Source organism: Shinella sp. HZN7 (assembly GCF_001652565.1).
Lineage (GTDB): Bacteria > Pseudomonadota > Alphaproteobacteria > Rhizobiales > Rhizobiaceae > Shinella > Shinella granuli.
The window spans coordinates 57,672-114,553 of record NZ_CP015745.1 but is presented as its reverse complement, the minus strand read 5'-3'; the positions used below and the strand labels follow the sequence as shown (position 1 = coordinate 114,553).

General features: G+C 61.2%; 46 protein-coding genes and 14 pseudogenes (2 of these 60 cut by a window edge). 27 read left to right on the top strand and 33 right to left on the bottom strand.

What is annotated here, in order from left to right; genetic code table 11:
• The 3 genes and pseudogenes from shn_RS33395 to shn_RS33385 all read left to right on the top strand — a co-directional run.
• On the top strand, positions 1–893 hold the 3' portion of the coding sequence (locus shn_RS33395) for an acyl-CoA dehydrogenase family protein (RefSeq protein WP_145926149.1). The gene continues 268 nt to the left of window position 1, outside the view; the window shows 893 of its 1,161 coding nt (coding positions 269–1,161); its start codon lies beyond the left edge, outside the window; it ends in the stop codon at positions 891–893.
• Between the two features lie 9 nt (positions 894–902).
• Positions 903–1,739 carry a MaoC family dehydratase N-terminal domain-containing protein gene (locus shn_RS33390; protein ID WP_064334731.1) on the top strand — a complete coding sequence of 279 codons (837 nt, stop codon included), beginning with the start codon at positions 903–905 and terminating at the stop codon, positions 1,737–1,739.
• Between the two features lie 379 nt (positions 1,740–2,118).
• Positions 2,119–2,283: pseudogene (locus shn_RS33385) on the top strand (phage integrase N-terminal SAM-like domain-containing protein); the annotation flags it as partial.
• 60 nt (positions 2,284–2,343) lie between these two features.
• On the opposite strand, the gene shn_RS33380 reads toward shn_RS33385, so the two are convergent.
• The gene (locus shn_RS33380; protein WP_064334729.1) at positions 2,344–2,913 is read right to left on the bottom strand and encodes a recombinase family protein; all 570 of its coding nucleotides are present in this window, start codon (positions 2,911–2,913) and stop codon (positions 2,344–2,346) included.
• A gap of 145 nt (positions 2,914–3,058) precedes the next feature.
• On the opposite strand from shn_RS33380, the pseudogene shn_RS33375 reads away from it, so the two are divergent.
• Positions 3,059–4,180: pseudogene (locus shn_RS33375) on the top strand (DUF4158 domain-containing protein); the annotation flags it as partial.
• A 21-nt stretch (positions 4,181–4,201) separates the two neighbouring features.
• On the opposite strand, the pseudogene shn_RS33370 reads toward shn_RS33375, so the two are convergent.
• Positions 4,202–5,513, bottom strand: a pseudogene (locus shn_RS33370) (IS256 family transposase).
• Positions 5,514–5,569: 56 nt separating this feature from the next.
• On the opposite strand from shn_RS33370, the pseudogene shn_RS33360 reads away from it, so the two are divergent.
• The 5 genes and pseudogenes from shn_RS33360 to shn_RS33340 all read left to right on the top strand — a co-directional run.
• A pseudogene (locus shn_RS33360) lies at positions 5,570–7,420 on the top strand (Tn3 family transposase); the annotation flags it as partial.
• Positions 7,421–7,584: 164 nt separating this feature from the next.
• Complete coding sequence (gene istA / locus shn_RS33355) at positions 7,585–9,039, top strand: IS21 family transposase (RefSeq protein WP_084438736.1); 1,455 nt, start codon at positions 7,585–7,587, stop codon at positions 9,037–9,039.
• Positions 9,036–9,794 (top strand): IS21-like element helper ATPase IstB, encoded by a 759-nt coding sequence (istB, locus tag shn_RS33350; protein WP_064334689.1) that lies wholly within the window; start codon positions 9,036–9,038, stop codon positions 9,792–9,794. Before istA (shn_RS33355) ends, istB (shn_RS33350) begins: the two co-directional genes overlap by 4 nt.
• 132 nt (positions 9,795–9,926) lie before the next feature.
• Positions 9,927–10,517: pseudogene (locus tag shn_RS33345) on the top strand (Tn3 family transposase); the annotation flags it as partial.
• A gap of 143 nt (positions 10,518–10,660) precedes the next feature.
• Entirely contained in the window at positions 10,661–11,440 is a 780-nt protein-coding gene (locus shn_RS33340) for an IclR family transcriptional regulator (RefSeq protein WP_064334724.1), read from the top strand.
• A 46-nt stretch (positions 11,441–11,486) separates the two neighbouring features.
• On the opposite strand, the gene shn_RS33335 is transcribed toward shn_RS33340, so the two are convergent.
• Positions 11,487–12,884, bottom strand: coding sequence for an FAD-binding oxidoreductase (locus tag shn_RS33335; protein ID WP_064334723.1), 1,398 nt, complete (start codon positions 12,882–12,884; stop codon positions 11,487–11,489).
• A 216-nt stretch (positions 12,885–13,100) separates the two neighbouring features.
• On the opposite strand from shn_RS33335, the gene shn_RS33330 reads away from it, so the two are divergent.
• From shn_RS33330 to dmpG, 5 genes and pseudogenes are all read left to right on the top strand, one after another.
• Positions 13,101–14,108 (top strand): TRAP transporter substrate-binding protein, encoded by a 1,008-nt coding sequence (locus shn_RS33330; RefSeq protein WP_064334722.1) that lies wholly within the window; start codon positions 13,101–13,103, stop codon positions 14,106–14,108.
• A gap of 117 nt (positions 14,109–14,225) precedes the next feature.
• A pseudogene (locus shn_RS37340) lies at positions 14,226–14,621 on the top strand (TRAP transporter small permease); the annotation flags it as partial.
• An 82-nt stretch (positions 14,622–14,703) separates the two neighbouring features.
• Positions 14,704–15,987, top strand: a complete 1,284-nt coding sequence (locus shn_RS33320) for a TRAP transporter large permease (protein ID WP_064334721.1) — start codon at positions 14,704–14,706, stop codon at positions 15,985–15,987.
• 16 nt (positions 15,988–16,003) lie between these two features.
• The gene (locus shn_RS33315) at positions 16,004–16,915 is read left to right on the top strand and encodes an acetaldehyde dehydrogenase (acetylating) (protein ID WP_064334720.1); all 912 of its coding nucleotides are present in this window, start codon (positions 16,004–16,006) and stop codon (positions 16,913–16,915) included.
• A gap of 11 nt (positions 16,916–16,926) precedes the next feature.
• Positions 16,927–17,952, top strand: a complete 1,026-nt coding sequence (gene dmpG / locus shn_RS33310; protein ID WP_064334719.1) for a 4-hydroxy-2-oxovalerate aldolase — start codon at positions 16,927–16,929, stop codon at positions 17,950–17,952.
• Positions 17,953–18,292: 340 nt separating this feature from the next.
• Here dmpG and shn_RS33305 read toward each other — a convergent pair.
• The 4 genes and pseudogenes from shn_RS33305 to shn_RS33295 all read right to left on the bottom strand — a co-directional run.
• Positions 18,293–19,090, bottom strand: a pseudogene (locus shn_RS33305) (DUF1403 family protein); the annotation flags it as partial.
• A 54-nt stretch (positions 19,091–19,144) separates the two neighbouring features.
• The gene (locus shn_RS33300; RefSeq protein ID WP_064334718.1) at positions 19,145–19,573 is read right to left on the bottom strand and encodes a hypothetical protein; all 429 of its coding nucleotides are present in this window, start codon (positions 19,571–19,573) and stop codon (positions 19,145–19,147) included.
• Positions 19,570–19,858, bottom strand: a pseudogene (locus shn_RS35575) (recombinase family protein); the annotation flags it as partial. The gene shn_RS33300 and the pseudogene shn_RS35575, both read right to left, overlap by 4 nt.
• A gap of 43 nt (positions 19,859–19,901) precedes the next feature.
• Positions 19,902–20,999 (bottom strand): IS1595 family transposase, encoded by a 1,098-nt coding sequence (locus shn_RS33295; protein ID WP_064334717.1) that lies wholly within the window; start codon positions 20,997–20,999, stop codon positions 19,902–19,904.
• 146 nt (positions 21,000–21,145) lie between these two features.
• Here shn_RS33295 and shn_RS33290 point away from each other — a divergent pair, with 146 nt between their 5' ends.
• Positions 21,146–21,793 carry a helix-turn-helix domain-containing protein gene (locus shn_RS33290; RefSeq protein ID WP_245337556.1) on the top strand — a complete coding sequence of 216 codons (648 nt, stop codon included), beginning with the start codon at positions 21,146–21,148 and terminating at the stop codon, positions 21,791–21,793.
• Here shn_RS33290 and shn_RS35570 read toward each other — a convergent pair.
• Positions 21,783–21,989 (bottom strand): annotated as a pseudogene (locus tag shn_RS35570) (transposase); the annotation flags it as partial. The gene shn_RS33290 and the pseudogene shn_RS35570 sit on opposite strands and share 11 nt — an antisense overlap.
• Before the next feature lie 465 nt (positions 21,990–22,454).
• On the opposite strand from shn_RS35570, the gene istA (shn_RS33285) reads away from it, so the two are divergent.
• Together istA (shn_RS33285) and istB (shn_RS33280) are read left to right on the top strand one after the other, a co-directional pair.
• The gene (gene istA, locus shn_RS33285) at positions 22,455–23,909 is read left to right on the top strand and encodes an IS21 family transposase (protein ID WP_084437716.1); all 1,455 of its coding nucleotides are present in this window, start codon (positions 22,455–22,457) and stop codon (positions 23,907–23,909) included.
• Complete coding sequence (gene istB / locus shn_RS33280; RefSeq protein WP_064328977.1) at positions 23,906–24,664, top strand: IS21-like element helper ATPase IstB; 759 nt, start codon at positions 23,906–23,908, stop codon at positions 24,662–24,664. Before istA (shn_RS33285) ends, istB (shn_RS33280) begins: the two co-directional genes overlap by 4 nt.
• 183 nt (positions 24,665–24,847) lie before the next feature.
• On the opposite strand, the pseudogene shn_RS35565 reads toward istB (shn_RS33280), so the two are convergent.
• From shn_RS35565 to shn_RS33220, 12 genes and pseudogenes are all read right to left on the bottom strand, one after another.
• Positions 24,848–25,528, bottom strand: a pseudogene (locus tag shn_RS35565) (conjugal transfer protein TrbI); the annotation flags it as partial.
• A gap of 66 nt (positions 25,529–25,594) precedes the next feature.
• On the bottom strand, positions 25,595–26,032 hold the full coding sequence (trbH, locus tag shn_RS33270; protein ID WP_064334714.1) for a conjugal transfer protein TrbH: 438 nt from the start codon (positions 26,030–26,032) through the stop codon (positions 25,595–25,597).
• A gap of 3 nt (positions 26,033–26,035) precedes the next feature.
• Positions 26,036–26,848, bottom strand: a complete 813-nt coding sequence (trbG, locus tag shn_RS33265; RefSeq protein WP_064334713.1) for a P-type conjugative transfer protein TrbG — start codon at positions 26,846–26,848, stop codon at positions 26,036–26,038.
• A gap of 17 nt (positions 26,849–26,865) precedes the next feature.
• Entirely contained in the window at positions 26,866–27,528 is a 663-nt protein-coding gene (locus shn_RS33260) for a conjugal transfer protein TrbF (RefSeq protein ID WP_064334712.1), read from the bottom strand.
• Positions 27,529–27,552: 24 nt separating this feature from the next.
• Positions 27,553–28,695, bottom strand: coding sequence for a P-type conjugative transfer protein TrbL (trbL, locus tag shn_RS33255; protein WP_371328645.1), 1,143 nt, complete (start codon positions 28,693–28,695; stop codon positions 27,553–27,555).
• A 40-nt stretch (positions 28,696–28,735) separates the two neighbouring features.
• Positions 28,736–28,912: an entry exclusion protein TrbK gene (gene trbK, locus shn_RS33250; RefSeq protein WP_064334710.1), complete on the bottom strand. Its 177-nt coding sequence runs from the start codon at positions 28,910–28,912 to the stop codon at positions 28,736–28,738.
• Positions 28,906–29,709 (bottom strand): P-type conjugative transfer protein TrbJ, encoded by an 804-nt coding sequence (gene trbJ / locus shn_RS33245; protein ID WP_064334709.1) that lies wholly within the window; start codon positions 29,707–29,709, stop codon positions 28,906–28,908. The genes trbK and trbJ overlap by 7 nt, the downstream gene beginning before the upstream one ends.
• The gene (locus shn_RS33240; RefSeq protein WP_064334708.1) at positions 29,681–32,137 is read right to left on the bottom strand and encodes a conjugal transfer protein TrbE; all 2,457 of its coding nucleotides are present in this window, start codon (positions 32,135–32,137) and stop codon (positions 29,681–29,683) included. The genes trbJ and shn_RS33240 overlap by 29 nt, the downstream gene beginning before the upstream one ends.
• Before the next feature lie 9 nt (positions 32,138–32,146).
• Positions 32,147–32,446 carry a conjugal transfer protein TrbD gene (locus shn_RS33235; protein ID WP_064334707.1) on the bottom strand — a complete coding sequence of 100 codons (300 nt, stop codon included), beginning with the start codon at positions 32,444–32,446 and terminating at the stop codon, positions 32,147–32,149.
• Positions 32,439–32,822, bottom strand: coding sequence for a TrbC/VirB2 family protein (locus shn_RS33230; RefSeq protein WP_064334706.1), 384 nt, complete (start codon positions 32,820–32,822; stop codon positions 32,439–32,441). The genes shn_RS33235 and shn_RS33230 overlap by 8 nt, the downstream gene beginning before the upstream one ends.
• Complete coding sequence (trbB, locus tag shn_RS33225) at positions 32,812–33,789, bottom strand: P-type conjugative transfer ATPase TrbB (protein ID WP_064334705.1); 978 nt, start codon at positions 33,787–33,789, stop codon at positions 32,812–32,814. The genes shn_RS33230 and trbB overlap by 11 nt, the downstream gene beginning before the upstream one ends.
• 12 nt (positions 33,790–33,801) lie before the next feature.
• A complete protein-coding gene (locus shn_RS33220; protein ID WP_064334704.1) occupies positions 33,802–34,425 on the bottom strand; it encodes an acyl-homoserine-lactone synthase in 624 nt (207 codons plus the stop codon).
• Between the two features lie 388 nt (positions 34,426–34,813).
• Here shn_RS33220 and repA point away from each other — a divergent pair, with 388 nt between their 5' ends.
• The 3 genes from repA (at position 34,814) to repC (ending at position 38,417) form a co-directional block, all read left to right on the top strand.
• Positions 34,814–36,028 (top strand): plasmid partitioning protein RepA, encoded by a 1,215-nt coding sequence (gene repA / locus shn_RS33215; protein WP_064334742.1) that lies wholly within the window; start codon positions 34,814–34,816, stop codon positions 36,026–36,028.
• Positions 36,025–37,047, top strand: coding sequence for a plasmid partitioning protein RepB (repB, locus tag shn_RS33210; protein ID WP_064334703.1), 1,023 nt, complete (start codon positions 36,025–36,027; stop codon positions 37,045–37,047). Before repA ends, repB begins: the two co-directional genes overlap by 4 nt.
• Positions 37,048–37,202: 155 nt before the next feature.
• Positions 37,203–38,417, top strand: coding sequence for a plasmid replication protein RepC (gene repC, locus shn_RS33205; RefSeq protein ID WP_064334702.1), 1,215 nt, complete (start codon positions 37,203–37,205; stop codon positions 38,415–38,417).
• Positions 38,418–39,092: 675 nt separating this feature from the next.
• Here the strand turns inward: repC and shn_RS33200 are convergent.
• The 4 genes from shn_RS33200 to shn_RS33190 are packed head-to-tail and all read right to left on the bottom strand — an operon-like array spanning position 39,093 to position 43,367.
• Positions 39,093–39,752, bottom strand: coding sequence for an HNH endonuclease (locus tag shn_RS33200; RefSeq protein WP_064334701.1), 660 nt, complete (start codon positions 39,750–39,752; stop codon positions 39,093–39,095).
• Positions 39,753–39,794: 42 nt separating this feature from the next.
• Positions 39,795–40,079: a hypothetical protein gene (locus shn_RS37335; protein ID WP_245337555.1), complete on the bottom strand. Its 285-nt coding sequence runs from the start codon at positions 40,077–40,079 to the stop codon at positions 39,795–39,797.
• 23 nt (positions 40,080–40,102) lie between these two features.
• On the bottom strand, positions 40,103–40,423 hold the full coding sequence (locus shn_RS37330; RefSeq protein WP_245337554.1) for an AAA family ATPase: 321 nt from the start codon (positions 40,421–40,423) through the stop codon (positions 40,103–40,105).
• Complete coding sequence (locus shn_RS33190) at positions 40,392–43,367, bottom strand: Tn3 family transposase (RefSeq protein ID WP_064334459.1); 2,976 nt, start codon at positions 43,365–43,367, stop codon at positions 40,392–40,394. The genes shn_RS37330 and shn_RS33190 overlap by 32 nt, the downstream gene beginning before the upstream one ends.
• 154 nt (positions 43,368–43,521) lie before the next feature.
• On the opposite strand from shn_RS33190, the gene shn_RS33185 reads away from it, so the two are divergent.
• On the top strand, positions 43,522–44,115 hold the full coding sequence (locus shn_RS33185) for a recombinase family protein (RefSeq protein ID WP_064334458.1): 594 nt from the start codon (positions 43,522–43,524) through the stop codon (positions 44,113–44,115).
• Here shn_RS33185 and shn_RS33180 read toward each other — a convergent pair.
• A complete protein-coding gene (locus shn_RS33180; protein WP_371328644.1) occupies positions 44,112–44,324 on the bottom strand; it encodes a universal stress protein in 213 nt (70 codons plus the stop codon). The two genes, shn_RS33185 and shn_RS33180, sit on opposite strands and share 4 nt — an antisense overlap.
• Before the next feature lie 97 nt (positions 44,325–44,421).
• On the opposite strand from shn_RS33180, the gene shn_RS33175 reads away from it, so the two are divergent.
• From shn_RS33175 to shn_RS33165, 3 genes are read left to right on the top strand one after another with little or no spacing between them, the layout of a single operon-like run.
• A complete protein-coding gene (locus tag shn_RS33175; RefSeq protein ID WP_064334700.1) occupies positions 44,422–44,877 on the top strand; it encodes a MarR family winged helix-turn-helix transcriptional regulator in 456 nt (151 codons plus the stop codon).
• Positions 44,870–46,030, top strand: a complete 1,161-nt coding sequence (locus tag shn_RS33170; protein ID WP_064334699.1) for an HlyD family secretion protein — start codon at positions 44,870–44,872, stop codon at positions 46,028–46,030. The genes shn_RS33175 and shn_RS33170 overlap by 8 nt, the downstream gene beginning before the upstream one ends.
• The gene (locus shn_RS33165) at positions 46,017–47,567 is read left to right on the top strand and encodes a DHA2 family efflux MFS transporter permease subunit (protein WP_064334698.1); all 1,551 of its coding nucleotides are present in this window, start codon (positions 46,017–46,019) and stop codon (positions 47,565–47,567) included. The genes shn_RS33170 and shn_RS33165 overlap by 14 nt, the downstream gene beginning before the upstream one ends.
• A gap of 17 nt (positions 47,568–47,584) precedes the next feature.
• Here shn_RS33165 and shn_RS37700 read toward each other — a convergent pair.
• Positions 47,585–47,720 (bottom strand): annotated as a pseudogene (locus shn_RS37700) (helix-turn-helix domain-containing protein); the annotation flags it as partial.
• A gap of 60 nt (positions 47,721–47,780) precedes the next feature.
• Between shn_RS37700 and shn_RS37695 the strand changes: the two are divergent.
• Positions 47,781–47,846 (top strand): annotated as a pseudogene (locus shn_RS37695) (transposase); the annotation flags it as partial.
• 27 nt (positions 47,847–47,873) lie between these two features.
• On the opposite strand, the gene shn_RS33160 reads toward shn_RS37695, so the two are convergent.
• From shn_RS33160 to shn_RS33145, 6 genes and pseudogenes are all read right to left on the bottom strand, one after another.
• Complete coding sequence (locus tag shn_RS33160; protein ID WP_064334697.1) at positions 47,874–49,940, bottom strand: recombinase family protein; 2,067 nt, start codon at positions 49,938–49,940, stop codon at positions 47,874–47,876.
• A complete protein-coding gene (locus tag shn_RS33155) occupies positions 49,933–50,112 on the bottom strand; it encodes a hypothetical protein (RefSeq protein WP_064334696.1) in 180 nt (59 codons plus the stop codon). The genes shn_RS33160 and shn_RS33155 overlap by 8 nt, the downstream gene beginning before the upstream one ends.
• Before the next feature lie 380 nt (positions 50,113–50,492).
• A complete protein-coding gene (locus shn_RS35560) occupies positions 50,493–51,032 on the bottom strand; it encodes a transposase (protein WP_145926147.1) in 540 nt (179 codons plus the stop codon).
• A 486-nt stretch (positions 51,033–51,518) separates the two neighbouring features.
• Positions 51,519–51,773: pseudogene (locus shn_RS35555) on the bottom strand (IS6 family transposase); the annotation flags it as partial.
• A 173-nt stretch (positions 51,774–51,946) separates the two neighbouring features.
• Positions 51,947–53,617: an AarF/ABC1/UbiB kinase family protein gene (locus shn_RS33150; protein ID WP_064334695.1), complete on the bottom strand. Its 1,671-nt coding sequence runs from the start codon at positions 53,615–53,617 to the stop codon at positions 51,947–51,949.
• 2 nt (positions 53,618–53,619) lie between these two features.
• On the bottom strand, positions 53,620–54,312 hold the full coding sequence (locus tag shn_RS33145) for a DUF6781 family protein (RefSeq protein ID WP_064334694.1): 693 nt from the start codon (positions 54,310–54,312) through the stop codon (positions 53,620–53,622).
• A gap of 358 nt (positions 54,313–54,670) precedes the next feature.
• Here shn_RS33145 and shn_RS33140 point away from each other — a divergent pair, with 358 nt between their 5' ends.
• Complete coding sequence (locus shn_RS33140; RefSeq protein ID WP_064334693.1) at positions 54,671–55,237, top strand: HlyD family efflux transporter periplasmic adaptor subunit; 567 nt, start codon at positions 54,671–54,673, stop codon at positions 55,235–55,237.
• Positions 55,234–56,394, top strand: coding sequence for an ATP-binding cassette domain-containing protein (locus shn_RS35550; protein WP_064334692.1), 1,161 nt, complete (start codon positions 55,234–55,236; stop codon positions 56,392–56,394). Before shn_RS33140 ends, shn_RS35550 begins: the two co-directional genes overlap by 4 nt.
• Before the next feature lie 100 nt (positions 56,395–56,494).
• Here the strand turns inward: shn_RS35550 and shn_RS36185 are convergent.
• Positions 56,495–56,882: pseudogene (locus shn_RS36185) on the bottom strand (IS66 family transposase zinc-finger binding domain-containing protein) (its annotated part continues 188 nt past the right edge of the window); the annotation flags it as partial.

The window sequence follows — 56,882 nt, the reverse complement described above, 5'->3', positions numbered from 1 at the left end:
ACAACATGAATACGCTGATCCGGCACGGCTCGGAAGAACAGCGACGAACATACCTGCCGCGGATCGCCAGCGGAGAGCTGCGCCTGCAGAGCATGGGTGTGACCGAGCCAACCACCGGCACCGACACGACGCAACTAAAGACCACCGCAACCCGCAAGGGTGACCGCTGGGTCATCAGGGGTCAGAAAACCTGGATCAGCCGGGTGCAGCATTCCGACCTGATGATCTTGCTCGCCCGCACGACGCCCCTCGACAAGGTGCGGAAGAAGTCCGAAGGCCTTTCGATCTTCCTCGTCGATGTGAAGGAGGCCATGAAGAAGGGGATGGAGGCGCGCCCCATCCTCAACATGGTCAATCATGAGACCAACGAGCTGTTCTTCGATGACCTGGAGATCCCCGTAGAGAACCTGATCGGCGAAGAAGGACAGGGGTTCAAATACATCCTTACCGGCCTCAATGCAGAACGCACGCTGATCGCAGCGGAATGCATCGGCGACGGCTACTGGTTCACCGACAAGATCATCGAATACACGTCGAGCCGCGTGGTTTTCGGTCGCCCTATTGGCCAGAACCAGGGTGTACAGTTCCCGATCGCCGAAGCCTATATCGAGATCGAGGCCGCCAACCTCATGCGCAACGAGGCCTGCCGCAAGTTCGATGCGGGCCTCCCCTGTGGGGCCGAGGCGAACATGGCGAAATACCTGGCCGCCAAGGCCAGCTGGGAGGCCGCAAACGCCTGCCTGCAATTCCACGGAGGATTCGGTTTCGCCTGCGAGTACGATGTGGAGCGCAAGTTCCGTGAGACACGTCTCTATCAGGTCGCGCCGATATCGACCAATCTGATCCTGTCCTATGTCGCCGAGCACATCCTCGGCATGCCGCGTTCTTTCTAGGAGACTTCCGTGGATCTGGATATCGAGCACCTGAAGACATGGATCGGTAAGACACGTGAAAGCCGGGATGTGATTTCGCCGCGCCTTGCCAACAGCCTTGCAGCCGTTCTGGACGAAGCGCCGGCTCTCGACGAAGGCGACCTGCCACCGGCCGGCATCCACTGGTGCCTCTCGCCGGATATAGCACCGATGTCGAGCTTGGGCCCTGACGGCCATCCCGCCCGGGGCGACTTCCTCCCGCCCGTCCCCCTGCCCCGGCGCATGTGGGCCGGCGGAGCGCTTGTGTTCTCAGGTGAGTTCCGTGTGGGAGACGAGGTGATACGCCGCTCCCGCATCGCCGATATAGCGCTGAAGACCGGGCGAAGCGGCACCTTGTGTTTCGTCACCGTCACCCACGACTATCTCGGCCCCCGCGGTCTTGTTCTCAACGAACGGCACGATATCGTCTATCGCCCACTCGAAACCGCCGCCGGCGGACCATCGGAAAAAACCCTGCTTCCAGTCCCGGAAAGGACAAGTTACGTAGAGGCCAGCCCGATTCTTCTAGCCCGCTACTCCGCTGCCACCTTCAACGGACATAGGATTCACTACGATCGTGACTACTGCCAGAAGGAAGAAGGTTACCCCGGCCTGCTTGTGCACGGCCCGCTGCAAGCAACCCTACTCCTGCGGCTCGCCTCACAGATGAACCAAGGCCGCCCGCTGGCCTCCTTCAAATTCCGCGGAGTCTTCCCTCTGTTCGACGGTGGTCGCTTTTCCATTAATGCGGCTAAAGCCGAAACAGGGTTCAATCTCTGGGTCCGTTCGCAGACCGGCAATGCTACGATGCAAGCGAAAGCACACTGATATTACTTTGAAAGCTTGAGTAAGCGCGGTCGGGTTTTGGGAGGCATCGGGGTTAATGTTTTCGGGCACTTCAGGGCTGTGATAGTGACGCGATGCACCACCTGCTGGATCGGTCAGGCGGTTAAGCGCGCTCGTCGCCTTCCGCAACACATGGAAATTCACGGCTCTTGAAAGGAAGCGAACCGATGGTCCGGGGTCCGAGGGCCCTCCGCTTTGTTGGGTTGAACGGAATGCTCCGCTAGAGCGTTTCACTATTTTTCTGAATCGTGTTGGATTGAACGAAGCCGCTGACGCGGCATTTGGGGCATCTGATTTGCATGGTGTGCCCCTGTTTTGAAGGATTGGGCTGTTTGGCCCAACCTTTGAACAGGAGAGTACCATGAGTGAGATGAGCCCGCTGCGGCGACGGATGATCGAGGACATGACGATCCGCAATCTGTCGCCGGCGACGCAACGATCGTATCTGCATGCGGTGACGAAGTTTTCGCGCTATTTCGGTCGGTCGCCGGACCGGTTGGGGCTGGAGGATGTGCGTGCCTTTCAGAGGGCATAGCGCTGATTTCCCGCTAAACAACGGCAAGGGTGAACGGAACGGAAACAGGGATCAGCTTTGCCGACTGACCCCGAGCCGTCGCAACTCGCGATAGACAGTTGAGCGGCCGAGACCGAGTTGTCTGGCAGCTTCGGAGGGTGACGTTTTTGCTTCGACCAGCTTGATGGCGGCCTCAACCTTTTTCATGTCGAGAGGCTGGCGGCCGGGTTTCTTTCCCTTCGCACGCGCAGCGGCGATACCATCCTTTGTTCGCTCGGAGATCAGCCGCCGTTCGAAATGCGCAATGGCACCGAACACATGGAAGATCAGCTCGCCGGCTGCCGAAGACGTGTCGATCTTCTCCTCGAGGCTGAGAAGGTCGATTTGTCGCTCCCGCAGCATCTTCACCGTTTCCAGCAACTCCGCGAGGGACCGACCAAGCCGATCGAGCCGCACGACGGCGAGCGTATCACCGGCGCGGGCGTAGGCGAGCAGTTCGGCCAAACCCAGTCGATCCATGCTTTTTCCAGATTGGATGTCAGAGAAGACCTTGATGGCACCAGCTTGTTCAAGCCGCATGGTTTGGCCGGCGACGTCCTGATCCCCGGTTGAGACACGCGCGTATCCGAGAATACCTCCCATCTTCCTGTCTCCTAAACGGACGTTCTGTGGACGGATTCTGCGTGACCTGTGGCATGAAACGAAATCCGTCCACAGAATATGTCTCTTTACTGAGCGTTGTCCATGGAATGCAATGGCCTTTTGTGGACGGCCGGAGAGGGCAAAAATGGCGAAACACGAGTTGCTGAGCGACGCCGAGCGGGAGCAGTTGCTGGGTATCCCGCCGGAGCGGGATGACCTCGCCCGACTCTATAGTTTCGAACCAGCAGATATCGATCTGATCCGTCTCCGGCGGGAAGACCGCAATCGCCTTGGCATCGGCCTGCAACTGGCCCTGTTTCGCCACCCCGGCACGACGCTGGCGCAGGTCCTCAATCGCACCACCAGCATACCCGAAGGACTACTTTCCTTCGTTTCCGAGCAACTTGGCATCCCGGCCGAAGCGATTGCGGACTATGCGGCCCGTGAGCAGACGATGACGGACCATGCCCGCGAACTCGCCAACACCCTTGGTCTACGCGTTCCGGCCAGGACCGATATTCCTTTCATGATCGAGATGGCGGCCACTGTGGCATGGTCAACCGACAAGGGCGTCGTGATTGCCGCTGGCGTCATCGATGCCTTGCGTCAGGCGAAGATCCTCCTGCCGTCGATCTCGACGATTGAACGTGCCGGCATTGCCGGTCGCGCGAGGGCGCGAAAGCAGGCCACGCACGCTCTTTTGGCCGGCCTGGGAACGGACCAGCTGGCGGCCCTCGACGCCCTGTTCGTCACCGATCCCGTCACGGGCATCACTCCACTTGCTTGGCTGAAAGCCATACCCGCGGCGGCAAAGCCGGACCATGTCCGCGAGATTCTGGACCGGCTTCGATTTGTGAGGAGGATCGGCATTCCGGCAAAAGCCGGCACCGCCATCCACCCCGACCGCTATCGTCAATTTGTGCGTGAGGGCCGGGCATCGCCCGCTTATCTGATCGAGCGTTATACCGGGTCGCGCCGGCGTGCAACGCTGGTCGCTTTCCTGATCGACCTGGAGGAGCGCCTGACCGACGCGGTGATCGAAATGGCCGACAAGCTGATCGGCAACATGTTCACCCGGGCCAAGAACACGCAGGCCCAGCGCTATGTCGCGACATCGAAGGACGTGTCACGTCTCATGCGGCTGTTTCGCGGCACGATCGACGCGCTCTCCGCGGCGCAGGAAAATGATGTCGACCCGATTGAGGCAATCGATGAATCCGTCGGATGGGCGACCTTGCTCAAGGTCAGGCACGAAGGAGCTATGGTCGGAAATGGGTGACGAGGCCAATCAGGCGGCGCGATGGTCTGGCGCCAGCGAGTCAGCGACGCCGTCGGTGAATTTGACGCCGGCGATGACCCTTGGCAACTGATTTTCGCCCTTCAGCCGGCGCCAGGTTTTGGCAGCGCTCATGACGAGCTTGAAGACCATGAGGCGCGCCGTGTTGTGCGACAGGCTTCCTTTGGTGCGCACCGTGCGGTGCCTGACGGTGGCGAAGACACTTTCGATTGGATTCGAGGTGCGCAGATGGTCCCAGTGTTCGGCCGGGAAGTCGAAGAAGGTCAGTAGCCTCTCACGGTCCTTCGTCAGGCAGTCGACGGCCTTCGGATACTTGGCCTCGTATTTGTCGACGAAGACGGCCATTGCGACCTCGGCAGTCGCCCGATTCGGGGCATCGCGGATCTCCCTGAGATCGGCCTTCATGTTCGGCTGCACCGACTTCGGCACCTTGTTGAGGATGTTGACGAGCTTGTGCTGCCAGCAACGTTGATGGCGGGTCGAAGGGAATATCTCCTCGAGCGCCTTCCAGAAGCCGAGCGCGCCGTCGCCGACGGCAATTTCTGGTGCAATCGAAAGTCCGCGGGCCTTCAGCCCGACGAGCAGTTCGTGCCAGCTCTGGGTGCTTTCGCGCACACCGACCTGAAAGCCGACAAGTTCCTTCTTGCCTTCCGGCGTCGCGCCGATGACGACCAGCATGCAGGCGGCATCGTCCTCCATGCGCGCCTGGAGATAGACCCCGTCGGCCCAGATGTAGACGTAGCGGCGCGCCGACAGGTCGCGGCGCTGCCAGCGATCATAGTCGGCCTGCCACGCCTCCTTCAGCCGCCCGATCACCGAGGGCGACAGGTTCGGCGCCTCCTTGCCGAGCAGTGCGGCAAGCGCCTCCTGGAAGTCGCCGGTGGAGATGCCGCGCAGGTAAAGGACCGGCAGCAGGGCGTCGAGGCTCTTTGTCCGCCGCGCCCATTTCGGCAGGATCGCCGAGGTAAACGTGATGCGCTCCTCGGCCGAGACTTCCAAAGCTCGGTCGCGCAGCTTGGCGCGCTTGACCGCAACCGGGCCGATCCCCGTCTGGATCACCCGTTCCGGCCCATGGCCGTGCCGCAACATTCGGGCCCGTCCATCGGCAAGGCGCTCGTCGGCCATGGCGGCAAGAAACGCCTCGGCTTCCGCCTCCACCGCCTGCGCCAGAAGCCGGCGCGCGCCATCACGCAGAACCGATGTCAGGGGATCGTCGAGCGTGTCGGGGTGCGGAAAGGAAACAACTCTGCTATCTGTCGTCATGGCGTATCGCTCCTCGTGAGGTTCTGGCAGGCTTTGTCACCCGCCTCGATACGCCGCCTTTCTCAGTCCGTCATCACCCAGTTTCCCTCATAGCTCCGGGCGCTGGCGGGCGGATTGTCGGAGGGCCAAAAGCTCGACCTGGACAAACTTCTCGACCCGCGTGAGGGGACGAGCGTCACCGTCCTCGCTTGGGCCAGGACACCGGCATTGTCGCCAGCCGCCGTCAACCTCGACAGGATAGCCGAGCGCATTCGCTTTCTTCGGTCCCTGAATCTACCGGCGACGCTGATGGAGCGCATTCCGGCCGAGGTCTTTGATGAATTCGCCGCGGAGGGGATGCGAATGAGTGCCCAACATCTGCGCGACCTCAACCCCGAACGCCGGCATGCCGTGCTGGCGGCGACGGTACTGTATCTTTCCCGCCACCTGACCGACGGCGCCATCGACATGTTCAAGAAACTCATGGGTATGTTGACGCGGCGGGCCGACAGTCAGGCGGCCGCCCGCGTCACCCGCTCCGTGCGGGAAGTGCAGAAGCCACTGAAGGACGTTTCGAAAGTTTGCCATGCGATCATCAAGGCCAAGGAGAAAGGCGAGGATATCGCCAAGGCGCTCGAACAGGTCGTTCAATGGCCAGCCTTTGCCGCCAGTGTCGAGGCGGTCGACACGCTGATCGCGCCGGATGTCATCGACGGTAAAATCGAAATGCTCCAGCGCTATCCGACGATCCGGAAACTGGCGCCGCAATTCCTCTCGACACTCGTGTTCCGCGGTCACGCCGTAGCGGCGAATCTTTTGCGCGCGCTCTCCGTGATTGCCGATCTCTATCGTACAGGGAAACGAGCAATACCGGACAACGCTCCCATATCCTTCGCGCCGAAAGGCTGGATGCCGCTCGTCCTTCAGGATGGCAGAATCGATCGCAGAGCTTATGAACTCTGCGTGTTCACCGAGCTGAAACGCCGGCTTGATGCCGGCGATGTCTGGGTGGAGGGGGCGAAGCGCTTCCAGTCATTCGAAAGCTTTCTCATTCCCACGCCGACATTCGAGCTGATGCGCGAGGAAGGTCCGCTTCCGGTCGCCGTCGATACCGACGTGGAAACCTATCTCAGCCAGCAGCGCCAGATTCTGAATGATGGATTGGCTGACCTCTCCCGTCTTGCGGCCGCCGGCGAGCTCGATGATGTCGAACTGACCGGGGCTGGTTTCAGCGTCACGCCGCACAAAGCGATGTTTCCGGACATCGCCAAGTCGCTAAAGCCGAGGGTGGAAAGCCGTCTGCCTGCGATCCGCATCACCGATCTTTTGCTCGAGGTGGATGCCCGCACGGGATTTTCCAACGCCTTCACACATCTGCGCACAGGTCGAGGGGCCGACGACAAGCTCGCTTTGCTCACCGCAATTCTGGCGGACGGCATCAATCTTGGCCTGACGAGAATGGCCGATGTTTCGCCCGGATTGACGATGCGTCAGCTCGCCTGGGCACATGACTGGCACATTCGCGAGGAAGGCTACACCGCCGCCCACGCCATCCTCGTCAACGCCCAGAGGCAATTGCCTCTCGCGAAGCTGTGGGGAGACGGAACCACGTCATCTTCTGATGGCCAGTATTTTCCGGCGGGAGGGCATGCCGAGGCGATCGGCGATCTCAACGCGCGGTACGGGCCTAACCCCGGCGCCAAATTCTACCGCTTCACCTCCGACCAGTACGGCGCCTTCTATATCATCGCCATGAACGCCAATGCGAGCGAGGCCATCTATGTTCTCGACGGTTTGCTCTACCACGGCAGCGATCTCGCTATCGAAACGCACTACGTCGATACCGGCGGGGTCAGCGACATCAGTTTTGCGCTTTGCCACCTTGTTGGTTTCCAACTTGTGCCTCGGCTGCGTGGCCTCAAGGATCGCAAGCTGTATCTCTTCCCGGGTGACACGCCTCCCCAAAATTGAGAGCGGCGGTGCAAAATTAGACCACGGTAGCGGCGGGATTGTCCCGCTTCGGGCGGCGTAAAAGTCGGCCACCTATTTTCCTTCTGCAATGAGCGCAGGAGGGCCTGGGGATCTATACCGTGGAACTATATCTGAAGGTTCGACTGGCTTGCTCGGAAGGCATGAGCCGGCGTCAGGCTGCAAAGCATTTCAACATATCGCGCGACAGCGTTTCCAAGATGCTGTCCTATTCGACGCCACCTGGCTATCAGCGACAATCACCGATCCGGCGGCCCAAGCTGGATGCGTTTGTCTCGACGATCGATCACTGGCTGGACGAAGACAGACAAGTGCCGCGCAAGCAGCGCCATACGGCCAAGCGGGTGTTTGACCGGCTTCGAGACGAATGCGGGTTCACTGGCGGCTATACGATCATCAAGGATTACATGCGCGAGCGGGATCAGCGCTGCCAGGAAGTGTTCGTGCCGCTGTCGCATCCGCCCGGCCATGCGCAGGCCGATTTCGGTGAGGCGATGGTGGTCATCGGCGGTGTCGAGCAGAAGGCGCATTTCTTCGTGCTCGACCTTCCGCACAGCGACGGCTGCTACGTGCGGGCCTATCCGGCGGCAGTGGCCGAGGCCTGGGTCGATGGCCATGTCCATGCGTTCGCTTTCTTCGGCGCCGTGCCGCAATCGATCGTCTACGACAACGACCGTTGCCTGGTGGCGAAGATTTTGCCTGACGGCACCCGCAAGCGCGCGACGTTGTTCAGCGGCTTCCTGTCCCACTACCTTATCCGGGATCGCTATGGCCGTCCCGGCAAGGGCAACGACAAGGGGAACGTCGAGGGTCTCGTCGGCTATGCCCGACGCAACTTCATGGTGCCGATCCCGCAGTTTGCGACATGGGAGGCGTTCAACACCTTTCTGGAGGAGCAGTGCCGGAAGCGCCAGCGCGACAGGCTGCGCGGCGAGAGCGAGACGATCGGCGAGCGCTTGCGGCGCGATCTGGCTGCCATGCGCGCCTTGCCAGCCTCGCCATTTGATGCCTGCGACCAGGCAAGTGCCAAGGTGACGGCGCAGTCGCTGGTGCGCTACAAGACCAACGACTATTCCGTCCCGGTCGCCTATGGCCATCAGGATGTGTGGGTGCGCGGCTATGTCAACGAAGTGGTCATCGGTTGCCGTGGCGAGATCATCGCCCGCCATCCTCGGTGCTGGGAACGGGAAGACGTCGTCTTCGATCCTGTCCATTACCTGCCGCTGATCGAGCAGAAGATCAATTCTCTGGATCAGGCAGCGCCCCTCCAGGGCTGGGACTTGCCGCAAGAGTTCGCTACGCTGCGCCGGTTGATGGAAGGCCGCATGGCCAAGCACGGCCGGCGTGAGTACGTGCAGGTCCTCCGCCTGCTGGAGAGCTTCGAACTCGCCGATCTGCATGCGGCGGTGAAGCGGGCCCTGCAACTCGGAGCCATCGGCTTCGACGCGGTCAAGCATCTGATCCTGTGCCGGGTGGAACGCCGGCCGCCCAGACTGGACCTGTCCATCTACCCCTACCTGCCGAGGGCGACGGTCGAGACGACATCGGCGAAGGCGTATATGCGTCTCCTGTCGTCGGATGCGGGAGAAGCCGCATGAACACCGAAGCACCCGAGATCCTTCTCACCCATTATCTCAAAACCCTGAAGCTGCCGAGTTTCCAGCGCGAGTACCAGAAGCTGGCCCGGCTGTGCGCCACCGAAGGCGTCGATCATGTCGGATACCTCACCCGGCTTGCCGAGCGGGAGATGATCGAACGGGACCGTCGCAAGGTCGAGCGTCGCATCAAGGCGGCCAGGTTCCCGGTCGTCAAAAGCCTCGACAGTTTCGACTTCGCCGCCATCCCAAAGCTGAACAAGATGCAGGTGCTGGAACTGGCGCGCTGCGAATGGATCGAGCGCAGGGAGAACGTTATCGCTCTCGGCCCCAGCGGCACGGGCAAGACCCATGTGGCGCTCGGCCTCGGCCTGGCCGCCTGCCAGAAGGGCCTGTCCGTTGGGTTCACGACAGCGGCCGCACTGGTCAGCGAGATGATGGAGGCGCGCGACGAGCGGCGTCTCATCCGGTTCCAGAAGCAGATGGCCGCCTACCAGCTGTTGATCATCGATGAACTGGGCTTCGTGCCGCTGTCAAAGACCGGCGCGGAATTGCTGTTCGAGCTGATCTCGCAACGATACGAGCGAGGCGCGACCCTGATCACCAGCAACCTTCCTTTTGACGAATGGACGGATACCTTGGGGTCCGAGCGCCTGACCGGCGCTTTGCTCGACCGCATCACCCATCACGTCAGCATCCTCGAGATGAACGGCGACAGCTATCGTCTCGCCCAAAGCCGCGCCCGAAAGGCCGGCTGACACCCTTCGAAAATCGCAACGCGCGCATGAGACCCCCGCTCGGGCCTAAGCCCTCCCGGCGGTCTCATGCGCGCGCCACAAGTGGCCGACTTTTGCGCCGCCGCGTGGCAGGATTTTACTCCGCCGTTGACACCCCAAAATCTCGCGTCCCTCGTCGGCGACCCCATCAATGTCGAGCGAATCAAGGCAAACTGGAATGATATCCTCCGCCTCGTTACGACGATCCGCTCTGGCCAAGTCCGGCCTTCGACCTTGCTGGCGAAGCTGTCCGCCTTTCCGCGTCAAAACGGACTGGCGCTCGCGCTTCGCGATATCGGACGCATCAACAGGTCCATCTTCCTGCCGCAGTGGTGGCAGAACCCCGAAATGCGCCGAAACGCTACCGCTGGCCTCAACAAGAGCGAAGCCCAGAACACCCTGGCCCGCGCGCTGTTCTTCAATCGCCTTGGAGAACTGCGGGACAGGACCTTCGAGAGCCAGTTCTATCGGGCGTCCGGGCTGAACCTGCTCATCAATGCCATCGTCTACTGGAATACGCTCTATCTCGAACCGGCTTTCGCCGAGCTCAATCGTGAAGGCATCGCCACGCCTCCGGATGTGATCAAACATATCACCCCGCTCGGCTGGCAGCATATCAGCCTGACCGGAGATTACATCTGGACCCCGACGGACAGCCCCGATCTCAGGCCGCTCCGGCGAGAAACATCCATCCTCGCTGCATGATCACCATATGTTCTCAAATGTCGGACAGATCCACCACTTTCGTGTCGTGACGCCTATACTGGCATCCAAGTCCCTGATGGACGGCTCTTTCATGTCTGCCAAGAGGCGGTTAGAAAGGGGCGCAATTTTCAGAGAGGGTCGTCATGGCTGCCGAGGCGGGCGAGGACGAAAAAGAGCGTGCACCGCGCAGCCAGACATTGGTGCGAGGGCTCGAGATCATCGACGCCGTGGCCGATCGCGCGCGCTCAATCGCCGAGATCGCGGCAATGACGGGGCTTACCTACAGCACGGTGCATCGAATAGTGTCGGTATTGCTGGAGCGACGCTATCTCAAGGCCGATAACACGCGCGAGTTCTGCCTAGGGCCGCGTCTGATCGAACTCGGTTTTGCCGCCTATTCCCAGACCGACCTTGTGCGCATTGCACGGCCGTGGCTCGAAAATCTGTCACGCGAGACGCGCGACACGGTGCATCTTGCGCAACTCGACGGCTGGGAGGTCGCCTATCTGGACAAGTTGCGCGGCGCCCGCCCGGTCGAGATCAGTTCGCGGATCGGCGGACGCAAGCCGGTTATCTCCACCGGCGTGGGCAAGGCGCTGATGCTGGACGAACCCGAGGCGACGTTGTCGCGGCTCTATCAGCGCGACCACCACCTCCTGCCTGGCGGCACGACCGAAGCGGACTGGCTGCAGTTGATGGCATCATACCGCACCGGTGGCTACTCCTACGACCTGGGCGAGGACGAGCCGTCAATTCGCTGCGTGGCCGCCCCTATCCGTGATGCCACCGGGCGGATCATTGCAGCAGTCTCGGTCTCCTCGACGCTGGAATACATGTCGCCGGAGCGAATGCGCAATCTGGTGCCGGAAGTGCAGCGCGTGGCCCAGGCCATCTCCACCGATCTCGGCGCGCGGCCGCGATGAGCCCCGCCCTCTTTCATCAGGCTCTCGAGCCTCGGACCGGTGAGGCTCAGAGCACCTTGCCGGGGTTGAGGATACCCTTGGGATCGAGGCTCTTCTTCAAATGACGTAGCATCGCCAGCTCGTTTTCCGAGCGGCTTTGGGCGAGCCAGGGCTTCTTGTGCAGCCCGATTCCGTGCTCGGCAGAGACGGAGCCACCATAGGTCCGGATGATCTCGTAGACCGTCTTTTCGATGCCGTGGCCGGTCGGATCGATATCAGAGATAGGACCGGCAACAAGATGGATGTTGCTGTCGCCGGCATGGCCGAAGAAGATGACCTGAAGCGCGGGAAAGGCCGCCTCCAGGGCGGCGCGGATTTCGTCAACGCAGTCACCGATGCGGGCGAGCGGTACCGAGACGTCGAAATTGATCGTCGGCGCCCTACGGGACAGGATCTCGGCAACGCCGTCGCGCAGCGACCAGAATGCCTCAACCTCACGCTGCGACTGCGCCACGGCGGCGTCGATCACAAGCTCGGCCTCGAAGGCCGTCTCCAGCATCGCCTCGAAACCCGGTCGTTCGGCATCGGCATTGGCGCCCTGCATCTCGATCAGGGCATAGAGGGCATGGTCGGGTGCGACCGGCGCCCGCTGTCCCGTTTCTGCGAGAACGGCACGATAGTAGTCGTTCCACATCAGCTCAAAGGCGGTCACCCGGCCGGACAGTTCCCGCTGCGCATGGCGCAGCAGTCCTGCCGCGGCCTCGAAATCGGCAACCGCCACCAGCGCGGCATTGGCGCCGCCGACGCCCGGATGAAGCTTGAGCACGGCGCGGGTGATCACGCCCAGCGTGCCTTCCGAGCCGATAAAGAGATGCTTCAGGTCCAGCGCCGCATTGTTTTTCGGCATTCGGTTCATCATCGGCAGGATTGTGCCGTCAGCGAGCACGACCTCCAGCCCCAGGACTAGTTCGCGCGTCATGCCATAGCGTATGACGCGGTTGCCACCGGCATTGGTGGCGATATTGCCGCCGATCTGGCAGGAGCCGCGCGCGCCGAGATCGAGCGGAAAGGATAAGCCCGCGTCAAGGGCCGCCTCCTGAATGCGCTGCAGGATGCAGCCCGCGCCGACGACCATCAAGCCGGAAGCGACATCGATTTCCTCGATGCGATCCAGTCCGGCAAGCGAAAGCAGCACGGCCCCTTCGGAAGGAACCGCGCCGCCGGCAAGCCCCGAGCGGCCACCCTGCGGCACAACAGGCGTGTCGTAGCCCTGGCAGAGCCGCATGACCGCGGCCACAGCATCGGTATCGCGCGGCGTCACCAGCGCAAGCGGCGTTCCGCCGAGTTCGTCGCTCCAATCGCGTAAGGCCACGTCGGGGATGTCATTGCCAACCTTCAGTTGGCTTGCACCCACCGCTCGTTCCAGCGCGGTGACGAGGCCTGCCGTTGATCTCTCGCGTTGCATAGGTCCCTCCCGGTCTATCCGTTCGCTCATATCTCGCGCCAAATTGCACATATTGCAAATTGATTTTACTATTTGACAAAGATTTGCGCCTCTGATTATTTCAGCCGCGCTGGGGGAGGAGCGGAGGCACGCGCCTTGCGCCCGGGTCCACGACAAAGCCCGCCAGGAGCCAGAACGAAGACCGGCAACGGTTTTTGCATCACAGGGAGGACAGACATGTCGCTTACAAAAGCCGCGCACACGCTGCGCGCAGGTTTCGTTGCCGCATTCGCATCGGCCGCACTCTTCAGCACCACCGTTTCCGCAGAACCGGAGATCACCTTCCGCGCAGCCCATTCCTCGACACCTTCGTCGACCGGTCACAAGGCGTTCGAGTTCCTCGACAAGGAGCTGCGCGAGAAGTCCGGCGGCCGCATCGGTCTCGAAATCTTCCCGAACTCGCAGCTCGGCGGCGAGCGCGAACTGGTCGAAAACATCCAGTTCGGCAATGTCGACCTGACCTTCGTGTCGTCGGCACCGGTCGCATCCTTCGCCCCGCAGTTCTTCGCCTTCGACATTCCGTTCCTGTTCAAGGATCGCGAGCAGGCTTACAAGGTGCTCGACGGTGACGTCGGCAAGGAAATCCTCGCTTCGCTGAACGACAAGGGCATGGTCGGTCTGGCCTATTGGGAAAACGGCTTCCGCCAGCTGACCAACAACAAGAAGGAAATCCGCTCACCGGACGACCTCGCCGGCATGAAGATGCGCACCATGGAAAACGAGGTGCACATCGCCGCCTGGCGTGCCGAGGGCGCGAACCCGGCGCCGCTCGCCTTCAACGAGCTGTTCACCGCCCTTCAGCAGGGCACGTTCGACGCGCAGGAAGGCCCGATCAATCTCTTCTACGACATGAAGTTCAACGAGGTGCAGAAGTTCATCTCGAAGACGAACCACATCTATTCGCCCTGGCCGCTGCTGGCCAATCCGGACAAGCTCGCCAGCCTCTCCGATGAAGACCGCGCGATCTTCGATGCCGCCGTGAAGGCTGCCACCGACTACCAGCGTGGCCTTGCCAAGGCCGCCGACGACAAGGCCGAGGCCGCCATGACCGACGTGAAATTCACGACGCTCACCCCGGAAGAGCTGAAGGCCTTCTCCGACAAGGTCGCCCCGATCGTCGACCTCGTGAAGCAGAAGGCTGGTGCCGATCTCGTCGATCGCCTTCTGGCTGCCGCCGGCAAGTAAGACCGAGATTGCTGACCCGGCGGAGCCTTCCGCCGGGTTATGCCGTCTTCCAATCAGCCCCATTTACATTTCTAACTGGCGCCCGCAGGCCGACGCGGCGGGACGCGGGAGGAGCTCATGCTCAAACTCGTCGATGAGCATGTCGAGGAAGCGATCGTCGTTGGTCTTATGGCCATGATGTCCGCGCTGATCGGCGTGCAGATCTTCATGCGCTACGTGATGGGCGCTTCCTTGTCATGGTCGGAAGAGCTGTCCCGCTACTTCTTCATCTGGGCCACCTATGTGGGGATCGCCTACGCGGTGCGCAAGGACGCCCATATCCGCGTGACCATGGCCACGGATCTCCTGTCTCCGCGCGGGCAGGCCGTGATGCGCATCGTCAGCCACATCATCTTCGGCGCCTTCGCGATCTTCGTCATGTACCAGGGCTGGTTCATGGTCGAGAAGACCTTCCGCTTCGGCCAGAAGTCCGCCTCGCTCGGTGTCCCCATGGGAATCATCTATCTCGCACCATTTACCGGCTTCCTGCTCGTCGTTCTGCGGCTGATCCAGGCGATCGTCATCGATCTGCGCGCCGCCGGCCAGGGGGGGGCCGATGATCTCGCTCATTCTATTCGGCCTGCTGGCGCTTCTTCTGCTGCTTTCTGTTCCGATCGCCATCTCCCTGGGTATCGCCTCGACGGTGGCGCTGATCGTGTCCGGCAAGGTGTCCGGATCCTATGTGCCGCAGGGGCTGGTCACCTCGATCGACAGCTTCCCCCTGATGGCGGTCCCCTTCTTCATCCTCGCCGGTGACCTGATGGGCCAGGGCGGCCTGTCGCAGCGCCTTATCAATGTCGGCCGCATGTTCTTCGGTCGCTATACCGGCGGCATGGCGATCATCGCCGTTGTCACCTGCATCTTCTTCGCCGCCATTTCCGGCTCCGGACCGGCGACGGTTGCCGCCGTCGGCGCCATTCTGCTGCCAGCCATGGCCAGGGACGGCTACAGGCCCAGCTTCTCCTCCGGCCTGGTGGCCTGCTCCGGGTCGCTCGGCGTCATCATTCCGCCGTCGATCCCGATGGTGATCTATGCGACCTCGGCCAACGTCTCGGTGTCGAAGATGTTCATGGGCGGCGTGGTTCCCGGTCTGCTGATCGGATTTGCGCTGATCGCCTATGCGTGGCTACAGTCCAGGAAGGACGGCCAGAAGCCGGGTGACTATCGCCCGACGGGCCGCGAAATGCTCGCCGTTCTCAATGATGCAAAATGGGCGCTGATGGTTCCCGTCATCATTCTCGGCGGTATCTATGGCGGTATCTTCACGCCGACCGAGGCTGCGGCTGTCGGCGTCATTTATGGGTTCATCGTCGGCACCTTCGTCTATCGCGAACTGAAGCTGAAGGATCTCTACAAGATCTTCGCGGGGTCTGCGCTGACATCCGCGACCATCATGCTGATCGTCGGCACCGCGACCATCTTCGGCCGGGCGCTGGCGATCGAGGGTGTCCCGGTCATGCTGGCCAACGCCATCACGTCCGCCGTGGACCAGGCCTGGCTGCTTCTGCTCGCGATCAACGTCATCCTGCTGATTGTCGGCACCTTCATGGAAACGATCGCCGCGATCATCATCCTGACGCCGATCCTCCTGCCGCTGGTGACCGCGCTGGGCGTCAGCGCCGAGCACTTCGGTATCGTCATGATCGTCAACCTTGCCATCGGCATGATCACCCCGCCCGTCGGCGTCAATCTCTTCGTCGCCTCGCGCGTGTCTGGCCTGTCGCTGGAGACGGTCGTCAAGGGTGCGATCACGCCGATGCTCGTCATGATCGCCGTGCTCCTCATCATCACCTATGTGCCCGCGCTCTCGCTGGCGCTGCCCGCCTTCTTCGGAATGTAAGTCAAAGGAATCCAACATGAGCAGCAAACTCAAGGCGGTCATCATCGGCCCCGGCAATATCGGTACCGATCTCCTGATGAAGATGAAGCGTTCCGAATGGGTGGAGCCGGTCTGGATGGTCGGCATCGACCCGAGCTCGGAGGGGCTGAAGCGGGCCATCGACATGGGCGTGAAGGCCTGTGCCGCCGGCGTGGACGGCATCCTGGAACACGTCATCTCCGACGATATCCGCGTCGCCTTCGATGCCACCTCGGCCTATGCGCATGCGGAAAACTCGCGCAAACTCAACGAGCTCGGCGTCATCATGGTGGACCTGACGCCGGCGGCGATCGGCCCCTTCTGCATTCCGCCGGTCAATCTCGCGGATCACGCCAAGAAGCTCGAGATGAACGTCAACATGGTCACCTGCGGCGGCCAGGCGACGATTCCGATGGTGGCAGCGGTGTCGCGCGTACAGCCGGTCGAATATGGCGAGATCGTCGCAGCGGTCTCATCCCGTTCCGTCGGCCCAGGTACGCGCAAGAACATCGACGAATTCACCCGCACGACCGCCTCGGCCATCGAGAAGGTCGGTGGCGCAAAGCGCGGCAAGGCTATCATCATCGTCAATCCCGCCGAGCCGCCGCTTCTGATGCGCGACACGGTGCATGTGCTGACCGAAGGCGAGCCGGACCAGGCCGCGATCACCGAAAGCGTGAAGGCCATGGTGGCCGAGGTGCAGAAGTATGTACCCGGCTACAAGCTGGTGAACGGTCCGGTGTTCGACGGCCGCCGCGTCTCCATCTACCTCGAGGTCGAGGGCCTTGGCGACTTCCTGCCGAAATATGCCGGCAATCTCGACATCATGACGGCGGCCGCGCTTCGCACCGCCGAGCTTTTTGCCCAGGAGGCGGCCAATGGCGTCGTCACCCTGCCGGCCCGCGGCTGAGGAGAAGAACCATGAGCATTGAAGGTCGCAAGATCACCCTTCACGAAATGAGCCTGCGCGACGGCATGCACGCCAAGCGCCACCAGATTTCCCTCGAGCAAATGGTCGCCATCGCCACGGCCGCCGACGAGGCGGGCATGCCGTGGATCGAGGTAACCCATGGCGACGGCCTCGGCGGCGCCTCGGTCAACTATGGCTTCGCTGCCCACACGAATGCGGACTATCTGCGCGCCGTCGTGCCGAACCTGAAGCAAGCGAAGGTCTCCGCGCTTCTTCTCCCGGGCATCGGCACCGTGGACATGCTGAAGGAAGCCATCGACTGCGGCATTTCCGGCGTGCGGGTCGCCACCCACTGCACCGAGGCCGATTGCGCCGAACAGCACATCACCTATGCCGCCAAGACCGGTCTCGACACCGTCGGCTTCCTGATGATGTCGCACCGCGCCGGCCCGGAGAAGTTGGTCGAGCAGGCCCTGCTGATGGAAAGCTACGGCGCCAACTGCGTCTATTGCACCGATTCCGCCGGGCATATGCTGCCGGACGACGTGACGGCCCGCATCTCCGCGATCCGCGGCGCACTGAAGCCTGAGACCGAGCTCGGCTTCCACGGTCACCACAATCTCGGCATGGGCATCGCCAATTCGGTCGCCGCGGTTGCCGCCGGTGCAAACCGTATCGACGGGGCGATCGCCGGACTCGGCGCCGGTGCCGGCAATGCCGCGACCGAACTGCTGGTCGCCGTGTTCGAGCGCATGGGGGCTCAGACGGGCGTCGATCTGTTCAAGATCATGGACGTCGCAGAGGATCTTGTCGTTCCGATGATGGACCGGCCGATCCGCGTCGATCGCGGATCACTGGTGCTCGGCTATGCCGGCGTCTATTCCTCGTTCCTGCTGTTTGCCGAACGCGCCGAGAAACGCTACGGCGTGCCGGCCCGTGATCTGCTGCTTGAACTCGGACGTCGCGGCATGGTCGGTGGTCAGGAAGACATGATCGAGGACCTGGCACTGACGATGTCGCGGCAGAAAACCGCCTGACAGGTCGACCGCCCCGATCGCCGGGACAGTTTCCGCCGGCGATTGATTGCCGGCGGACAAGGCGTCCTCGGCGCACCGTGAATGACACCGAAATGCTCGTCCGGTATGGCGGGCAGTTCTGGAGGGTGGGAAGATCGGGCGGGGGAACGGCAAGTGAACCCGCCTATGGGATCGCTAACGAGGGAAAAACCGGCCGTTCGCCTGGCCGCGATGTCGCACCGTGCTCTAAGTCTTGAGGCTGGCTGTGCCCCACGGTGCGATCGCGCTCCAGCTATCTCGCAAGGAAGCCGCCATCTACCGGCAGCGTATGCCCGGTGATCATCGCGCTTTGCGCGGACAGTCACAACCCGTAAATGCGGAACGAAGGTCGACCTGAGAGCTCGCGCACGGCGCCAAATCTTTCCAGCCGTTCGAACAGTCGCGTGGCGGCCCAGCGGGAGAGATTGCCGCCGGGCGCCGTGGCCGGCACGGCATCCTCCTCAAACAGTCTTGCGATGACCGCGCCGGCGCCCTTGGTGCGCACCTTCGGCGCGGTGGCGAGAAGAGCGTCCGCGCGTCGGGCGATTTCGCCGGCCGAGCGCAGCGCAGCACCTGCGCCTTCGACCAGTGCGACGCAGACGGCACGCGGGAAGGCGGACTCGCTCGGCCGCACACGCCCCCTTCCCCCAAGCATGCGAAACGCCGTGCCGTAACGTTCCGCCATCAGCAGAGGAACCGGACACTTCCATTTCAACATCGCGGCGATCAGCATGTCGGCGAGCGCCCAGGCCAGCGGCTCGGCATCCGGGCGATCGCTGCAGATCGCCGAAACGAGGTCCGCCGCGGCGAAGGGCGCCAGCCGGCCCGACTGCAATGCGCCGTCGGCATGGTCGACCGCGGCGGCAAGAGCGTCGTCCCAGGCCAGCCCCAACAGATCGGCAAGCTCAGCCACCGCTTTCGACGAGAAGGCGGGGTTTCGGGTGGAAAGCCTTTTGGTGGCCAAAAACACTCGCCCGGCCGGGCCGGGATCGCCGCCTGCGGCCGTCAGCAGAACCGCGTCGCGCAGAGCTGCCTCATCCTCGCCGCGGCCCATCAGCCGGACGGCAACCGCGGCGCATTTCAAGGCCTGGCGCGCGCGCCAGCAGCCGGCCCAGATAGGCCTAATCGGCCCGAAGCTGCGATTTTGGCCAACTCACGGAACAATCAGAGAACTTCACGGCTTTTTCGCCTTTGCTTGCAGAAGCATAGCGACATTTTCGGCGGTGAACTTGAAGCCGCGCCTGTCGGGAATGCGCTCGGCGGAGATGGGGTATTTCGGTCGCTTCGGGTCGATGCCAGTTATCCGGAACCTGTCGCTTCCGGTGGTGAACTCGCGTCCGAAGTCGGAAGCCGCCAGGCCGTAATGTTCGGCCAGATAGGCGAACATGTCCTTTTCCAGGTTGAACGCTGTGCCGTCGGATGCGGGAATGCTGACGCGGAACGCGGGTTCAAAGGCAAAGCCTGCGTCCATGCCGTGCCATCCGGCGCTTTCGACAACCAGGCCATGATCGGCGGCGACCTTCCGGCAGGCTTCGAGCATGCGGGCCTGAATCTCTTCACATGTCGCTGGCGTCAGCCGAGTGATGCGCCTTTGTTTTGTCATCTGTCCTTCCGCACCTGATAAACGGTTCCGCGCAAGATGCCGAGATCACGGGCGATTTGCGTCGGGCCATGACCTTGCTTCAGCCTTTGGAGGATCTCGGTCGATTTTCGGAGGACGGCCCTTGTAGGTGCCGCGCTTTCTGGCTGCCGCGATCCCCTCGGCTTGGCGTTCCCGCCGCAGGTTGGTCTCGAACTCGGCGAAGACACCGAGCATGTCGAAGAATGCCTTGCCGGCGGCGGTCGAGGTGTCGATGGGCTGCTCGGTTGCGTAGAGATGCGCGCCTTTGGGGGTCGGAACAAGATCTGCTCGAAATCGTACGCGGCCTTTATCAACCAAAGACAGCGACCGAAGACTTAATGATGATACCGCCGTCATGGCTACGGCGCATTTGGCGGCCGATAGCAGCACGGAACACCTGCTGCAATTGTAGTGCAGGCGGTACACGTGACCAGAGAGTTTTCGTCGTTTCCTTGCCGCTCCGGCTTTTCCGCACCACCTGGCTGACCGCAATGCGTTGTGACCAACGGAAGCCGATTTCGTGAAAGTAGAGATCGGCAAGTTCCGGGCTGATGTGATGAAAAACGCCCGCAATGGTTCGGCGAACACGCGCATTGAATCCTTCAGCGGAATTAACGTGTACGGCATTCCGGACATATTCACCGCTGGAATGGTTGACGGTCTCGTGCATGGAAAAGCTTTCGCCAATAGCAACGAATGCCTTTGCCTCGTCGCTCATCAAATGTGCATCCAACTCAACTTGTGTCTCTACTGCTCGGACTGCGGCGCGCAATGAAAGGCCAGACACGACAGCAGCGCGCGCATCGCCCGCATTTGAGCCGGGAGTGATGTCTGCCGGGCGCTGAACGATTGCCATGACCGGCGTCTTCTCTGTTTTCACCTTTCCTTTGCGGCCTCGGCCGGGCGGCGGATTGTCGGGATGCTTTCTGGGATTGCCCCCGAGATAGAAATGGTCAATTTCGACCGTGCCGTCGAGCATGTGCTCACGCGCCACCATGAGGCGCAACGCATGGCCCATCCGCCAGGCCGTTGGCTGACTTACCCCGAGCACCTCGGCGAGACGAACCGAGGATAAGCCTTTATCCGACTGCAACAACAGCCACATCGCCTTCAGCCAGATGTGCAAGGGTAGCTTCGTCGCATGCAAGGGCGTGTGGGTTGTCACGGTGAACTGGAAGCGGCAATCACCGTTGGAACATTGGTAGAGACCCGGGCGGGCTCGGCGCTTGCCCGTATCCCGACCAGCAATCGCGATTGAACGTTTGTAACCGCAAGCAGGGCAAATCCTGCCATTTCGCCAAACCATGCTTTCCAGAATGCGCCGGCATTGCTCTTCATCGCCGAACGCGACAACCATGTCGTCAAGTGTTCGAATCTCAGAAAGGGCCGCGAGCATGGTTTCGGACATCGTCATCCTCCTTCGGAACACCCAAAGAATCGCACAGTGAATGCTTGATTACAAGGATTTCGCTGTCTTTGGTTGATAAAGACCGCGTACGATTTTCTGCAAATCTTGTTCCGACCCCACCAAGGCGGCGAGTTGTTGAGTTGGCGATGAGCGAACAGGAGATCGAAACGTTGACGGCTCTTTCGCGGTCTCGAAGCGAGCCGGCGAGCCGGGTATCGCGGGCAGCCATGCTGCTGGCCTACCGCGAGAACCCGTCGTTCTTTGCCGTGGGACGAAAACTTGGGGTGCATCATCAGACGGTCCAGCGCTGTGTTGAGCGGGCCGAGAGCCATGGCCCGCTTTCGGCACTCGACGACCGGCCGCGGCCGGGCAAGGAGCCGGTGATCACGCCGGAGGCCAAGGCCTGGCTGGTGTCTTTGGCGTGTGACAAGGCCAAGGACCATGGCTATCCGCACGAACTGTGGACGACGCGGCTGCTGGCCCGCCATGCGCGTGAGCACGGACCGGGGGCCGGGCATCCGTGTCTGGCCCGTCTGGTTCAGGGCACGGTGAGCAAGCTTCTTGGCCAGGAGGAGATCAAGCCGCACAAGATGCGCTATTATCTGGAACGTCGCGATGCCGAGTTCGAGCAGAAGATGGCACAGGTCTTGTGTGTCTATCGCGAGGTCCAAGTTCTGAAAAAGGCCGCCGCCAGGTCGAACAGATCGGGCAAGCGGGTTGCGATCGTCTCTTATGACGAGAAGCTGGGACTGTCGGATTTTTTGTGCCTGAGGCCCGTTTCCGTCAGTTGCTGACGAACCTTTCGCCGAATGCGACGGCGAATTGCGTCTTGGCCTCGAACCACTCTCGCGGCGGCCGTTTCCATTGCTCGGCCGCGTGATTGAGCACCAGATATAGCAGCTTCATTGCCGCTTCGTCACTGGGGAAGTGTCCGCGGGTGCGTACGGCCCGCCTCAGCTTGGAGTTCAGCGCTTCAATCGCACTCGTAACCGGTATGAGATTCCTGGTGCCGAAGTCCGGCTGCGGTGAATCAATTCGCAGCGTATGGTGCGACCATCCGGGACAGAGGCACCGGGAGCACGAAGGTGCGGGCAGGCCGATGCACACGATGAGCTGCGAGCTCGTATTAGTAGCTGGCCGCCTCTGCGACTCGCCCGGTTGCGCCGCGAGCGCGAATCCGTAGTTGTCGTGTCGCCCGCCGCTCCCGTCGTCAACCTGATGGACAGGAGGCGCGCATGCGACGCGTTATCGGAATGGATATCCACCGAACCTTCGGCGAGGTGGTTTTCTGTGAGAGCGGCGGTGCAAAAGTCGGCCACGGTAGCGGCGGCATAATGCTGCTGCGGGCGGAGTAAAATCCGGCCACCTATCTTCCTTCTGCAATGATCGCAGGAGGGACAGGGGATCTACACCGTGGAACTATATCTGAAGGTTCGTCTGGCTGTTTCGGAAGGGATGACGCAGCGTCAGGCGGCGAAGCATTTCAACATATCGCGCGACAGCGTGGCGAAGATGGTGTCGTATTCGACGCCACCCGGTTACCAGCGGCGATCACCGATCCGGCGCCCGAAGCTGGATGCGTTTGTTTCGACGATCGAGCATTGGCTCGACGAGGACCTGAAGGTGCCGCGCAAGCAGCGCCATACCGCCAGGCGGGTATTTGACCGCCTGCGCGACGAGTGCGGGTTCACCGGCGGCTACACGATCATCAAGGACTACATGCGCGAGCGGGATCAGCGCCGGCAGGAAGTGTTCGTGCCACTTGCCCATCCGCCGGGCCACGCGCAGGCCGATTTCGGCGAGGCGATGGTGGTGATCGGTGGTATAGAGCAGAAGGCCCGCTTCTTCGTGCTGGATCTTCCGCATAGTGATGGCTGCTATGTTCGGGCCTATCCGGCGGCGGTGGCCGAGGCCTGGGTGGACGGTCACATCCATGCATTCGCCTTCTTCGGGGGCGTGCCGCAATCGATCGTCTATGACAACGATCGCTGCCTTGTTGCCAAGATCCTGCCCGACGGCACCCGCAAGCGGGCGGCGTTGTTCAGCGGCTTCCTGTCCCACTACCTGATCCGCGATCGATATGGCCGTCCCGGAAAGGGCAATGACAAAGGGAATGTCGAGGGCCTTGTGGGCTACGCCCGGCGCAACTTCATGGTGCCGATCCCGCAGTTTGCGACATGGGATGCGTTCAACGCCTTTCTGGAGGAGCAGTGCCGCAAACGCCAGCGCGACAGGCTGCGCGGCGAGAGCGAGACGATCGGCGAGCGCCTGCAGCGGGATTTGGCGGCCATGCGTCCATTGCCGGCATCACCCTTCGATGCCTGCGATCAGGCCAGCACAAGCGTAACGGCCCAGTCTCTGGTACGCTACAAGACCAACGACTATTCCGTGCCTGTCGCCTACGGTCATCAGGACGTCTGGGTGCGGGGCTATGTCGACGAGGTGGTGATCGGCTGCCGTGGCGAGATCATTGCTCGCCATCCGCGATGCTGGGATCGGGAAGACGTCGTCTTCGACCCTATCCACTACCTGCCGCTGATCGAGCAGAAGATCAATTCTCTGGATCAGGCTGCACCTCTCCAAGGCTGGGACCTGCCCGGAGAGTTCGCCACACTGCGTCGCCTGATGGAAGGTCGCATGGCCAAGCATGGGCGGCGGGAATACGTGCAGGTTCTGCGCCTGCTGGAAAGCTTCGAACTCGCCGATCTGCATGCGGCCGTTAAGCAGGCCATTCAACTCGGCGCGATCGGTTTCGATGCGGTGAAGCATCTGATCCTGTGCCGGGTCGAGCGCCGGCCACCGCGGTTGGATTTGGCGATCTATCCTTACCTGCCACGGGCGACGGTCGAGAAGACCTCGGCAAAGGCGTATATGCGCCTCCTGTCGCCTGATGCGGGAGAAGCGGCATGAGCACTGAAGCACCCGAGATCCTGCTCGCGCACTATCTCAAGGCCCTGAAGCTGCCGACCTTCCAGCGCGAGCACCAGAAGCTGGCCCGGCTATGCGCAACCGAGGGCGTCGATCACGTCGGCTACCTGTTCCGGCTTGCCGAACGGGAAACGATCGAGCGGGATCGCCGCAAGGTCGAACGCCGGATCAAGGCGGCCAAATTCCCTGTCGTCAAAAGCCTCGACAGTTTCAACTTCGCCGCCATCCCCAAGCTCAACAAGATGCAGGTGCTGGAACTGGCGCGCTGCGAATGGATCGATCGGCGCGAGAACGTCATCGCTCTCGGTCCCAGCGGCACGGGCAAGACGCATGTGGCTCTCGGCCTCGGCCTGGCCGCCTGCCAGAAGGGCTTGTCCGTCGGCTTCACCACGGCCGCCGCCCTGGTCAGTGAGATGATGGAGGCGCGTGATGAGCGGCGTCTTCTCCGCTTCCAGAAGCAAATGGCGGCCTACAAGCTACTGATCATCGACGAGCTGGGCTTCGTCCCGCTATCAAAGACCGGCGCGGAGTTGCTGTTCGAGCTGATCTCGCAACGCTATGAGCGCGGTGCCACCCTGATCACCAGCAATCTGCCTTTCGACGAATGGACCGAAACCCTGGGATCCGAGCGTCTGACCGGCGCCCTGCTCGATCGCATCACCCACCACGTCAACATCCTCGAGATGAACGGCGACAGCTACCGTCTCGCCCAAAGCCGCGCCCGAAAGGCCGGCTGAAGCCTTCTCTGAAAATCGCCGCGCGCGCCTGAGACCCCCGCTCGGGCTACGCCCTCCCGGCGGTCTCAGGCGCGCGCCAAGGTGGCCGACTTTTGCTCCGCCCCGTGGCCGGTTTTTACTCCGCCGTTGACAAAGGTCGGAATTGAGACCGGTGATCAATGTGGCGGGAATAACCGAGCCGCGTTTCAGCTCGTAAGGCGAAAACTGGGGTGCGACCTTGTTCGGCAGATAGCCGAGGTCCTTGATGTCCTGGTTGAAGAAGTCCTCCTTAGAGGTCTGGGCGTTCGGATCAACGTTCTGGCCCATCAGGCCTGATTTCATGGCAGCGGCGTAGAGGTCCGAGGCATTGTTGGCTGTTGCAGTCGCCGTCTGCCGGCCCGTGTCCGCGGAATTGTTGGCAGCCTTCTCGACGTCGGAAATATCCACCTTCAATGGCGAGTCCAAAGCCGTTGCCCGCGCCTGCAGCCGGGCCATGCGCTGGCGCTGCGCCTCGCGGATATATTGCTCATCCTGCTCACGCTTCAAACGGGCTCTCCATTCCTCTTCGGATTCGAGCTTCGGGCGTCGTTGTTCTCTTTCCGTCGGCCGGCGGTCGACAACAGGTGTTTCCTTCTCGATCTTCTGCTCGACAGTGGGCGTCGGTTGAAACACCTCGCGGTCCACCGGCTCGCCAATGATGCCGTCGGTGACGCCGCGCTTGAGTTGGTCTCCGAAGTTCGTCGCCGGCGTATTCGAGGCGCTGTCGATATCGTTGTTGCGATTAAAGGGGAGCCCGCGCCACGACAGGCCGATCACGACCACGCCGACGAACAGTGCGATGATGACGATGGCGATGATGATCGGCAGCCGATTGAGGCGGCGCATGCCCTTCTGATCGTCAGCCTGATTGGAGGCGCCGAGCTGGAGCGATTGGACCATTCTCACCTCCCCTCAGTTGCGCTGCATGATGGAGAGCGGGCTTGCCGGCGTGGCGCCGTCCGCCGTCGCGGTGTACGCCCGGCCGAGGGCAATAGACGGCGTCGAGAGCCGCGCAAGCAACTGACCGTCGACGCCATCGACCGAATAGGCGAGCTCGACTGGTTTGACATCCTTGGCAACCTTGCCGTCGGTGATGACCGTGTAGCCCCATCCTTTCAGCGCGGCCTCGAGCGCTGTCGCGAAGTCGGAGGAGTCTTTGTCCATTTTGAGCGTCGTCGCGCCTGCCGGACCGATCTGCTCGGCGAGCCGGCTCGCCATGTCGCCGGCGATGGCGCTTGCGGCTGGGCCGGTGACGGCGACCGGGGTGGAACTGGTGGTCAATCCGTCCTCGGCCGTCTGGCAGCCTGAAATCAGCGTGGCGGTGATGACGGTGACGAGAAGCTTGCGCATGGCTCAGCCTCCCCGCCGGATGGTGATTTTCTGCTGGCGCCAGCCGACGCCGGAGACGAGGATCGCTTTGTCGATCGCATAGTCGACGATCATCATGTCGTTCTTCATCCGGTAGTTGACGATGCGGTTCTGGCCGCCGCTGACGACGAAGAGCACCGGTGCGTCCTGGCTCGAGACCGATTTCGAGAATTGAATGTATGTTTTCACGCCATCCGAATAGACGCGCTTCGGCTTCCATGACGCGCTCCCGCTCACCGAGTAGGAGAAGTTCAGTTTGTCGGGTGCCGTCCCAGGAATGCCGCCGGTCTCAAGCCGGGAATTGATGTCGGCGAGCTTGGTCGAGACGTCCTCCGGATATTCGAAGCCGACGCGAGCCATGTACTGGCTCGGATGGGACTTTAGCTGAATATGATAGGTGCGGCGCGATGTCGTGACCACCATCGAAGTAATGAGACCAGGCTCCGATGGCTTGACGATCAGGTGGATCGCCTGCCCGCCAGTGGCGCCCGAGGTCGCGGGCTCGACCTTCCATCGCACGGTGTCCCCAACCAGGACATCCCGGACAATCTCGCCGCCCTGGAGTTCGATGTCGCAGACTTGCAGGGGTGAGCAGACGACGGACGGCTGCGTTTCGCCAAAGAGGAAGATGACCTTGCCATCGGGGCCGGTCGTCACCAGTCCTGATGTGCCACGCCACTTCCTGGAAATGTTCGTGCCTTTCATCTCGTTCGTCGTCATGCTCTGCGCCTCAGCGCCGCCCACAAAGACGAGTCCGGCTAGGCAGCCGGCGGCCGCGATCAATCCTGTTCTGTGCATTGAGAAATTCCCTGCCCCTAAAGCTGTGCCGTCCAGTCAAAATCCCGGACATAAAGGCCGATCGGATTGAGGCGGATGGTGGCCTCGTCCTGCGGCGCGGTGAGCGTAACCGTCGCGATCCCGCGGAACCGGCGCGTGCCGGTTTCCTTGCCCTTCCGGTCCCTTTCGTATTCGGTCCAGTCGATCTGATAGGTCTGGTTCGACAGCGCCACGATGTTGTTCACCTCGATGGCGACAGTCGACGATTTCGCCTTCTCGAATGGCGAATTGCCGCGGAACCAGGCGTTGATCTTCTCAGTCGATGGATCAGACGTCCTGAGGAGTGCGTAGGTTCGGTCGATATATTGTTTCTGCACGACGGCATCCGGTGTGATCGAACGGAAGCTCGTGACGAAATTACCGAGCGTGGCGCGCACTACCCGAACGTCGGCATATTCGATCTGTTGAGGGTAGCCGGCGGTCACTGCGGTCCCGAGTTTGTCGACCTCGACGATGTAAGGAACCAGTCTCACCTGGGTGCTCAGGTACATCGCGTACCCGAAGCCGATTACGGCCATAGTCAGGCCGAGGATACCGACGATCCGCCATGCGGCGGCGGACTGCACATAGGAACCGTATCGCTCGCTCCATTCCTGGCGTGCGGCAAGATACGGGTTTTCGGGGGCGCGGTTCGCTGCCATCGATCGATCACTTTCCGGTTGCTGTTAGTCTTTGCGTTCGGGAGACGGCTTTGGTCCGCTGTGGCCGCTACGAGCCTCGTCCAGCTTGGCGTTGGCAAGCCCGAGGATCGATCCAGCGTACGCTCCTGGCGAACCGATGGCCTTTTCCTTGGCCGCGGAGCCTGCGGCCTTCCCGGCAGACCCGATCCCAGCACCGAAACCTCGAAGAGCCGCACCAGCGACCGATGAACCTGCGGCTCGGGCAGCCTGACCCGCCGCGAAGCCTGCCCCTGCGGCGCCCGCCGCAAGGAACCCGGCGCCGGTGGCGAATGATGCCGCCTGCCCGCCATGTCTGATCGCCTCCATCCCGCCCGAGACGGACGCGCCCTGAACGACACCCTGCATGATGTTCGGCACGTAGATAGCGACAATGAAGACGACGACCGCGATACCGGCGATCGCGAGTGCCGTCTGGAATTGGTCCCCGATGTCAGGTTCGTTTGCCAATCCAATCAGCACTTCCGATCCGATACGGGAAATCATGACAAGTGCCATGAGCTTCATGCCGACCGAGAATGCGTAGACCAGATATCGGACCGCAAAGTCCTTCGTATAGGACGAGCCGCCAAGCCCCAACATGATCATACCGGCAAGCAGTCCGATATACATTTCCACCATGACAGACACGAAAATCGCGGCGACGAGCGAGAACGAGATAACCACGACGACCATGGCAAAAGCAGCCGAGATCGCCAGCGCATTGTCCTCGAATAGACCGAACTGAATCTTCTCCGACATCTTCATTGCAACCGCGAGCCCGGCATTGAAGACGTCGGCTGGCGACGCAGTGCCGCCTCCGGCGCCAATCTGGAATAGGCTGTCGACCACCGCCTTGGCGAAGGTGGGGCCCTGTGCCAACACGAAAGCGAAGAAGCCGACGAACATGATCCGCCGGACAAGCTCGGCGAACCAGCTGTCGAGCGATGCGGCTTGGATGGCGAGCCAGACTGCGGCCAGGCCAATCTCAATCGTTGCCAGGATCCAGAACAGCGACTTTGCCGCATCCATGACGGTCGATTCCCAACCCTTTGCGGCCGTTGTGATCTGGCTTTGCAACGAGGTCAGCACCGAACCTTCCTGCGCGAGTGCTGGCTGCGCCGCCAGCACGCAGACGGTGGTGAGCAGCATGACCGATCGAAGCCGCTGAAGAGATATCGCTGTCATGCCCCTACCACTCGACTTTCATCTTTTCGCCGCCAGAGGTCGGATACTCCTTCGATGAGCCGGAGAACTTTTCACGGCGCTCCTGCGCAGCCTGCTTTTCGGAGATGAAGAACCAGATGCCGGCGCTTCCGGCTGCCAGTAAGATCGCGATAGCGACGAGGATCAGTTTTGTTCTCACCATTCCACCTTCATCTTTTCGCCGCCGGATGTGGAAGGTGCGGTCCCACTGAAGAATTTCTCGCGCCGAGTCTGGGCAAGATCCTTGTCGGTTTGCTCGGTCTGAAGCCAGGTTCCCATCATTGTCATCTGTTGGGAGACAAGGCCGCGAAGCTTCTGCATCTGAGCGACCTGTTGCGCCGCGATCTCATGACCAACTTGCAATGCCTTCATCTGCCCGTCGGCGGTCTCGGACATCGACCGCAACGAGGACATCGTGCCTTCCTCGCTATCGAATTGCTCGGCCGTTAGGCTCGCCGCCTTCAGGGTGCTGGCGATCGTGTCCCGGTTGGTGTCCGACCACGTCTGGTAGGTCGACGAAAAACTAGTCGCGTCCGGCAGGTTGGTCTTGAGGCTTGAGTAGCTTTGGAAGCGTTGCTGCAGCACGTCATCGGCATTGCCCATCGAAAACGAGATGCTCTGGCCCTGAGCGATGATGCTGCGGAGCTGATTGAGATCGCTTTCGACCTGCCCCCACATATGTGACGGAAGCGTTGCGGTGTTCTGCAGCAGGTTCTGGTAGATATTGAGCTGCGTTTCGATCTGTTGCGCGAGCTGGCTGATCTGGGTGAGTTGGTTCTGGATTTGCTCGCCGGATTGGCCAACAAGCGATACGAGCTCGCCATTGTTGAGGACCTGCGTCCATTCTGTCGCCGCCCCGGTGGCCGTGCCGGCGTCCGCGGGCATGACAGCGCCGATCGTCAATACGACCGCCGCCATACCAGCGACCAATCTATTCGAAGTTGAGCAGCGATGCGGCATCGTGAACTCCTCTCGTTCGAAGCCAGTGGATCGGCCAGTCGCGGCCGTGTTCGGAACTGAGCGTGCGGATGCGCTTCAAGTCTTCCTTGCCGGATGCGCCGACGAAGCTCAGCGCCACGGGCCCGAGCGCCATATCGAACAAGCGTCGGCCTTCAGGCGTGACGGCGTAGTATTCGCGCTTGGGGATCGCGTTCGAAACGATCTCGATCTGTCGTTCGTTGAAGCCGATCCGTTCGTAGAACTCGCGGGTCCCAGGCTCCCGGGCAGCACCATTCGGCAAGCAGATTTTGGTCGGGCAAGATTCCTTCAGCACGTCAATGATCCCGGAGCGCTCGGCGTCCGAGATCGATTGCGTGGCAAGCACGACGGCGCAGTTGGCCTTGCGCAGCACCTTCAGCCATTCGCGGATCTTGCTGCGAAACACGGGATGGCCCAGCATCAACCAGGCTTCGTCGAGGACGATCAGGCTCGGTGAGCCATCAAGCCTCTTCTCGATCCGCCTGAACAGATAGGTCAGCACGGGCACGAGATTGCGCTCGCCCATGTTCATAAGGTGCTCGATCTCGAAGGTCTGGAGCGCACCGAGTGAAAGGCCGTCCTGTTCCGCGTCGAGAAGCTGACCCATCGGGCCGTCGACCGTGTAGTGATGAAGCGCGTCCTTGATCTCGCGCATTTGCACGCCACTGACGAAGTCCGACAGCGACCGTCCGGCTGCGCTGGCCATCAATCCGATCTGGCGCGAGATCGCGTTGCGATGATCGGGGGTGATGGCAACGCCTTGCAGGGCGACCAGCATTTCGATCCATTCCGTTGCCCATGCGCGATCTGCATCGCTTGTGAGGTCCGATAGCGGGCAGAAGGCCAGCACCCTTGCTTCGTCTTGAGCGTCGCCACCGATCTCGTAGTGATCGCCGCCGCCGGCGAGCGTCAGGGGAAGGAGCGAGTTCCCCTTGTCGAAGGCGAAGATCTGGGCGCGTTCGTAGCGCCGGAATTGCGCTGCGATCAATGCCAATAGCGTCGACTTGCCCGAGCCGGTCGGCCCGAAGATCAGGGTGTGACCGACGTCATCGACATGGAGATTGAGCCGGAATGGCGTCGAGCCGCTCGCCACCTGCATCAGTGGTGGCGAGTTCGGCGGGTAGAACGGGCAAGGCGCCGCCGGTCTGCCGGACCAGACCGAGTTGAGCGGCATCAAATCCGCGAGATTGCTCGTGTTGATCAGCGGTTCGCGGATGTTGCAGTACCAATTTCCGGGCAGGCTGCCGAGAAAGGCGTCGGTGGCGTTGAGGGTTTCGATCCGCGCGCCGAAACCCTCCGCCTGGATCAGCCGACGAATTGCTTCCGCCTTTTCCTGCAGTGCTTCGCGGTCGTGATCGAAGAGAACAATGACGGGCGTGTAGTAGCCGTAGGCGACAAGCTGCGACGACGCTTGCGCAATGGCGTCCTCGGTCTCGGCCACCATGGTCATGGCATCCTGATCCACCGAACGGCTTTGCGTCTGAAAGAGCTGATCGAAGAACGGCCGTACCTTCTGCTGCCACTTCTTGCGGGTGCGTTCCAGTTTCTGCCGTGCCTCTTCCGCATCGAGAAAGATGAAGCGCGATGACCAGCGATAGGTGAGCGGCATCAGGTCCAGGCTGTTGAGAATCCCCGGCCAGCTCTCCGCTGGCAGGCCGTCGATTGCCACAACTGCGAGAAAGCGATTTTCGACCTTTGGCGTCAGGCCATGTTCGAGCTCGGCCGTCGCAATCCAGTCGAGATACATTGGGGCATCCGGCAACCGGATCGGATGGTTTTCGCCGGTGACGCAGAAGCGAACGAATTGCAGCAACTCGTCATAGCGCGCGAGCCGCTCCCCTCCCCTCTCACCGACCTCGCGTGTTTCCATGCGCCGGATCGACAGGGTGTTGGCAAAATACTGCTCAATCTCGCGAATGGCGTTCTTGAAGATGAAGAGGACCGTGTCGGCATAGGTCTTCTTGCGGCTGTCCTCGTCCGAATAGATGTATTTGCTGAGCGCTGTCTTCTTGGACTCGAGCGGCCGATAGGTCAGGACGAGCGCGTGCTTGCTTTCGAAATGCCCCTGCTCGCGCGCGAAATGCGCCCGCCGTTCGGCGTCGATAGCGCGGGTGACCGCATCGGGAAAGTGGCAGCGATCATCCGACGGATAGTCGAATGTCGGGATGCGAACGGCTTCGACCTGGATCATCCATCCGCTTCCGAGCCGCGACAGGATCGTATTGATCTGCCGCGAGAGCTCGTTGCGCTCGAGGTCGGTGGCGCTTTCGGAGTCCGGCCCGGCAAAATACCAGCCGGCCATCAGGCTCCCGTCTTTCAACAGAAGAACGCCATTGTCGACGAGGCCGGCATAGGGGACGAGATCCGCAAAGGAAGGGCCGGTGGCCCGGAAACGTTTGAGAGCAACCATGCCTGCCCCTCAATACCGGCGCCAGGGTGAGGAAGTCGCCTTGTAGTAATGTTTGTAGGAGATATGGCGGATATAGACCTGCCGCATCAGGGGATCCGCCTTTGCCATCATTCTCAGGAGCCCGACGATGACGATCCAGACGGCAACACCGAAGAGCGCGGAATAGATCGTGAGAACGACGAAGATGAGGATGACTGCAGCAAGACCGGTGATCAGCACCAGTTCCCGGTCCGCGCCCATCAGGAGGTTCGGACGCGATAGCGCTCGATGGATGCGGTTGCGTCGAAGCCCGGATAGGGACTCAGCCATGAGCCCCCTCCCCTTCTCCGCCTTGATGGATGGAGGTGGTCTGCTCGTTGGGTAGTCCGATCGAGGAACCGGTTGCGCCGAAAAGACCGACGATATTGGTGGCGCCGAGCAGGATGCCCGCGACGAGCACGATATACATTAGCCGTCGCGCGAAATCGTTCAGCTCGCCACCGAATATCAGCATGCCGCCGGCGATCGCGACTGCCGCAAGTGCGATGGCGCCGGCGACCGGCCCCGTGATCGACTCCTGAATTTGCTGCAGCGGCCCTTCCCACGGAAGACTGCCGCCGGAACTGGCGAGCGCCGGCGCGACCGAGGCAAAGAAGATGGGCGCCACAAGCAGTGTAACGGCGACGAGTGCGTTTCTACGCGACATGGCGCGCCTCCTGTTCTTCCGTAAGCTGGTCGGATTCGATTTCGTATTGGCCGCCCGCAAAGCGCTCGACCTGGATGACGTCGCGCACGCGCCGCCCGCGCGGCGTCCGCTCGATCGAGACGACGAGATCTACCGCTTCTCCGATTACCTCGTGCATGGGCTGTTGGCTGGCTTCGGCGGTCAGTTGCTCGAGGCGGCGAAGCGCCGACATGGCCGTGTTGGAGTGGATAGTGGCGACGCCACCCGGATGGCCGGTGTTCCAAGCCTTGAGCAATGTAAGGGCAGCGCCGTCGCGGACCTCGCCGACGACAATCCGGTCCGGCCGCAGCCGCATCGTGCTCTTCAACAGGCGCGCCATGTCGACGGTATCGCTGGTGTGGAGAAGAACGGCGTTATCGGCCGCGCACTGAATCTCGGCGGTATCTTCCAGGATGACGAGGCGGTCTTCTGGCGCAGACTTGACGATTTCATCTATGACGGCATTTGCGAGCGTCGTCTTGCCCGACCCGGTGCCCCCGGAGATGATGATGTTGAGCCGGGACGAAATCGCGCTGCGGATGGTCGAGGCCTGGTGTTCGGTCATCACGCCGGAGTGCACATAGACATCGAGTGGGATCAGACGCGAGGCACGACGGCGAATGGTGAAGGCCGGCTTGGCGACGACTGGAGGCAACAATCCTTCGAAGCGGTGACCGCCGATCGGTAGTTCCCCTGAGATTATTGGTTGCTCGGTATCGACCTCGGATTGGAGCGCATGCGCCACCGTTCCGATTACCATCTCGGCGGCGGCTGGCGACATCTCGCCGGCGGGTGCCACGCCATGACCGAGCCGTTCGATGAAGAGCTTGCCATCGGGATTCAGCATGATTTCAACGACGGTCGAGTCGTCCAGGGCGACGCACAGCTGGTCGCCTAGCGCTTCCTGGAGTTTGCGGACAAGTCGAGGATGAGAGCGAAGCTGGTTCACGGCGTTTCTTCCTTACGCTGCTTGGCTGACGGTGATGAGTTCGGAACGGTAGTTGGTTGGCCGGAGCCGCAGGAATGTCTCGGTATTCGCGGGCAGGATCCCGGCTACCGCCACGGTCACGCCGATCTTCTTTGGTTCTGCCAAGCGCTGCAGAGGCCAGCCGACACGCGCGAGGATCCGTTCGAAGCGCAGGTCAGTGACGGTGACGATTTCGGTGGTGCCGTTCACCAAGCACCACTCGATGATGCCCGCCATCATGGTCAGCGTTGCCTCGTGCACCGAGCCGTGTTCCCTGCCCTCCCCGAGCATCGTGTCGACGCAGAAGCGGGAACTCTCGATCATCGCGGAGTGCGCGTTCAGGCGGCCATTCGGAAGCAGCGAGTCAAAGACGTCGGCCACCATTGTCGGGCCAATGGCCGGAAGCAGCCTTGCGCATCCTGCCACTTGGCCGCTGTCGGAAATCGCGAGGATGTAGGTCGGCATAAGAGCGTCAAAGGCGTCCGCCTCTTGACCGTCGACAACGTTGACTTCCCAGCCCAGGCGCTCGGAGAAAACGCGTGCTCGTAGCTGATGGTGGCGGTGGAGAAGCTGAGCTTCGTGGACATTTCGCGGTGTGGAGATCGCGAGAACCTGCATGAATTTCTCCGTCGATATTGATCGGCGGGGAAATCAGCACGGAACAGATTCGGGCGGTAGTTGTAGGATCCTACAAGCCCGGTTGGAGTGAGTCGCGGCGCAACCGTCCCCATTTCCGCAAAAGCAGTCTTGTTCCCGCAACAATTCGGTTGGGCCGGTTGTAGGATTCACAGTAAAACAGACCATGAATCCGCGGGAGTGACGCGCTTGCTAAGACGATGTTTCTACAGCTAAAAATTGGTTGCGTTGGACGCGTTCTTTCTTGAGCGTTAATCTTTCGTTAACCAAAAAGCTCTTGCTCAAAATTCAGAATCGACGCTTATTGCCAGTGGCGGAACTTTTGAAGTTTCGCGAAAAATATCGCCACTGGCAAGAAATGGGTTTTGAGATGGCGAAGACCGCCGCGAAAACAGCGCCCGTATTTGAAGGGTTGACCGCATTGATGGAGCGTCATGCAGACGCCCTCTCCAGCCAACTTCAAGCACATCATCTCAAGGTCTTCCCTCCGACCTCCGAGAAGGGCATTCGAACATTTGCGCCATCGGAGGCGTCCAAGCTGCTTGGCGTCGGTGAGTCTTATTTAAGGCAGACTGCTTCGGAAATGCCAGAGCTGAACTTGACCATGAGCCCAGGTGGTCGGCGGACTTTCTCGATCGAAGACATCCATGCAATCCGCAAGCATATGGACCAGGTCGGCCGCGGGAACAGACGCTACCTGCCGCATCGCCGAGACGGCGAGCAGCTTCAGGTTATTTCAGTGATGAATTTTAAAGGCGGGTCGGGCAAGACGACCACCGCCGCGCATCTCGCACAGTATCTAGCCATGCGTGGGTACCGGATTCTGGCAATCGATCTAGATCCTCAGGCAAGCCTTTCCGCCCTCTTCGGTAGTCAGCCAGAAACAGACGTAGGTCCGAACGAAACTCTTTACGGCGCCATCAGGTACGATGAGGAGCAGGTACCGGTCGAGCAAGTGGTCCGAGGGACCTATATTCCCGATCTCCACCTCATCCCCGGTAATCTCGAACTGATGGAATTCGAGCACGACACGCCGCGTGCGCTGATGAAGCGAAAGGAAGGCGATACGCTCTTCTACGGTCGGATCAGTCAAGTCATTGAAGACATCGCGGATAACTATGACGTTGTCGTTATCGATTGCCCTCCCCAGCTAGGCTATCTCACGCTGTCGGCATTGACGGCGGCAACCTCCATCTTGGTCACTGTGCATCCGCAGATGCTGGACGTGATGTCCATGAACCAGTTCCTAGCCATGACATCGAACCTGCTACGCGAAATTGAGAACGCCGGGGCCGAGTTCAAGTTCAATTGGATGCGCTACCTGATAACGCGTTTCGAACCAAGCGATGGACCGCAAAACCAGATGGTAGGTTATCTTCGGTCGATCTTTGGTGAAAATGTTCTCAATTTCCCGATGCTTAAGACGACGGCGGTTTCGGACGCCGGCCTGACCAACCAGACCCTTTTCGAAGTCGAGCGCAGCCAGTTCACGCGCTCGACCTATGATCGAGCCTTGGAAGCCATGAACGCGGTCAACGACGAAATCGAAGGCCTGATTAAAAAAGCATGGGGTAGACCGACATGAGCCGCAAGCACATCCTCGGGGTCTCGACAGACGCACCCGAAACGCCCGCAGCAGAGAGCCGGACGGCAAAGAGCCGCTCCATGCCGCTTCTCGGGGTGGTGAGAAAAGAGCGCGACCCGTCAACGAAGCTGACCGCAAACATTGGCAACGCGCTACGCGAGCAGAACGATCGACTTGGCCGCGCGGAGGAGATTGAGCGGCGGCTTGCTGAGGGCCACGCCGTGGTGGAACTGGACGCTTCGTCCATCGAGCCCTCCTTTGTGCGGGATCGCATGCAGGGGGACATCGACGGACTCCTTGATTCAATCCGCGAGCAAGGGCAGCAGGTCCCGATCCTGGTGAGACCTCATCCCGACCAGCCAGGCCGATATCAGGTGGCCTTTGGCCACCGCCGACTGCGCGCGGTTCTAGATCTTGGCCTTCCTGTAAAGGCAATCGTTCGTGACCTGACGGACGAGCAACTCGTCGTCGCGCAGGGCCAGGAGAACAATGAGCGTGAGGATCTCACCTTCATCGAAAAGGCGCGCTTCGCGCATCGACTGAATAAGCAGTTCTCGCGAGAGATCGTCATTGCCGCAATGTCGATCGATAAAAGCAATCTGTCGAAGATGCTCCTTCTTGTCGACGCCCTCCCCTCCGAACTGATCGATGCCATTGGGGCCGCTCCAGGAGTTGGACGACCCAGCTGGCAACAACTGGCAGAACTGGTCGAGAAGGCAGCTTCGCCGTCGGACGCGATAAAATTTGCGGCCTCAGCAGAGGTGCAGACGCTGCCATCGGCAGACCGCTTCAAGGCGCTGATAGGCCATCTCAAGCCGCGTCGCATCGCGCGCGGGCTTCCGGACGTCATGTCGACCCCCGATGGCGACAGACTTGCGCAGGTGACACAGAGCAAGAGCAAGCTGGAGATTACGATCGACAGGAAAGCCACGCCAGACTTTGCCGCCTTCGTACTCGAACATTTGCCGGCGCTTTATCAGGCACACCGTGCAAAGCATCCACAGAAACAGGGAGACTAACCCGCAAAAGAAAAGAGCCCCCTCAACGTTGCCGTCGTGGAAGCCCTTCTGTCTCTTTAGCACGAACAGAATCGCATTTCCTCGAATCTTCGTCAAGAGTCTTTGGCACCGTTTTGGTGAGCTGATTTCTTTTGCCTGCTGAAAGGTGAAAGACGATGCAGACAGGAAGTGTGACGACGCCATTCGGGCGGCGGCCGATGACGCTTGCGCTCGTGCGGCGCCAGTCGGCTTCGGCCGATATCAAACAAGGCAAGGCAGCGGATAAGTGGAAAGTCTTCAGAGACGCCTCCGCCGCCATGGAACTACTCGGGATTCAGTCCAATAGCCTCGCGGTTCTTGACGCGCTTTTGAGCTTTTATCCTGAGAATGAGTTGCGCCAAGACGCCCAACTGATTGTCTTCCCCTCGAATGCTCAGCTTGCTTTACGAGCGCATGCGATGGCGGGCGCGACTTTGCGCAGACATATCGCCATCCTGGTGGAAGCAGGCCTAATCGTCCGCAAGGATAGCGCCAATGGAAAGCGCTACGCCCGTAAGGACGGCGAGGGACGCATCGAGAGCGCCTTCGGTTTCGATCTGTCGCCGCTCTTGGCACGGTCCGAAGAGTTGGCGATGAAGGCGCAGCAGGTGATGGCCAACAGAGCGGCGTTCAGGAAGGCCAAGGAGAGCCTGACGATCTGCCGACGCGATGTCCGCAAGCTAATTACGGCCGCGATGGAGGAAGGCGCCGAAGGTGACTGGAAAGCGATCGAGGACATCTATGTAGCGCTTGTGGGCAGAATCCCGCGCGCTCCGACGCTCGCCGATGTAACGACGATCCTTGAAGAAATGGAGATGCTGCGCGAGGAGATAGTCAATCGGCTGGAATTTCACGAAAATTCCGAAAATAATAGCACCAATGATGCTCACAATGAGCAGCACATACAGAATTCAAATCCCGAATCCATCCGTGAACTTGAACCTAGCTCTCGAAAAGAGCAGGGGGCGAAGCCGAGCGAAATCCGCCGGCCGAAGAGCGAGCCGCTTAAGGCGTTCCCGTTGGGTGTGGTGTTGAAAGCATGCCCGGCGATATCGGACTACGGGCCGGGTGGCGCAATCGGAAACTGGCGAGACTTGATGTCAGCGGCGGTGGTCGTTCGATCGATGCTGAAGGTGAGCCCCTCGGCCTATCAGGAAGCCTGCGATGCCATGGGGCCGGAAAATGCGGCCGCGGCTGTCGCTTGCATCCTGGAGCGCGCAAACTTCATCAACTCGGCTGGCGGCTATCTGCGGGATCTGACAAGGCGCACGGAACGAGGAGAGTTTTCGCTTGGTCCTATGATAATGGCGTTGTTGAGGGCCAACGGGCAGGGGAGTTTGCAAGCTGGGTAGGTTTCAATGAGCCCGAACTCGAAAATTAGATGCGGGTGGAGCGGCCAAGAAAGCATCTGGGCAATTTTCTTGGTGGTCAGCTGACCACAGTCCTAAGCAGCTGAAAATGAACGTATGTTATGGGGGCAGGGTCGTTCCAGCTCTCTGGGTTGGGGGCTGTGGGACGCGTGTGCTGTGTTGAGAACAGGGGGCGGCGCGCCCAATTGGAAGCAGCGGATTGAGAGGACCACGGCGCCGGGAAGGGCTCGACGGCGCACCCGGCGGTGCGATCTGGCCGGAGATCGGCGGTGGAATGCATGCGGCTGTCCGCGACCTCTTGGCCGAGTTCAGGGATGGCTGCGCCGCTCCAATAGGGCGCCGCTGTTGAAAGGTTTCGTAGATCCATCTGCCCTTGCCAGGCGACGATGGCGCCCCTTTCGCCTTCAGCGATGACATCGGCATGGGGGGCGGTGATGGTGCTTCCTGAAGAAGTCAGCCTCACAGCCGTGCCCCTCAGGGCACAGGGCGCCGAGGGCATCTTTTTTAGTGGTCAGCTGACCACAGCCTTAAACAACTGAAAAACAATCGTTTTTCGAACGTGATTCTGGAAAGAGAGTTTCTTATCTCATGATCCGCGGATCACGTACTTCCGCAAAAAGCCAGCCACGTGAAGCGGTCCATGCAACCCAAATTCCGCTACTGATCGAATTGCTTGGCAAGCCTACGAACCTTGGCAGCAAGGTCCGTCTCGGGGTTTTCCCCTTCAAGACCCTGCGCTTTGTCGAAACTATCGACCTGCAGTTCATGCAAGGCGAAGAAGTCATGGGTGTAGATTGCCTTCTCACTCCCGGCCGTCTTCACGAACACAACGATGTTCTTGGTGTCAACCTGCGCTTCGAGCCGTATCAGGTGCTCGCTGTAGGCGTCGAAATTTGGGTGCACAAAGCGATAGTTAATGCTGTCTTGAAACTTGGTTGAATCGTCCGCGTCTACGACAAAGCCGTCTCCGCTACGCTTGAACTGCATGTTGCACCGCTTGCATGCGGCCGCGAGATTCCAGATCGCATAGCTGAATGGTTTGTAGACCGGCTTTCCCTTGGGAAGGATGTGCTCGCGATCGGTCATGTACGGGCCCGCACCATTTAGGTTCAGGCGGCAATAACAGCAATTTCCGCCATGGCGCGCGAGGTGATAGGCGAGGATCTTGTCCTTCGCGCTTTTGAGCGCCTGCATTTCGTTCTGGTCCTCGGGCTTCCAGTCCCAGGGCTTCTCTGTTTCCAAGGCCTTCCCGACCGCCGCAGCTTCCTCCACACTCAGCTGAAAATCGTCAAGCGCCGGCAAATAGCGGTCAACCATCGCTCTTGTTGTCCCCGCGCCGCTGTGCATCGACCTGCTCGATCAAGTCTTCAACCGCTTGAAAAACTTCCGCTGTTTTTCGTCGAAGCTCTTGATCGCCATATCGTTGACGAGTGCAATCGCGCTGTCGCGGGTAATTTCACCGCGTTCTACCCGCGCAACGACACCTACCATCTCCTCGCTCACGAAATGGCTTGCTGGCGTGATCACATCAAAAGCGCGCCAAAGGACGCCTTCCACGTTCGCTGCTGAGTCCTTGGCCTCCTGCAGATCGAGTACGGACGGTTCGCCATCTTGAACTTGAAACACAGAGACAATATCGGGCAAGGCTCCAAGAGCACCAACGACGATCAAAGGCGCGTGGGTCGCGACGACGATCGTGGCGTTGCGGTAAAGGCTGCCGCCACAATCTTCTCGAGATACTCCCGCTGCCAGCGGGGATGTAGGCTGTTCTCTGGCTCGTCAATCAGGATAACCGGTTCCTGGCCGATGGAGCTGATCAAGAACACGAGGGAGGAAATCAGTGCGAGTTCACCCGAACTGGCATTCAGTAGCTCAATGACTTCGCCATCGTGCCTTTCGGGGGTCAGGACAAGAGCAGTTCGAAATCCTGCGCTAAGCTCGAACGGAGCATGAACATCACGCGGCTCGGAGAATCTGTCCGGGAACACGCAATGGCCTGAAGCCCTCTGGCATCTGCTGCTCGGTGTCCCACGAATAGATGCCGGTGAGGTTTATGTGTTCCCAACTGAGCGGCGAGATGTGCTTGAGCAATTCGTCAGGGACATGACGACCTTGTTGCCGCAGGTGGGCAACGGCGCGGCTGAGATAGACGGTGTTCCAGTAGACAATTGCGCTGACGACGAGATTGAGGCCGGATGCCCGGAATGCCTGGCTGTCATAGGAGCGGTCGCGGATTTCGCCGCGCTCATGGAAGAAGACGGCGCGCTTGAGCTTGTGGGCAGCTTCGCCCTTGTTGAGCCCGGCCTGACACCGCTTGCGCAATGCCGGACTGGAATACCATTCGATCATGAACAGCGTGCGCTCGATGCGGCCGATCTCGCGCAGCGCCCTGGCCAGATCATTGGATTTCGATGAGGCGGATAGCGTTTTGAGGATCGCCGACGGAGCGACGGTGCGCGTTGTGATAGAGGCAGCCAGGCGCAGAAGCTCATCCCAATGTTCAAGGATTAGCGCAGTGTTGATCGGCGCGCCGATGTGGTTGGCCAGCGCCGGGTAGGCGTCGCCCTTCTCGAAGGTGTGGAACTTCCGGTCCTTGATGTTGCGCAGCCGGGGCGCGAATCGTTTGCCGATCAGGGCGAACAGCGCAAAGACATGATCGCTGGCGCCGCCGGTATCGGTGAACAGTTCTTCGATCTCGAGGATCGTGTCGTGGTCGAACAGGCCGTCGAGCACATAGACGGCCTCGCTCTCGGTCGGGCTGATCGGCAGGATGCTGAAGTAGCCGTATTGATCGGAGAGGCCGCTGTAGAATTTCGTGCCGGGCTCGCTGCCATAGTGCAGATTGATGTCGCCGCGCCTGGCGGCCCGATCACTGGCGCGAAAGAACTGCCCGTCGGACGATGCCGTTGTTCCGTCACCCCAGAGCAACGAATGGGGATGACGCGTATGGGCATCGGTCACGCAAGCCTGCGCGGCTCGGTATGTTTCGGAGCGGGCATGGAAGCTGCGCATCCAGCCGATCTGATGAGCGCTGATCCCCTTCGACGCTCCCGCCATTCGCTTCGGGCCGAGATTCGTACCATCGGCGAGCACGCCGGCCAGCATGGCGGAGATGTTCTGCGGCGCATCTGAAGTGCGGACATGCGTGAACTGATCAGCGAAAGCCGTCCAGTCATGCACCTCCCGCAGCAAATCGGGGACGTCGACCAGGGGGTACATCTCGCTGATTTCAGCATTGAGGGCGGCCGCAGCGGCCGGAACATCGCTGGCGCGCGGCGTCACGATCAGGATGCCGTTTTCCAACCTCACGCCGTCGAGCTTTCCGTAGCGGGCACGCCAGGCCAGCCGTTTGAGGTTGAAGTCCATCATCTGCCGGACCTCGGCGAGCCAGGCCGCGCCGTCGCTCTGGACGCCAAGGCCGAGCTTGTTGTCTTCCTTCAGGGCTGTGAAGGCCGGTTTCGGCATCAGATGTTCGTCAATCGGTCTGAACGAGCGGCTGCCCTCGACCCAAATGTCCCGCGAACGGAGCCGATCACGCAAGAGAGCAAATGTGGCGATCTCGTAGAGCGATCGAACCGGCCGCCCGCTCTCGAATATCCGTTCGCGATCCGCTTTTGCCAGATGGGCAACCGGAACGCGATCAGGCAATACACGCCGTCCTTCCGCATAGAGCGCTTTAATGACCTCGATCGCGGCAAGCAGCGGATCATTCCGGCGACGCGACTGGAAAGCAAATGTCTGGAGAAAGGCGCCGGCATATTTGCGAACGTTCGCATGTTGCTCCGCCGCCATCATCAAGGGCGACACGTCATTATTCTCCACCATTGCTTCCAGGCCGGGTTTGACCTGGAGCAGCCGATGCCAACCGACCCGCTGGTCCAGCATCTCCATGGGATCCGCTTCCTCTTCGTTGGCGGCCTGCAAAGCCACGATCGTGTCGAGAAACAGCCGCAACGCCTTCGATGTTTCCAGCCGCGCGTTCATATGGCGCTGCTTCTTGCGGTTGTTGGCCTGGGAGAACAGCCGGCCCATCAGCTTGATGAACATCATCACCGCATCGTCGGTGAGCTTCTGCCCGAGCTTGATCAACTGCGCTACGATCGTTGCACGCCGCCGGCTGGCGCTGAAGTCGCCGGCCAGCCAGGCTGGCGTGGCGTCGCCCTCACGGATCATCTGATCCCATCGCCCGGACGGGATTCGCGCCTGCAAACGTGGATCGATCCCCAGCGTGCGCAGGAACGCGATGCGTTCCGTCAACCCAACCAGATTGCCGGCTCCCGGTGCATCCGGGGTCGAGCGCAGCCAATGATAGCGCGTCTGACGGATCGCCGGGTCAACCTCCAACAGACGGTCTAGGGTTCGCAGCTTTTCTGGATCGAGATCCGAGATCAGGGCGTGTTCGGCACGCCGTCGAGCAACAGCACGGCCCGCCAGCCCCATGCGCTCGATCATGTTCGGCGCGGGCAGCAGAACCCGATGCTCCCGGAAAGTGGCGATGATGGCCTTTGCAATCATTGCCCCCTTGTCAGTGCCCGAAGCCGCTTCGATTGCCGCCAACAAGGCTGCGCGCCGATTCTCGGCCGTAGGGCTCCTCATGTCCAGATAGCTCAGCAAGTGAGCGGCATGGTTCATGCGCGTCTCTTCCCGGCGAGCGTACAGATCAAATGACGCCGGATCGGCCCCGATCTGCTCGGCAACATAGTTGAGCATCGCCTTGGGCGGGATCTCGCCGGCCATGAGTGCGCGCCCCGGATAACGCATAAGGCAGAGCTGCATCGCAAAGCCGAGCCGATTATGCTCACGCCTGCGGACCTCGATCTCGAGCCGGTCGGCAGGCGATAGGGAATAATGGCGGATCAGGCTTTCCTCATCGGTTGGGATGTCGAAAAGCTCTCGTCGATCCTGGGGTTTGAGAAGGGTCCGTTTCGCCATTGCCGTTCCTGCGCGTTGCGAGCCAAAGACCTTGCCTCTGTCCAGAAAGGTCCGTTTCCGTACAGGGGAGAAACGCACTGTCCACAAATTACCTTGACGGGCTTTCGAACGGGCGAAATATTACGGACAGCCTATTCGGACAAAATTGGCCCCCATGCCGCGCACCTTCGCCTATGTCCGCGTTTCCACGACGGGACAGACCACCGAGAACCAGATTCAGGAAATCGAGGCCGCAGGCTTCCAGGTCGAGCCGCGCCGTATCATCACCGAGACGGTTTCCGGCAGTACCGCCATCGTGCAGCGCCGAGGATTTTCCCGGCTCATGGACAAATTGGAGGCTGGGGACATTCTCATCGTGACCAAGCTCGACAGGCTCGGCCGCGACGCGATCGATGTCAGCACCACGGTCAGGACGCTGGCTGAAATGGGCGTGCGCGTCTATTGCCTTGCGCTTGGCGGGGCCGATCTCACCAGTTCGGCCGGCACCATGACCATGAATGTGCTCAATGCCGTCGCCCAGTTCGAACGGGACTTGCTGATAGAGCGGACGCAATCCGGTCTCAAGCGCGCCAAATCGGAAGGAAAGGCCCTCGGCCGACCCTCGACGCTCAGTGAGAAACAAAAGCAGGGTGTGCGCGATGATCTGGCGACGGGAATGAGCGTTTCGGCAATCGCCAGGAAATTCGTCACCAGCCGGCAGACGATCATGCGCCTACGAGACGAAGGTTCACGCTTCGTTCGGTCCTAGCGCAGGATTTTGAACTGCTCTTGTTCCTGCCCCTGATAGCTCAACACACTGGCATCGGCCGCCTGCGCCAACGCATTTCCCGAGACGGTCTCGACGACAGCCAAAAGAGTCACCCCGGCGCCTGTGATCTGGGCAAGCCGCGCCCCTTCACGCAGTGCCAATCGCCCCTCACGTGATCCGTCGTAGCAGAGGAGGATGTTGGTATACATCAGGGTACTCCCGTCGTCGAAATGGTGCTTGCCAGATAATGTGCCCTACATTAATTAGATAGCTAGTTATTTTCAAGCTATCTTGTAGTGAGGACCGATGGCTGATGCCCCGGATCTGAATGAGTCCTTCACCCGCTCCCTGGCGACGGTGTTGCGCCAGTGGACGAGGCATGTCGATCTGCAGTTTCGTGAACTCGGCTTGTCACAGGCTCGCTGGAGAGTGCTTTTTGAACTCTCCAGCCGTCAGGATGTGACGCAGATTGAATTGGCTCATTCGCTCGGGATCGAAGGGGCCACCTTGGTGCGTCTGCTGGACAGGCTGGAGGCCGACGGACTTGTGGAGCGACATCCGTGTGAAGACGACCGGCGGGCCAAAAAGCTGCACCTGACCGACGGCACCAAGCCACTGATCGACAAAATGAAGAAGATTGCAGCCGCCAGCCGGGCTGAACTCCTCGCGGACGTGCCTCCCGACGACCTGCGAACCGCCACCCGGGTCCTGAGCCAGATTGAGGCCCGGCTTGAACTGTTGAGAAGTGACCAGAATGGATAACTTGAAGGCGATTACTCCTGATATTGGCAATACTCCCTCCGAAAGGGCAGAAGATTTCTCCCCACCCAGGCGCAGCCGGGTGAAATGGTTCAAACTGCTTATCATCGGGGTTCTGGTTGGAGGCACCGTCTGGCTGGGTGCACCTTGGCTACGCGCGCGGTTCACGCAGATCCACATCGATGACGCCCGGATCGCGGCCAACATCGTGACGGTATCGAGCGAGGTTGCCGGACGTGTGACGGCCTTTCCGGTCGTTGTCGGCGACTCTGTCGCTGCAGGCGACATGCTCGCCAGCATCGATCGGGAATCGTCAGAGCCGCAACTATCGGCGGTTCTTTCAAAGCTTTCCGCCACAGATGCACAGTTGGCCGAGACCAAAACGCGCAAGGTGATGCTTGAGAAGCAACTCGCCGCGCGGCGCAAAGCCGCCGCAGCGAGCATTGCGGCGGCCAACGCGAACCATGAAGCCGCATTGGCCGCTCTCAGGAACGCGCAGAGCCGACACGACCGGGTGACGAAACTGGCAGGGCAAAACGTCTCATCGCAGCAGAATCTGGAAGACGCGCGTGCGGCCCTGGACGCGTCCGTACAACAGGAACGTGCGGCCCACGCCGCGATCGAGAGCGCAAGAGCCGATCTGGCCATCGTTGAGGCGGACGCGGCGCAGATGGATGTACTGGACTCCCAGATCGCTTCGGTTCTGGCCGGGCGGACGGGAACCGAGGCGGAGCGCAGTCTCAAGGAGATCGACCTCGCTCATCGGACCATCAGCGCGGCCTTCTCTGGAATTATCGACGCCACTTTCGCTGATGTCGGCGAATATGTGACACCGGGAACGCGACTGGTCATGTATCATGCCCCCGATGAGGTCTGGATCGACGCCAACGTGAAAGAGACCAATTTTGGCAGTATCCGGGTGGGATCGAAGGCGCGCATCACCGTCGATGCCTTCCCTGGCCGGAATTTCGAGGGCGAGGTGATTGCAATGGGCGGGGCGGCGACCAGCCAGTTGGCGCTTCTGCCAAGCCCAAATCCATCGGGTAACTTCACGAAGGTCACCCAGCGCCTGCCGCTCCGGATATCCATCAATCCCGACGGGGTGCAACTGCGTCCCGGCATGATGGTCGAAGTCTATGTCGATGTCGCAGATTGACCGCTATTTCGAACGCCATGGTCCTGCCTACAAATGGTATGCGACGGGGACAATCATGGTTGCTACCATTTCCGTGGTGCTCTCCACTACGATCGTAAATGTCGCTATCCCTGCTGTCATGGGCGCATTCGGGATCAGCTCGGTTCAGGCACAATGGATATCGACCGGCTTCCTCGCAGCTATGACGGCGACGATGCTTCTTGCGGACTGGGCCGATCGGGCATTTGGCATGCGGCTGACCATGAACGCGTCGATGGCAGTCTTCCTTCTCGGCTCGATTGTCGGAGGATTGGCGCCGAATGAGACCATTCTAACCCTTGCACGCGTCGTGCAGGGCGCCGCGGCCGGCATCGTGCAGCCCCTGGCGATGATCATGCTGTTCAAGGTTTTCCCTCCCGACAAACGCGGAGCCGCGATGGGGATCTACGGCGTGGGCGTCGTTCTTGCCCCGGCGCTCGGGCCGTGGATCGGCGGCGTACTTATGGACGCCTTCAACTGGCGGTTCGTCTTTTATCTGGGCCTGCCCTTTGCGGGCATCGCCATACTCCTTTCGAACCTCTTTCTTCCCGGCCGGGAGGAAAAAGGCCCCTTGCCGGCCTTCGATTTCGTCGGCGTCACAATCTTGTCCGTTTTTCTCGCAGTTCTGCTCAGCACGCTGTCGAACGCGCAGCGTCTGGGGTGGGATTCGAATACGATTCTGCTTGGGTTCGTCCTTTCAATCGCCGCAGCACTGGCTTTTGTCTCATGGGAGATGCACACGGAAAAGCCCATGCTGGACATGCGGCTCTTCGCCAATTTCGCCTTTTCCTCGGCCTCGCTCGTCTCCTTCATCATGGGAGCGGGCCTCTTCGGCTCGACCTACCTCCTGCCGGTCTTTGTGCAGCAGATCCAGGGAATGACCCCGACGCAGGCAGGCCTTCTGCTGATGCCGTCAGGGTTTGCCATGCTCTTCGTCTTCCCGGTTGCCGGCCGATTGTCCGACAGGGTGGCGCCTGCGATCATGATCGGTGTCGGGATGGCGATCTTCGCCTGGTCCTCGTGGCTCATGTCCGCATCGGATGTCAACACGGCCTTCTGGACGCTGGCATGGTGGACGGTTATCTCGCGCGTCGGATTGGGCCTCGTGTTCCCGGCGATCTCGTCCGGGTCGTTGAAAGTCCTGCCGCGCCATCTTCTCGGCCAGGGATCAGGGACGGTCAACTTTATCCGGCAGCTCGGTGGCGCCTTCGGCGTGAACCTGCTGACAGTGTTTATCGAGCGGCGCACGATCATGCACGCCGATGCGTTCGCAGCGACGCAGACCAGCGACAATTCTACCACCATGGAATTCCTACGTCAGGTGGCTGGTCTCGTGCAGGCATCCGGACTACCGGAGAGCCAGCTTTTGCCTACGGCGGCCTCTTTTCTGGGGCAGAGCGTGGTGGCTCAGGCAACGAATGCCGCATTCCAGGACGGTTTCCTTGTTGTGTTTGGGATATTCCTTCTCGCGTTGATACCTACCTGGTTCATGTGGCGCGCCAGATCACCTGCGTCATAGGTACCATAACGGAAAAAAGGTCGTTCCGGGACCTCGAACTTCATCCGCATCGTCCAGACGCAGGTATTTACGGATGGTGTTCCGGGACAGGCCGGTCCTGCGGACAATCTCCCGGATCGATAGATGCTCTCGACGATGCCAGCGTCGGATCACGCTGAAAACACGCGAGGAAAGGTTGGAACCGGCTCAGTTCTGCGTGGAAACCAACACTGCTACACCGAAGACGGCAGGATGCCGATCGACAACAACCTTCTTGAGCGTGACATCAGGATTTTTGCGATGTCTGATTCATTGTACGCCTCCTTCTCAAGTATTTGGAAACATTGGGATTTGATTTTGCGTTTCGAGGTGACACGGGCCACCGTTACGCCCCATCGCACGAACGACGGCGTCAGAATTAAGATCGGCCGCGAGGATTTGGTAAGGAGCGCCGGGAACGACCTGCTCTGCGGGAAGGATTTTAGCCTCGATCAAGCGCCGGATCCGATGGCTTGTGACCCCGCAGTGTTGTGCGGCCTCACGCAGAGTGAGCCACGTGCCGTCCTTTTCCGCCGAGCGATAGGCGTGGATATCGCGTACGCGCCTTATGGAACTCACGCGTTTGGCTGTCCAAGTCTTGCCTTGTGCTGTCGGCATTCGCATTCTGTTCAGCGTTGCGGCGATGTCCTCGTCCGACCATCGAGTAGCCATGCTGGTAATCACGGCGATGGCGTCATCGGAAGTGCGGCATTCATGTTCTCCGGAACTGGGTTTGTGCAGTCGAACCTCCGAGTGCTGACCGCCCTTCCAATGGATAGTCAGAACAATCTCATGGGCAACGTCATCAATATTGGCCGTGATCTCGTTGACCAGCGAGCGAAGCAACTGCTGGCGGGTGCGCATCGTCACTTGCGGATTTGCCCAAGCCGCTTGCAGATCGTCGGCGAGACCGGCAAAATCCGGAACGGTCTTATCGGCGTTGGTGGCCTCCGCTGCGCTCAGCCGGGCTTCGCACTCTTGAACGCGGCGTAGGGTCGCCTCCCAGTTCTTCTCGAGCGTCGCGGCGATCAGACGGTTATCTGGGTCGCAGGCTGCATAACGGCGCTCCGCCAAAGAGGCATCATAACGGGCTTGCTGAAGCTCCAGCTCGATCATCCGCTGTTGCTCTGCCTGACCTTCCATGTACATCCTCTCCGCCTTAAGCGCCGCTTCGACCGCCATGGGCTCGACGGCACGGATGAGCTGCGAAGCGATTGCTCTATCGGTACGTTGCCCTGCAAAACTCATACAGCGCGCCGAGTTGTAGACATCCGCGCCGAAGCATTGGTAGATGGGGTAAGGATAGCGCCCCCTATACCCAACCTTCAAGCGGCGTCCGCATCGACCGCAAGCCATTAATCCAATCAATAAAGACCGCCCACCTCTCCCGGACTTCGGCCCGCCCCGGCGGCCGAAATCGTTGAGGGAAAGCTGCTTCTGGTTGCGTTCGTACTCGGACCAGTCGATGTAGCCCTCGTGGTGGCCTTTTAGAAGAATCTCGCAATCACTCAGCGCGCGAGGATGTTTATAGGTTTTGTGGGCGCGACCATCGATAATCTCAGTACGTTTCTCAGTCTTACCGTACGCATAGGCTCCCGCATAAAATGGGTTCTTCAAAACCGAGATGACGTTACGATAGCGGATTGGCGTCCAATCAAACGACACTGATCGCTTGCCGTCGGATGGGCGGGGGAAGTGAACGTGTTCCGCGCTGAGGGCGCGGTAGACCTGGCGACCACTTCCCAGTTGGCGAAAGCGCTCGAATATCTGACGAACGGCTTCTTGAACCCGAAGGTCAGGGTCAAAACCGAGGCCAATTTCCCGGTGCCAGATGTAGCCGATTGGCACCGGAATACGCAGTTCACCGCGGCGCGCCTTGGATCGGGCGGCATCGAGCATCCTTGATCGCAAGATACCAAGCTCAAACTCGCTGATGCTGCCCTTCATTCCCAAAAGCAGCCTATCGTTCGGGCGGCAAGGATTATACACGCCTTCAAGGTCAATGACCCTTGCCTCAACCAGCCCGCAGAGCTCAAGTAAATGGTGCCAGTCGCGCCCATTGCGGGCCAAACGCGACGCATCCAGGCAGAGAACGGCGCCCACATTGCCGGCACATAGTCCAGCGACGAGTTTATCAAATCCTGGGCGAGCGACCGTTCCGCTTGCGGAACGGCCAAGGTCATCATCGATAACTTCAACGTCTCGGAATCCGCGCCGGCGGGCCTCATCGACCAGCTCATACTGCCGCCGCTGGCTCTCAAGGTTGTGCTGGACCTGGGCTTGAGACGATTGGCGAACATAAACCACGGCCTTGCGCTTTAATATTGAAGGCGGCAAAATATCGACGTCAGTCATTGCCGTTCTCCACCGTTATCGCGCCGGCGGCTTCCATGAGAAGCCGCGCCAACCTTATGGTGACCGCGCTTCGTTCGGTGGCCTTGATCCCCTTCAACTCGGGCGGGTCCAGTAGAATGCAGAGCTGGCGCGGCGGGCGGGGCGTTAAGATCAGGTCGAATGACTTCCTCATGACGGTCCTCCTGGACGACGTTGCTATCGTCTGAGAAACTTCGCCTGAGTCTGTGCCTCTCAAGCAATAGACATAGATCTGCAAGGCCCTCAATGTTTACGTAGGGCTCCCCGATCTGCATTGCCGCACAAATTATCGGATCGAAGATCCAAGCCGGAAAGCAAAGCGCCACCCCAGGCTCCACTTCACCGACGATCGTCTCCATTCCCCGCCGCGTCTCATCGTAAAACCGCCGCACACGGCGCCCGTAAAGCGCGTGCCAGCGATAATGGACTACGAGCTCTTGCTCGATATGGGCAGAATGTCCACCCGACCGCCACTGGAAGGAAAAGCTGGCTATTTTGCGACACTGTCGACGGGGCCAAGGCGAGCGCCGTCATCTACAGCACTATGCTGACCTGTCGCGCCTGTGGCGTCGAGCCATTCGCCTGGTTGCGACACGTCCATCGAGCCCATGGGATTGGTGACAAAACCATAAAGCTCAACCACCGCAGGCCGCTGGCCTTGACGAAGTGGCCATGGCTGGAGCGCACCGGATCCCGATAGATGCCACGAGCGGCGATGTTTTGGCCCCAACGGCGTTCGATTGTATCGTCCATTCCGATCACGACAGGGCCTTCGGGCACGAACCTTTCAACGATGATCGACAGAAGGCGGGCCGACAACAGGCGCGGGTTCCAGCGGGCACGGTTGAGGAGTTGATGGTAGGCAGCGAAATTGCTGGCCTCCGCTCGACCGGTGATCCGCAGGCAGGCCGTTACCGTTCGCTTGCCGTGAGAAAGGATCGCACCCATCACCAAGACCAAAAGATGGTCCCAACTCGGCGCGGTAAACCAGACACGAAATGGCAAAAGCCATTGGCGAAGAATGTGGGGAACCGCATCGCCCCGGTCATTGCCACGATCAGGAGATTTGCTCATCAACCGGTTGGAATCCGATCGGGCCTATGAAGCAAGGCACGCAAACTGCGGCGAATTGATTCACCCCTTCCCGCTCAGCACACGCAGAAATCAGTACCAATTTTGTACAAAGTCAAGCTAAACATCGGAGCGACAGGTTCCCGCGTTCCACACGAAAGCCTGGTGAAGAGTCACGCCGCCTTCATGCCGGATGCCGCCTGGGCAGAAATCAGGTCGCCCTCCAGACTTGTCCCGGGCTAACGAATTCTTCCCGGTTTCGACATCATCTTGCACTTTTCGACACGTCATCAGCGGTTCGCTTGCGCTCGTCTCTCTAAACCTCACATGACGGACTAAAGCCCGCCTTTTCTGCAACGCTCACGACCACGGCTCTTTACCGTCGCAGCTTGCAGTGATTTGAAACCTACCCCTGACGGTCGGCTTCGAGGGGCCATACCCTCATCTTCCGTGCAGCTCGGCTCCCACATTGCGGTGGGTGCCTCGCGGCACACCTTCATCCATGTGCCACTTGTCTCGCGGCCTGGGCCTATCGCGGCGAATGCAAGCGGCAAAATGACAGCCGAACCGGTTGACCCAATGTCTCACCGTTTCACGGCTGACGATGACACCCCGCTCGGCAAGAAGGTCCTCGACATCGGCAGCACTCACGGCAAATCGATAGTAGGCCCAAACCGCATAGCTGATGATTTCGCGAGGGTGACGGAACCCCTTCAGGGGCGGAAGCGGTGCTGATTTCCTCATCCCAATCACCTACAGGCCAGCGCACCGAGATTCAACTTGGCAATACCGTCGGTCGAGATCGGAGAAGTTACCCTACAGCACGAGCGTTTCCGGTGCCCGCAGGACACTGATATGACACCAGCCGTGTGCGCCACCGCTGCAAAGGCCCAATCCGATCCGTGCCATGCGCCGCCCTATTTCCGCCCGTTGCGCCAGATCGACCACAAGAGGACGAAACCGCCGATCACCGCCCCGAAGAACCCCAACATCGCGAAGGTGGCAAGCCCGAATGGCAATTCCGCCCCCGAAGCCGCCGTCACGATCGAGGAGCCGACGGTCAACGCCGCCACGATCACCGCCAGCGTCAGATGCGTGACCGACTGGCGCATCTTCTCGACGATCCTCTCGACCTCAGCCAGTTCCACCCGCACCCCCAGCCGACCGCGCCGTGCTGCGTCCAGAAGTTGCGTCAGATCGCCCGGCAGGCGCGCGGCCAGCCGGGCGCTTTCGCTGAGGCTGTCCCGGGCGGCGCGCGCCATCGCCTCGGGTCCGTGGCGCTGCCAGACCAGCTGCTCCAAGATCGGCCGGGCGGCGGCGACCATGTCGAAGCCGGGGTCGAGCTGCCGCCCCATCCCGTCGAGCGAGACGAAGGCCTTGACCAGCAGCGTCAGGTCCGGCGGCAGGGCAAGGTCGTGCTCGCGCATCAGGGCGGTCAGGTCGAAGACGAGTTCGGAGAGGTTCAACGCACCGATCGGCAGCCCGTGTACCCGGTCGATGAACGCCTCAAGCCGCCCCTCCAGCGACGGATCGTCCTGTCCATCGGCCCCGGCCCAGTCGCGCAAGGTTCGCGCCACCCGATCGGGTCGCCGCTCCACGATCCCGTAGAGCAGATCGACCAGTTCGTCGCGGCGCCGGCGCGACAGGTGCCCGACCATGCCGAAGTCGATGAACACGAGTTCATCGCCGGGCAGAAAGAACACATTGCCCGCATGGGGATCGGCGTGAAAGAAGCGTTCCGCCAGGATCATGTGCAGCACCGCATTCGCCCCGCGTGCGGCGATGCGCTTCAGGTCCAGCCCGGCGGCGCGCGCGGCGGTCAGGTCGCCGCCCGGAATGCCTTTTATCCGCGCCTGCACATTCATGACCTCGCAGGTCCAGTCCCAGAACACGGGCGGCACATGGATTCCGGCCCCGTCGCGGAACCCGGCGGCCACACGTTCGGCATTGCGGCATTCACTGGCCAGATCCAGCTCGGCGCGGATCGAGCGGGCGAATTCGTCCAGAATCTCGTGCGGGCGATAGCGCGCAAGCTCGGGCCATTCGGCAAGTGCCACGCCGACGGCATGGCGCAGCAGCCGCAGGTCGGCCTCGATCACCCGGCAGATGCCGGGGCGGCGGATCTTCAGGATGACCTCTTCGCCCGAGGGCAGCCGCGCGCCATGCACCTGCGCGATGGACCCGGCGGCCAGGGGTTCGGTGTCGATCCGGGCGAAGATCGCCGATAACGGTTGACCCAGTTCGGCCTCGACCTCGGCGGCGAGTTCCGCAAATGGCACGGTGGGCACCTGGTCTCGCAGGCGTTCCAGCTCTGCGATGACGTCGGGCTCGAAGAGGTCGATCCGGGTGGACAGGATTTGCCCCAGCTTGACGAATGTCGGCCCCATCTCTTCCAACGCGCGGCGCAGCCGCTGGGCCGAGGTCAGGCCGTCGCTGCCTGCGTCACCGCCCTGCGGCAGGCCTGGCTTGCGCTTCCGGCGCGACAGGCCGGCGCGCTCCAGCATCTCGGAAAAGCCGTATCGCGCCAGAACCGCGACCAGATCGCCCAGCCGCCGCAGATCGGGCGTAACATCCTGTGCAGCGGTCATGCTCAGGCATCCTCTTCGGGCCGCTCCGTCCGGTCCTTGTCGTGCCCGGCCCCCAGCGCATCGGCGAGCCCCGCGAGGATACCGCTGCCGATCGCGGCAATGGTTGCAGCCCCGGTCTGGGCGCTGCGTGCGACCTCCGTTGGGCGCGGCGGGATATGCGGGTGATGAGGCCGCTCCAGGGTTGCCAGCGCCGCGCGCACCGCAGCGCCGGTCCGCGTACCGGTGCGCCGCAGATGGTCGGCCAGATCGCCGACAATGCGCGCCGAGACTTTTGTCCCGCTTTTCATCACCGAGGCGAGCGTATCGAAATAGAGCCGGTCCAGTGTGGCAAGATCATCAAGGGCACGCCTCAGATCCTGTTCGGAAAACGCGGCCGCGCCGCTGCGCGCTTCCTCGATCGCCAGCTTCGAGGCCATGGCGGCGCGTTCCAGCGCATCGTCGATCCCGGCCACTGTCTGCCGGAGCGCCTCAACATTTTCGGCCCTGTCTCCTGGCACGGCCTCCGCGGCCCCTTCAAGGACAGAGCGCACGACATCGCGGATCTGGCCCTCTTCCAGAGACCGGTTCGACAGTGCGCGCATCACCACATCGCGCACCGCCTCGCGGGTGGCCTGAGGCCCCTCGACCGCCTCGCGCGCTTGTCGCCGGAGATCGGGGGCACCGGGGTGCGGCCCCTTTTCGACGTCCTCTGTCATCAATCTCTCCTTCCCGTCTGCATTGCGGGTTGATATTATACAGCCTATGTATAACCGATAAAACGAGGACCTTCCTATTCGGTTTTGATTTTCAATGCGAACCAATCGAACTTTAACCCTGCCAACCGTCGCCAGATTCGTTGCGCCGCGCCAGCGCGGACAACACGTCACGTGCGGTACGACGCAAACGGACTACAGGCGGGACTCGGCCTGAACACCGTGACCGAGACCAAGGTCGACAAAATCAGATGGGCGTATCTGGCACTGCCGAGCGGTGCGACCAATCCCCGCGTATTTGGCCGAAAGAGATGGCCGGAGAGGCAGCGGAATGAGGTTCTCACGATAGCAGTTTCCGGGCATGATCACGATTCTGGCCATCCTGGCGGGCGTCATGGCTGCGGGCTGGTGGTTGCTGCGACCGACCGCGCTGCCGTACGGAGTCGCCTCGGCCAATGGTCGCATTAAGGCGGTCGATATCGCCCGCAGCGGCGTCGCCCAAAGCGAGGCCCAGGCCACCATCGCCCGGATTGAGGCGGGGCTTGTCGACGCGGCGCTGCCCCCCGGCGGTACGGTGGTGAACATGGTCGATCTGGCCGACGTACACATGAACTTCTTCCTGCCCACCGCCGAGGCCGGGCGGCTGGCACTCGGGGACGAGGTGCGGGTGATCCTTGATGCGGCGCCCGAATTCGTGGTTCCGGCCCGGGTGTCCTTCGTGGCCAGCGTCGCGCAGTTCACCCCGCGCGCGGTCGAGACCGAAGCCGAGCGCAAGAAGCCGATGTTCCGCATCCGCGCCCGGATCGCCCCGGACCTGCTCCGCCAGCATGAGGCACTGGTCAAGACCGGCCTGCCGGGCACCGCCTATGTCCGTATCGACCCGGCGGCGGATTGGCCCGCCGACCTCGCGCCAAGACTGCCGCAATGACCACCGGCGATCCGGTGATCCGGTTCGAGGGCGTTGGCTTACGCTACGGCAAGGTCCATGCGCTCAGCGATGTCAACCTCGAGGTTCCGTCCGGCTGCATGGCCGGCCTGATCGGCCCCGACGGCGTCGGCAAGTCCAGCCTGCTGGCGTTGGCCGCCGGGGTGCGCCGGATGCAGACCGGGCGCATCGAGGTGCTGGGCTGCGCCATGTTCCGCCCCGGATATCGCGCCAAGGTCGGGCCCCGCATCGCCTACATGCCGCAGGGACTGGGTCGAAACCTCTGTCCGACATTGTCGGTGCGCGAGAATATCGACTTCGTCGGCCGTCTGTTCGGCCATGACGCGACTGAACCCGCCCCGCGGATCGAGGTGCTGACCAGAGCAACGGGGCTCTATCCTTTCCTCGACCGTCCCACGGGCAAGCTGTCGGGCGGGATGAAGCAGAAGCTGGGGTTGTGTTCGGCACTGATCCACGACCCGGACCTGCTGATCCTCGATGAACTCACGACCGGCGTCGATCCGCGCGGCGCGCGAGGGCATGAGCGTGCTGGTCGCCACCGCCTACATGGAGGAAACGGCGCGCTTCGATTGGCTCGCGGCGATGGACGGAGGCCGGATCCTCGCCACCGACAGCCGAAGGGCCTTTTGCGGGCGACCGGGGCCGAGACGCTCGATACGGCCTTCCTCTGCCTCCTCCCCGAGGAAAAGTGCCGCTCCCATCGCCCCGTCGAGATCGTCCCGCGCAACGGGCACGACGGCGAGCCCGCGATCGAGGCGCACGACCTGACCATGCGTTTCGGCGACTTCACCGCCGTGAGCCGGGTGCAGCTGAGCGTGAAGCGGGGCGAGATCTTCGGCTTTCTCGGCTCGAACGGCTGCGGCAAGACCACGATGATGAAGATGATGACCCGGCGGCGGGTCGGCTACATGTCGCAAAGCTTTTCGCTTTCCGGGGAACTGACGGTCGCGCAGAACCTCACGCTCCATGCGCGCCTCTTCGCGAGGCCGGAACCCCAGATCGCGCCTCGGGTCGAGGAGATGCTGTCGCGCTTCGATCTTGCCGAGGTGCGCGGCAAGCTGCCCGACCGCCTGCCGCTAGGGGTGCGCCAGCGCCTGTCGCTGGCCGTTGCGCTGATACACACCGGCCTGAGATGCTGATCCTCGACGAGCCGACCTCGGGCGTCGATCCGGTGGCGCGCGACGAGTTCTGGCGCATCCTGATCGAGTTGTCGCGGGGCGAGGGTGTGACCATCTTCATCTCGACCCATTTCATGAACGAGGCCGAACGCTGCGACCGCGTCTCGCTGATGTATGACGGCAAGGTGCTGGCAACCGGCGTGCTGATGCCGGTCCGGTCGCAATGGCGGCAAGCATATTTGAACCGAACATTCTGGAGGACCTTTGCCTTCACCTCGATATGAAGCTGCTCGGTGACGGCCTCTCCCATGCGATGCATCTGGTGACGGCAGCAGGGACAAGCCTTCTGATCGTCGGCAAGGTCATATTCGACGCGCTCGCGCGGCAGGTTTTCCGGCAGCGGCTTGCGCCCGCGTTTCTTTCCCGTCTCGCCTTTGGTGAGTGGCAAGCCGGTGTCCGGAAGCTCCACGACATCACAGTCCTCACGGTCGCCGTCATCCTCGGCGGCA

Excerpts from the sequence above, each read along its gene's own strand:
- shn_RS33380 (WP_064334729.1), bottom strand. The coding sequence starts at position 2,913 with ATGGGAGGTATTCTCGGATACGCGCGTGTCTCAACCGGGGATCAGGAC.
- istA (WP_084438736.1), top strand. The coding sequence starts at position 7,585 with ATGAGCCGGCGTCAGGCTGCAAAGCATTTCAACATATCGCGCGACAGC.
- istB (WP_064334689.1), top strand. The coding sequence starts at position 9,036 with ATGAACACCGAAGCACCCGAGATCCTTCTCACCCATTATCTCAAAACC.
- shn_RS33340 (WP_064334724.1), top strand. The coding sequence starts at position 10,661 with ATGGCTGCCGAGGCGGGCGAGGACGAAAAAGAGCGTGCACCGCGCAGC.
- shn_RS33335 (WP_064334723.1), bottom strand. The coding sequence starts at position 12,884 with ATGCAACGCGAGAGATCAACGGCAGGCCTCGTCACCGCGCTGGAACGA.
- shn_RS33330 (WP_064334722.1), top strand. The coding sequence starts at position 13,101 with ATGTCGCTTACAAAAGCCGCGCACACGCTGCGCGCAGGTTTCGTTGCC.
- shn_RS33320 (WP_064334721.1), top strand. The coding sequence starts at position 14,704 with ATGATCTCGCTCATTCTATTCGGCCTGCTGGCGCTTCTTCTGCTGCTT.
- shn_RS33315 (WP_064334720.1), top strand. The coding sequence starts at position 16,004 with ATGAGCAGCAAACTCAAGGCGGTCATCATCGGCCCCGGCAATATCGGT.
- dmpG (WP_064334719.1), top strand. The coding sequence starts at position 16,927 with ATGAGCATTGAAGGTCGCAAGATCACCCTTCACGAAATGAGCCTGCGC.
- shn_RS33300 (WP_064334718.1), bottom strand. The coding sequence starts at position 19,573 with ATGACAAAACAAAGGCGCATCACTCGGCTGACGCCAGCGACATGTGAA.
- shn_RS33295 (WP_064334717.1), bottom strand. The coding sequence starts at position 20,999 with ATGTCCGAAACCATGCTCGCGGCCCTTTCTGAGATTCGAACACTTGAC.
- shn_RS33290 (WP_245337556.1), top strand. The coding sequence starts at position 21,146 with ATGAGCGAACAGGAGATCGAAACGTTGACGGCTCTTTCGCGGTCTCGA.
- istA (WP_084437716.1), top strand. The coding sequence starts at position 22,455 with ATGACGCAGCGTCAGGCGGCGAAGCATTTCAACATATCGCGCGACAGC.
- istB (WP_064328977.1), top strand. The coding sequence starts at position 23,906 with ATGAGCACTGAAGCACCCGAGATCCTGCTCGCGCACTATCTCAAGGCC.
- trbH (WP_064334714.1), bottom strand. The coding sequence starts at position 26,032 with ATGCGCAAGCTTCTCGTCACCGTCATCACCGCCACGCTGATTTCAGGC.
- trbG (WP_064334713.1), bottom strand. The coding sequence starts at position 26,848 with ATGCACAGAACAGGATTGATCGCGGCCGCCGGCTGCCTAGCCGGACTC.
- shn_RS33260 (WP_064334712.1), bottom strand. The coding sequence starts at position 27,528 with ATGGCAGCGAACCGCGCCCCCGAAAACCCGTATCTTGCCGCACGCCAG.
- trbL (WP_371328645.1), bottom strand. The coding sequence starts at position 28,695 with ATGCTGCTCACCACCGTCTGCGTGCTGGCGGCGCAGCCAGCACTCGCG.
- trbK (WP_064334710.1), bottom strand. The coding sequence starts at position 28,912 with ATGGTGAGAACAAAACTGATCCTCGTCGCTATCGCGATCTTACTGGCA.
- trbJ (WP_064334709.1), bottom strand. The coding sequence starts at position 29,709 with ATGCCGCATCGCTGCTCAACTTCGAATAGATTGGTCGCTGGTATGGCG.
- shn_RS33240 (WP_064334708.1), bottom strand. The coding sequence starts at position 32,137 with ATGGTTGCTCTCAAACGTTTCCGGGCCACCGGCCCTTCCTTTGCGGAT.
- shn_RS33235 (WP_064334707.1), bottom strand. The coding sequence starts at position 32,446 with ATGGCTGAGTCCCTATCCGGGCTTCGACGCAACCGCATCCATCGAGCG.
- shn_RS33230 (WP_064334706.1), bottom strand. The coding sequence starts at position 32,822 with ATGTCGCGTAGAAACGCACTCGTCGCCGTTACACTGCTTGTGGCGCCC.
- shn_RS33220 (WP_064334704.1), bottom strand. The coding sequence starts at position 34,425 with ATGCAGGTTCTCGCGATCTCCACACCGCGAAATGTCCACGAAGCTCAG.
- repA (WP_064334742.1), top strand. The coding sequence starts at position 34,814 with ATGGCGAAGACCGCCGCGAAAACAGCGCCCGTATTTGAAGGGTTGACC.
- repB (WP_064334703.1), top strand. The coding sequence starts at position 36,025 with ATGAGCCGCAAGCACATCCTCGGGGTCTCGACAGACGCACCCGAAACG.
- repC (WP_064334702.1), top strand. The coding sequence starts at position 37,203 with ATGCAGACAGGAAGTGTGACGACGCCATTCGGGCGGCGGCCGATGACG.
- shn_RS33200 (WP_064334701.1), bottom strand. The coding sequence starts at position 39,752 with ATGGTTGACCGCTATTTGCCGGCGCTTGACGATTTTCAGCTGAGTGTG.
- shn_RS33190 (WP_064334459.1), bottom strand. The coding sequence starts at position 43,367 with ATGGCGAAACGGACCCTTCTCAAACCCCAGGATCGACGAGAGCTTTTC.
- shn_RS33185 (WP_064334458.1), top strand. The coding sequence starts at position 43,522 with ATGCCGCGCACCTTCGCCTATGTCCGCGTTTCCACGACGGGACAGACC.
- shn_RS33180 (WP_371328644.1), bottom strand. The coding sequence starts at position 44,324 with ATGTATACCAACATCCTCCTCTGCTACGACGGATCACGTGAGGGGCGA.
- shn_RS33175 (WP_064334700.1), top strand. The coding sequence starts at position 44,422 with ATGGCTGATGCCCCGGATCTGAATGAGTCCTTCACCCGCTCCCTGGCG.
- shn_RS33170 (WP_064334699.1), top strand. The coding sequence starts at position 44,870 with ATGGATAACTTGAAGGCGATTACTCCTGATATTGGCAATACTCCCTCC.
- shn_RS33165 (WP_064334698.1), top strand. The coding sequence starts at position 46,017 with ATGTCGCAGATTGACCGCTATTTCGAACGCCATGGTCCTGCCTACAAA.
- shn_RS33160 (WP_064334697.1), bottom strand. The coding sequence starts at position 49,940 with ATGACTGACGTCGATATTTTGCCGCCTTCAATATTAAAGCGCAAGGCC.
- shn_RS33155 (WP_064334696.1), bottom strand. The coding sequence starts at position 50,112 with ATGAGGAAGTCATTCGACCTGATCTTAACGCCCCGCCCGCCGCGCCAG.
- shn_RS35560 (WP_145926147.1), bottom strand. The coding sequence starts at position 51,032 with ATGAGCAAATCTCCTGATCGTGGCAATGACCGGGGCGATGCGGTTCCC.
- shn_RS33150 (WP_064334695.1), bottom strand. The coding sequence starts at position 53,617 with ATGACCGCTGCACAGGATGTTACGCCCGATCTGCGGCGGCTGGGCGAT.
- shn_RS33145 (WP_064334694.1), bottom strand. The coding sequence starts at position 54,312 with ATGACAGAGGACGTCGAAAAGGGGCCGCACCCCGGTGCCCCCGATCTC.
- shn_RS33140 (WP_064334693.1), top strand. The coding sequence starts at position 54,671 with ATGATCACGATTCTGGCCATCCTGGCGGGCGTCATGGCTGCGGGCTGG.
- shn_RS35550 (WP_064334692.1), top strand. The coding sequence starts at position 55,234 with ATGACCACCGGCGATCCGGTGATCCGGTTCGAGGGCGTTGGCTTACGC.